Annotated in this window: 42 protein-coding genes and 1 pseudogene (2 of these 43 running past the window's edge); 15 read left to right on the top strand and 28 right to left on the bottom strand. The window is 47.0% G+C overall.

The genetic code is table 11. The annotated features are described in order from the left end of the window. A protein-coding gene (locus KDM90_RS16275; RefSeq protein ID WP_212676687.1) for a methyl-accepting chemotaxis protein crosses the window boundary here: on the bottom strand, window positions 1–667 show its 5' portion. 872 nt of this gene lie to the left of the window's left edge; only the first 667 of its 1,539 coding nucleotides appear in the window; the start codon lies at window positions 665–667; its stop codon lies off the left edge, out of view. A 338-nt stretch (window positions 668–1,005) separates the two neighbouring features. Between KDM90_RS16275 and KDM90_RS16270 the strand changes: the two genes are divergently transcribed. After that, window positions 1,006–5,082 carry a DEAD/DEAH box helicase gene (locus tag KDM90_RS16270; RefSeq protein ID WP_212676686.1) on the top strand — a complete coding sequence of 1,359 codons (4,077 nt, stop codon included), beginning with the start codon at window positions 1,006–1,008 and terminating at the stop codon, window positions 5,080–5,082. Window positions 5,083–5,268: 186 nt separating this feature from the next. Further along, on the top strand, window positions 5,269–7,329 hold the full coding sequence (locus KDM90_RS16265) for a tetratricopeptide repeat protein (RefSeq protein WP_212676685.1): 2,061 nt from the start codon (window positions 5,269–5,271) through the stop codon (window positions 7,327–7,329). A gap of 75 nt (window positions 7,330–7,404) precedes the next feature. Here KDM90_RS16265 and KDM90_RS16260 read toward each other — a convergent pair whose 3' ends face one another. Further along, on the bottom strand, window positions 7,405–8,292 hold the full coding sequence (locus KDM90_RS16260) for a LysR family transcriptional regulator (protein ID WP_329605337.1): 888 nt from the start codon (window positions 8,290–8,292) through the stop codon (window positions 7,405–7,407). A 99-nt stretch (window positions 8,293–8,391) separates the two neighbouring features. Between KDM90_RS16260 and KDM90_RS16255 the strand changes: the two genes are divergently transcribed. Beyond that, window positions 8,392–9,393, top strand: coding sequence for a sodium-dependent bicarbonate transport family permease (locus KDM90_RS16255; protein WP_212676684.1), 1,002 nt, complete (start codon window positions 8,392–8,394; stop codon window positions 9,391–9,393). A gap of 49 nt (window positions 9,394–9,442) precedes the next feature. Here the strand turns inward: KDM90_RS16255 and KDM90_RS16250 are convergent, their stop codons facing one another. From KDM90_RS16250 to KDM90_RS16240, 3 genes are all read right to left on the bottom strand, one after another. Continuing rightward, the gene (locus KDM90_RS16250; protein WP_212676683.1) at window positions 9,443–10,906 is read right to left on the bottom strand and encodes a M4 family metallopeptidase; all 1,464 of its coding nucleotides are present in this window, start codon (window positions 10,904–10,906) and stop codon (window positions 9,443–9,445) included. A 444-nt stretch (window positions 10,907–11,350) separates the two neighbouring features. Beyond that, the gene (locus tag KDM90_RS16245) at window positions 11,351–12,100 is read right to left on the bottom strand and encodes a LytR/AlgR family response regulator transcription factor (RefSeq protein ID WP_212676682.1); all 750 of its coding nucleotides are present in this window, start codon (window positions 12,098–12,100) and stop codon (window positions 11,351–11,353) included. Between the two features lie 59 nt (window positions 12,101–12,159). Beyond that, window positions 12,160–13,377 (bottom strand): sensor histidine kinase, encoded by a 1,218-nt coding sequence (locus KDM90_RS16240; protein WP_212676681.1) that lies wholly within the window; start codon window positions 13,375–13,377, stop codon window positions 12,160–12,162. Between the two features lie 342 nt (window positions 13,378–13,719). Between KDM90_RS16240 and KDM90_RS16235 the strand changes: the two genes are divergently transcribed. Beyond that, window positions 13,720–14,274 (top strand): cytochrome b, encoded by a 555-nt coding sequence (locus KDM90_RS16235; protein ID WP_212676680.1) that lies wholly within the window; start codon window positions 13,720–13,722, stop codon window positions 14,272–14,274. A gap of 171 nt (window positions 14,275–14,445) precedes the next feature. Here KDM90_RS16235 and KDM90_RS16230 read toward each other — a convergent pair whose 3' ends face one another. The 6 genes from KDM90_RS16230 to KDM90_RS16205 all read right to left on the bottom strand — a co-directional run bounded on the left by KDM90_RS16230 (window position 14,446) and on the right by KDM90_RS16205 (window position 22,842). Further along, window positions 14,446–15,459, bottom strand: a complete 1,014-nt coding sequence (locus KDM90_RS16230; protein WP_212676679.1) for an alpha/beta hydrolase — start codon at window positions 15,457–15,459, stop codon at window positions 14,446–14,448. 96 nt (window positions 15,460–15,555) lie between these two features. After that, window positions 15,556–16,182: a putative metalloprotease CJM1_0395 family protein gene (locus KDM90_RS16225; RefSeq protein ID WP_212676678.1), complete on the bottom strand. Its 627-nt coding sequence runs from the start codon at window positions 16,180–16,182 to the stop codon at window positions 15,556–15,558. Window positions 16,183–16,292: 110 nt separating this feature from the next. Beyond that, complete coding sequence (locus tag KDM90_RS16220) at window positions 16,293–16,979, bottom strand: methyltransferase domain-containing protein (RefSeq protein ID WP_212676677.1); 687 nt, start codon at window positions 16,977–16,979, stop codon at window positions 16,293–16,295. A gap of 45 nt (window positions 16,980–17,024) precedes the next feature. Beyond that, window positions 17,025–17,756 (bottom strand): sulfotransferase family 2 domain-containing protein, encoded by a 732-nt coding sequence (locus tag KDM90_RS16215; protein WP_212676676.1) that lies wholly within the window; start codon window positions 17,754–17,756, stop codon window positions 17,025–17,027. Between the two features lie 111 nt (window positions 17,757–17,867). Next, window positions 17,868–19,067 carry a pyridoxal phosphate-dependent aminotransferase gene (locus KDM90_RS16210; protein ID WP_212676675.1) on the bottom strand — a complete coding sequence of 400 codons (1,200 nt, stop codon included), beginning with the start codon at window positions 19,065–19,067 and terminating at the stop codon, window positions 17,868–17,870. Window positions 19,068–19,230: 163 nt separating this feature from the next. Continuing rightward, the gene (locus KDM90_RS16205) at window positions 19,231–22,842 is read right to left on the bottom strand and encodes a hybrid sensor histidine kinase/response regulator (protein WP_212676674.1); all 3,612 of its coding nucleotides are present in this window, start codon (window positions 22,840–22,842) and stop codon (window positions 19,231–19,233) included. Between the two features lie 320 nt (window positions 22,843–23,162). On the opposite strand from KDM90_RS16205, the gene corA reads away from it, so the two are divergent. Further along, window positions 23,163–24,128 carry a magnesium/cobalt transporter CorA gene (gene corA / locus KDM90_RS16200; protein ID WP_212676673.1) on the top strand — a complete coding sequence of 322 codons (966 nt, stop codon included), beginning with the start codon at window positions 23,163–23,165 and terminating at the stop codon, window positions 24,126–24,128. A gap of 118 nt (window positions 24,129–24,246) precedes the next feature. On the opposite strand, the pseudogene KDM90_RS16195 reads toward corA, so the two are convergent. From KDM90_RS16195 to KDM90_RS18185, 8 genes and pseudogenes are all read right to left on the bottom strand, one after another. Beyond that, window positions 24,247–24,993: pseudogene (locus tag KDM90_RS16195) on the bottom strand (TorF family putative porin). Window positions 24,994–25,313: 320 nt separating this feature from the next. Beyond that, on the bottom strand, window positions 25,314–26,045 hold the full coding sequence (gene kdpE / locus KDM90_RS16190; RefSeq protein ID WP_230409854.1) for a two-component system response regulator KdpE: 732 nt from the start codon (window positions 26,043–26,045) through the stop codon (window positions 25,314–25,316). Further along, entirely contained in the window at window positions 26,042–28,807 is a 2,766-nt protein-coding gene (kdpD, locus tag KDM90_RS16185; protein WP_212676738.1) for a two-component system sensor histidine kinase KdpD, read from the bottom strand. Before kdpD ends, kdpE begins: the two co-directional genes overlap by 4 nt. Window positions 28,808–28,959: 152 nt before the next feature. Then, complete coding sequence (kdpC, locus tag KDM90_RS16180; protein ID WP_212676737.1) at window positions 28,960–29,532, bottom strand: potassium-transporting ATPase subunit KdpC; 573 nt, start codon at window positions 29,530–29,532, stop codon at window positions 28,960–28,962. Window positions 29,533–29,565: 33 nt separating this feature from the next. After that, the gene (kdpB, locus tag KDM90_RS16175; protein WP_212676672.1) at window positions 29,566–31,746 is read right to left on the bottom strand and encodes a potassium-transporting ATPase subunit KdpB; all 2,181 of its coding nucleotides are present in this window, start codon (window positions 31,744–31,746) and stop codon (window positions 29,566–29,568) included. A 16-nt stretch (window positions 31,747–31,762) separates the two neighbouring features. After that, window positions 31,763–33,583 carry a potassium-transporting ATPase subunit KdpA gene (gene kdpA / locus KDM90_RS16170; protein WP_212676671.1) on the bottom strand — a complete coding sequence of 607 codons (1,821 nt, stop codon included), beginning with the start codon at window positions 33,581–33,583 and terminating at the stop codon, window positions 31,763–31,765. Then, window positions 33,583–33,672 (bottom strand): K(+)-transporting ATPase subunit F, encoded by a 90-nt coding sequence (gene kdpF / locus KDM90_RS16165; RefSeq protein WP_212676670.1) that lies wholly within the window; start codon window positions 33,670–33,672, stop codon window positions 33,583–33,585. Before kdpF ends, kdpA begins: the two co-directional genes overlap by 1 nt. Beyond that, window positions 33,672–33,797 (bottom strand): hypothetical protein, encoded by a 126-nt coding sequence (locus KDM90_RS18185; protein ID WP_268977755.1) that lies wholly within the window; start codon window positions 33,795–33,797, stop codon window positions 33,672–33,674. The genes kdpF and KDM90_RS18185 overlap by 1 nt, the downstream gene beginning before the upstream one ends. Before the next feature lie 209 nt (window positions 33,798–34,006). Between KDM90_RS18185 and KDM90_RS16160 the strand changes: the two genes are divergently transcribed. The 3 genes from KDM90_RS16160 to KDM90_RS16150 all read left to right on the top strand — a co-directional run bounded on the left by KDM90_RS16160 (window position 34,007) and on the right by KDM90_RS16150 (window position 38,155). After that, on the top strand, window positions 34,007–35,485 hold the full coding sequence (locus KDM90_RS16160; protein WP_230409853.1) for a DUF4118 domain-containing protein: 1,479 nt from the start codon (window positions 34,007–34,009) through the stop codon (window positions 35,483–35,485). Beyond that, a complete protein-coding gene (locus KDM90_RS16155; protein ID WP_212676669.1) occupies window positions 35,482–36,177 on the top strand; it encodes a response regulator in 696 nt (231 codons plus the stop codon). Before KDM90_RS16160 ends, KDM90_RS16155 begins: the two co-directional genes overlap by 4 nt. A gap of 85 nt (window positions 36,178–36,262) precedes the next feature. Then, on the top strand, window positions 36,263–38,155 hold the full coding sequence (locus KDM90_RS16150) for a potassium transporter Kup (RefSeq protein ID WP_212676668.1): 1,893 nt from the start codon (window positions 36,263–36,265) through the stop codon (window positions 38,153–38,155). A gap of 106 nt (window positions 38,156–38,261) precedes the next feature. Here KDM90_RS16150 and KDM90_RS16145 read toward each other — a convergent pair whose 3' ends face one another. Both KDM90_RS16145 and KDM90_RS16140 read right to left on the bottom strand, forming a co-directional pair. After that, the gene (locus KDM90_RS16145) at window positions 38,262–38,654 is read right to left on the bottom strand and encodes a DUF2845 domain-containing protein (RefSeq protein ID WP_212676667.1); all 393 of its coding nucleotides are present in this window, start codon (window positions 38,652–38,654) and stop codon (window positions 38,262–38,264) included. A gap of 199 nt (window positions 38,655–38,853) precedes the next feature. Continuing rightward, on the bottom strand, window positions 38,854–39,207 hold the full coding sequence (locus tag KDM90_RS16140; RefSeq protein ID WP_212676666.1) for a TM2 domain-containing protein: 354 nt from the start codon (window positions 39,205–39,207) through the stop codon (window positions 38,854–38,856). A gap of 411 nt (window positions 39,208–39,618) precedes the next feature. On the opposite strand from KDM90_RS16140, the gene KDM90_RS16135 reads away from it, so the two are divergent. From KDM90_RS16135 to KDM90_RS16120, 4 genes are all read left to right on the top strand, one after another. Further along, window positions 39,619–40,563, top strand: coding sequence for a type 2 periplasmic-binding domain-containing protein (locus tag KDM90_RS16135; protein ID WP_212676665.1), 945 nt, complete (start codon window positions 39,619–39,621; stop codon window positions 40,561–40,563). Between the two features lie 363 nt (window positions 40,564–40,926). Continuing rightward, complete coding sequence (locus tag KDM90_RS18375) at window positions 40,927–43,980, top strand: Calx-beta domain-containing protein (protein WP_212676664.1); 3,054 nt, start codon at window positions 40,927–40,929, stop codon at window positions 43,978–43,980. 217 nt (window positions 43,981–44,197) lie between these two features. Further along, window positions 44,198–47,110, top strand: a complete 2,913-nt coding sequence (locus KDM90_RS16125; RefSeq protein ID WP_212676663.1) for a tetratricopeptide repeat protein — start codon at window positions 44,198–44,200, stop codon at window positions 47,108–47,110. An 11-nt stretch (window positions 47,111–47,121) separates the two neighbouring features. Further along, window positions 47,122–47,538 (top strand): DUF6165 family protein, encoded by a 417-nt coding sequence (locus tag KDM90_RS16120; RefSeq protein ID WP_212676662.1) that lies wholly within the window; start codon window positions 47,122–47,124, stop codon window positions 47,536–47,538. Between the two features lie 156 nt (window positions 47,539–47,694). Here KDM90_RS16120 and KDM90_RS16115 read toward each other — a convergent pair whose 3' ends face one another. Further along, window positions 47,695–48,552 (bottom strand): alpha/beta hydrolase, encoded by an 858-nt coding sequence (locus KDM90_RS16115; RefSeq protein ID WP_212676661.1) that lies wholly within the window; start codon window positions 48,550–48,552, stop codon window positions 47,695–47,697. 373 nt (window positions 48,553–48,925) lie between these two features. Here KDM90_RS16115 and KDM90_RS16110 point away from each other — a divergent pair, with 373 nt between their 5' ends. Next, a complete protein-coding gene (locus KDM90_RS16110) occupies window positions 48,926–49,387 on the top strand; it encodes a MarR family winged helix-turn-helix transcriptional regulator (protein WP_212676660.1) in 462 nt (153 codons plus the stop codon). A gap of 350 nt (window positions 49,388–49,737) precedes the next feature. Further along, window positions 49,738–50,160: an organic hydroperoxide resistance protein gene (locus KDM90_RS16105; RefSeq protein ID WP_212676659.1), complete on the top strand. Its 423-nt coding sequence runs from the start codon at window positions 49,738–49,740 to the stop codon at window positions 50,158–50,160. A 79-nt stretch (window positions 50,161–50,239) separates the two neighbouring features. Here the strand turns inward: KDM90_RS16105 and KDM90_RS16100 are convergent, their stop codons facing one another. Continuing rightward, window positions 50,240–50,746: a nuclear transport factor 2 family protein gene (locus tag KDM90_RS16100; protein WP_212676658.1), complete on the bottom strand. Its 507-nt coding sequence runs from the start codon at window positions 50,744–50,746 to the stop codon at window positions 50,240–50,242. Window positions 50,747–51,040: 294 nt separating this feature from the next. Here KDM90_RS16100 and KDM90_RS16095 point away from each other — a divergent pair, with 294 nt between their 5' ends. Next, window positions 51,041–52,006 (top strand): alpha/beta fold hydrolase, encoded by a 966-nt coding sequence (locus KDM90_RS16095; RefSeq protein ID WP_212676657.1) that lies wholly within the window; start codon window positions 51,041–51,043, stop codon window positions 52,004–52,006. A gap of 145 nt (window positions 52,007–52,151) precedes the next feature. On the opposite strand, the gene KDM90_RS16090 is transcribed toward KDM90_RS16095, so the two are convergent. The 5 genes from KDM90_RS16090 to icmF all read right to left on the bottom strand — a co-directional run. Next, on the bottom strand, window positions 52,152–52,709 hold the full coding sequence (locus tag KDM90_RS16090; RefSeq protein WP_212676656.1) for a hypothetical protein: 558 nt from the start codon (window positions 52,707–52,709) through the stop codon (window positions 52,152–52,154). 237 nt (window positions 52,710–52,946) lie between these two features. Continuing rightward, a complete protein-coding gene (locus KDM90_RS16085) occupies window positions 52,947–53,369 on the bottom strand; it encodes a hypothetical protein (protein WP_212676655.1) in 423 nt (140 codons plus the stop codon). Between the two features lie 175 nt (window positions 53,370–53,544). Beyond that, window positions 53,545–54,507: a hypothetical protein gene (locus KDM90_RS16080; protein ID WP_212676654.1), complete on the bottom strand. Its 963-nt coding sequence runs from the start codon at window positions 54,505–54,507 to the stop codon at window positions 53,545–53,547. 292 nt (window positions 54,508–54,799) lie between these two features. After that, a complete protein-coding gene (locus tag KDM90_RS16075) occupies window positions 54,800–55,918 on the bottom strand; it encodes a S41 family peptidase (protein ID WP_212676653.1) in 1,119 nt (372 codons plus the stop codon). A 378-nt stretch (window positions 55,919–56,296) separates the two neighbouring features. Beyond that, a protein-coding gene (gene icmF / locus KDM90_RS16070) for a fused isobutyryl-CoA mutase/GTPase IcmF (protein WP_212676652.1) crosses the window boundary here: on the bottom strand, window positions 56,297–57,671 show its 3' portion. It continues 1,916 nt past the right edge of the window; 1,375 of the gene's 3,291 nt are visible here — the last part of the coding sequence; its start codon lies beyond the right edge, outside the window; the stop codon is at window positions 56,297–56,299.

The following is a 57,671-nucleotide window of genomic DNA, read 5'->3' as shown; positions in this document are numbered from 1 at the left end:
GCGCGGTGACGATGGCAGGTTCTGCGCCAAGGTCGCGCAGTAAAGAACGCGCACTCAACCAAAGTATGGCTGCGACACAGGCTGCAGCGGCAATACAAACGATCAATAGCCATCTGCCATTTTCCCAAAAGCGCTTGTCCGCTTCGGCGAAGCTGACGCCGTTCCCGACTATCCAATGCCAACGCGGAGTTTCGACTGCGACAGATAAGATTTCCACCGTCACATCGCCACGTGTCGATTTCCACCAGTAATCTGTTAATTGACCATTCGATTTTTTCAGAGCAGCTTTCGCAAGCTTACCGACGCTTTCACCTGCCGAATCTTTGAATTCGTTAAAACTGGTGCCATGCAGTTGTGGATCAAGTGGAGCGGCGACAAAATTCAACGCATCATCCACAACAAAACAGTACTCTGATTCATGGTATTTGTTTTCGCGTGTGATCCGTGTCGCGATCTCTTTCGCCTGAATCTCACTGAGCTTGCCCTCTGCCGCGAGATTTTCCAGTTGCACGATGGACAAATATGTACTACGCATAATTTGCTCGATACGTGCACGATTGTCTTTATTTGCTGCATTTTTTGCGGTCGTCAAACCGACCACCATGACGATCAATAAAAATATCAAGACGATGCTGGCGATAATCAATGCCTTAGTATGGAGCTTCATGAACGATCCTTTTCTCACTGCTAGACAAGCGCGACGTGTGAGAAAATGATGAACTGAAGTCGATACTGGGTCAATATAGCGAGACCGATATATTGCTCAACAGCATCAAAAAAGAGACAAGTCAGAAGCGGTCTACTCCAGCGGTCACTTCGTGCGCGTTCTGCCGAATTAAAATACGTGTTTGCGAAAAATTTAACATTTTGCACAAACCATGTGGACAAAGCACCCGCCCAGCAAACATCGAAGCGGTGTCCTGACAGAGCCTTCGTTACCTGCATGAATCAGGTAAAATTTGCCTTTTTACGCCAACCCTGTTTTGTTTCGTTCACCCTAAGCACATGTCGCGATTTGATCACTTAGAAGCGCAAGAATTCCCCTTTCTGTATGCACTCGCATTATTCGACGCCCCCTTAAGTCAAAATGTGATGTTAGAACTTCTGCTACAGCGACGAGAATCCTTCAGCAAAGGCGGCGAAGTTCCTGGCGTCATCGCAGTGCGTGATCAGCTCACTGTGCTGTGCGAAAAACAATTGGTGATTGCAATCAGCGGGAAAGGCTATGCACTGACAAGCGGCCTGCGCGAGCCTTTAATTGTACATTTGCTTTCCCATAGCGACGTGCGAAATTGGGTGGAAAGTATTCGAGTCATCCTTGGAAAACGTGAGGAATACAAACATTGGAAAACGCACAACGCTGCATTTTGTCGTCGCGAATTATTTTTCTCATGTTTAATCAACGACGTTGAAGGTATTGCATACTGGCGAAACCATTTCTTTGAAGCGCGCACTGGTGAAAAGAAGACCCTCACTGAAAGTCTGTTTGAAAATCCAGATGGGCAAAGTATCTTCCAACAGTTTTCTGGGCTAACTCGTGGCGTTCTTCTGTCTGATTTGTTTTACCAAGCAAATTGGCATGCAAGCGATTGCCAGTTGGCGTACAACTACACGCTACAAGATCTTACTGGCCTAGGTGAAGGCATTCACTATGTCGTGGAACATCTCATCTGGCAAACGTTTTTACGAGGAGATTTTACATCGCTCCAGACTCTCCAACCACACTGTGGCGAGGCGCATTTACCTGTATTCCATTTTGTACAAGCGATCATCGCGATGGACTATGCGACAGCACTTTCCCATACCGACGATATCGCCAAATCAATCAAAAAACTGACAGGCAAACGCAAGATTCATTTATCGGATTTAACCGGCCTACTGTATAGCGTTTGCCTGCTCGCCATCGACACTGATGAAAATCGCAAGAAACTGAAAGAGCACGTTGATGAAGGGATCAAGCAAAATGATGCCTTTACCTATTATTTACTAGAAGCCTTAAGCAATCATTTGGCAAAAGGCGTGCCACTGGTTTCAAAACGTTTTGTTTTACAACGCGAACTCGGAAGCGAAACTGTGTTCGAAGGTCTCGCCCTTTTTTGGGAAAGTGAACCAAATCGCGACGATGCGCTATCGCGACTCAAGGCCGCACTGCAGCTTTACACCCAACATGGCTATACCTGGCTAGCTGCAGAAACTGACGCCTTGCTCGTGAAACAATACGGCGAACCAGCGCAGCTCCCAAATTGGCACACCCAACATCGAATGCGGCCTCTGTATTTGGCATTGCAACGTGAAGAGTCTTGGCAGCGTGCGTTGACCGCATTAAGTCAACTAAGCCAACAACAGCAACAGAAAGACAGTACCGACCAACGCCTCATATGGCTACTTACCCTACACAAGGATGACATTGCACTCGAACCTCGCGAACAGAAACGCAGTGCGAAAGCCGTGTGGAGTAAGGGGCGCCCTATCGCACTTAGACGCCTCGTCCAAGAACAAGAAAAACTCGGCTTTTTGAGTCTGCAAGATAAACAAATCCTCGGATGTCTACAAAAAAGTAGCGACCACTACTATGGACAAGCGGAATACCAGCTTGACACCGACCGCGCCTTACCGTTGTTAGTCAATCATCCTCAAGTTTATTGGAGTGACGCTCCCGATGTCAGGATCGATATCGTCAGTGCTGATCTCGCCTTGATTTTAAAAGAAAGAGATCAGCACATCAGTCTCCAATTGGAGCCGCCTATCCATACGCAGCAAGCCTATGTGATCCGAAAAGAAACGCCAACACGGCTCGCAATTTATACATCCAATTCGGAGATTAAGCAGATTGCAGGCATACTGGGAACCGGACTGACCGTACCAATTGCCGCGAAAGGCCAATTGGTAGATGTGATTGCTGCGATCGCCCCCCACCTGACAATTCATTCCGATCTACCTGAACTCGCACAACAATTTCAATCCATTGATGCTGACACTACGATCTACGCCCATCTCCTTCCCTTGAAGGAGGGACTACGTCTACAGCTCTTAGTGCGACCGCTGACAGAAGGTGCCTGGTTTGCACCGGGCAAGGGAGCCGCAAATTTATTTGGTGAAGTGGAAGGAGGAACGGTACAAGCGCGCCGTGACTTGGTAGAAGAGAAAAAACGCATGCAGGCAATCATCGCTGCTTGCCCTACTTTTCAAGAAGCGATAGAAGACTATCACGAATGGCAATGGCAAGACCCGCAGCAGTGTCTAGAACTACTCAGTGAACTTAAGTCACTCCCTGATACTGAAATACAATTGGTATGGCCTGAAGGGGAACGTTTCCGTCTGCAAGGACAACGTTCCTTAGGTCAGCTGCGCCTCAGTATAAAGAAGCAAGGCGAATGGTTCGTCGCCGGCGGTGAGGTGAGTCTGGACGATGGTCGAGTACTGGCTTTACGCGACTTGCTACAAATGGCAGAAAGCAGCAAAGGCCGTTTCTTGAAATTAGGAGACAATGATTTTCTCGCATTAACAGAGACATTTCGAAAACGTTTAGATGAGCTGCGACGTTTTGGCGAGGCCCAGGGTAAAGAGGGTATTCGGATCCATTCACTCGCAGCGGGTGTACTGACGGAACTCGCAAACGAAGTAGGTGAACTCAAAACTGATCAAGCGTGGCGCGATCAAATCAGCAGAATCGAATCCATCGCAGAATTCATGCCACAAGTTCCATCGACTTTACAAGCGCAATTACGAGACTATCAGCTAGACGGTTTTCGATGGCTGGCGAGACTGGCGCATTGGGGTGTGGGTGCTTGTCTAGCAGACGATATGGGTCTAGGAAAAACCGTGCAAACTCTCGCGCTGCTAGTATCGCGAGCACCAGAGGGACCTGCCTTGGTGATCGCGCCGATTTCCGTTGCGATGAATTGGCAAAGTGAAGTCGCGCGCTTTGCACCAACCTTGCGTATTCGTGCCTATCAGCGCAATCGCACACTCGATCATCTTGGCCCATTCGATATCGTGATTGCAAGCTATGGCATGCTACAACAAGATGCGGAAGCGTTCGCAGCACAGCATTGGCATAGTATCGTCTTAGATGAAGCCCAAGTCATCAAGAATGCAGCGACCAAACGCAGTCAAGCAGCGATGGCATTGCAAGCCAATTTCAAAATGATTGCAAGTGGTACGCCGGTTGAAAATCACTTGGGTGAGTTGTGGAATCTTTTCCGTTTCATTAATCCGGGTCTACTTGGATCGCGAGAACACTTCACCGAAAAGTTTAGCCAACCGATAGAGAAAGGTGACAAAGAGGCACGGATTCACCTCAAAAAACTCATCCAAGCGTTTATTCTACGACGCACCAAAACACAAGTACTGAGTGAGCTGCCGCCTCGAACTGAAATTCAATTACAGGTGGCCTTAAGCGATGAAGAACGTCATTTATATGAGGCCCTCAGGCAGGAAGCAGTCGATAAAATTGCACAACTCGAGCCCAATTCAGGCCAATCGATGCAGGTCTTGGCCGAGATTACGAAACTTAGAAGGTTTTGCTGTCACCCTAGACTCGTACTAAAAAACGCGCAGATGACGGGTAGCAAGCTCACGGTCTTGCAACACACAATTCAAGAACTTCTGGAGAATCGGCACAAGGCCTTAGTGTTTAGTCAATTTGTCGACCATCTTGCTATCGTCCGCGCGTGGTTAGACGAGGCAGGAATCGATTATCAATACCTTGATGGCGGAACCACCGCAATCGAGAGAAAGAAACGGGTCGATGCATTTCAGGCGGGCTCGGGCGATATTTTCCTGATTAGCTTGAAAGCGGGTGGTACTGGACTCAATTTGACGGCAGCAGACTATGTGATCCACCTTGATCCTTGGTGGAATCCAGCAGTTGAAGATCAAGCATCAGATCGTGCGCACCGCATGGGACAACAACGCCCGGTCACCGTTTATCGACTGGTGACCCAAGATACCATCGAGGAGCGCATTATTGCTTTGCATGCGGAAAAACGTGATCTTGCGGATAGTTTATTAGAAGGCGGTGATACAAGTGGGCGTCTCGATACCGATGCTTTATTACAGTTGCTCAAAGAAAGTGCTTAGATTGCATCGACCCGACATCCAATTCGTCGTGCAAAGCAAACTCAAAGAACAAAAATCAACTACAGCAATGCATTTCAATGATATGGTTGAGCTTACACACTCGCACTTCGCGACCTTCATGCGCTTGCAACCCCAGTCCCCAACCCAGTCTTATAAAGTGAGATTGTATTTTTCATACGAGTTACCATGCCAAGTGAAGTCTACGATCTCAACGACAATACCATGATGCGTGACCTGCCGCTCAGCTTGCAACACTATGAGTTGCGTTTCCGCATGGTGACCGATCATCCTCATTGGATTAGTTACGGCGCTTGGGACAAACATCTACATCGCTTAGTTGTGATTACCGAGATCCGCTTAAACAATGAAGAGACGGCGGTGTTTCTGCAGCGTGCGCGCATCGCAGCCTCACTTAGTCATCGTGCTTTCGCAAAAATTCACGCTTTAGAAGCCAGCGACACTTCTACCTTCATCGTTACTGAGTATGTGCAGGGATCCGATCTCAACACATGGATTGCACAGCGGCATAACAAACTCTTAGCCGCGCTAATGCACATCCGACAACTTGCAGCGGCATTACTGGAAGCACAGGCCGCGGGATTAGTGGATATTGCACTCCAAGCTAACCATCTTCTGATTGACCAAAATCAGCACATCAGAATTCTCAATTTGCTATCAAGCTTCACTTCGAAATTGCCTTCCGATCGGCCTAACAATCTCCGGGCGCTGGCGGTGATTTTCTATCGTATGTTGACCGGGATTATTCCTGACGACGAACAACATTCCGAGCATTGGAGCTGGCCAACAGCCGTCACGCCAGCAATCCGAGAACTGATTCTATCCATGCTAAGCGAAGAGGAAATCAATCGAATCAGCTATCAAGACCTAATTGAGGCGTGCAATCAGCAAATCGATGCCGAAGGTGGTTCCGGCAGTTTGTCTGGGAGCGAACTGCAGCAATTGTCGCAACAACTTCAAGCGGCACGGTATAAAAGGCGACGTTTGCAAGTCGGTTTCACACTTTGCGGTGCATTATTGGTGGGTGGTGTTATTCTTAATGCACCAGATGATTGGAAATGGAAACTCCAAGCATTCATCCCTTTTTCCGCAAGTCGTGAATTTAAATTGGGCATGCGAGCACTAGCACGATACGACCTTCCGCCCATGCTAGACGCGGCGACCCAACATTTCAATCGTATTTTAGAACGTGATCCTAACAATGCTGCTGCAATCGCTGGACTTTCCATCGTATATAGCTACCGCTACCGTAGCAACAATCCAGATGAATTCTGGTTAGGCAAAGCAAAGGCCAGCTCGCAACTTGCGCAAAGTCTTAACCCGAATCTCGCGGTCAGTCAGATCGCCCTCGCTTTGGTGCTCGATCCAAGGCAAGATTTCGAATTGGCGATCAAAGCTGCGCGTAAAGCAAAAGAACTGCAACCCGACAATTTGCTCGCGTGGCAAACGGAAGTTCGGGTCTTGTTATTATCGCGCCAATTCGAAAAAACAATTCAAGCCAGTGATTTAGCGTTAAAAAAATTTCCGTTCGACTGGCTATTGCTTAATCTTAAGGGCGTCGCGCTATTAAATCAGGTCAAACACGCAGAAGCTGAACAACAGTTTCGACTGAGTATTCAACATCACCCTGATGTCACACTCTCGTATGGTTTCTTGGCAACCACGCTTGATGGCCTAAACCGTAAAGAAGAAGCCTTACAAGTACTTCAACAGGGCTTACAAGTACGTCCAGATGCGGTGTTGTATCTACGCTTAGGGCAAACTCAGTTCGCACGTGGCGAACTGGCGATTGCCTTATCTGCATTCGAAAAATCCATACAACAGAATCCACAGAGCTACGAAGTTTGGAACTCCTTCGCTGAGGCGCTTATTCTTGACCCAACTCGCACGCAAGAAGCGCATGCTGCTTTTCAGAGATCACTCGAACTGTTGTCCGTGCGTTTAGCACGTAGTCCAAATGATAGTTGGTTGGTGATTCAAGCAGCTTGCATCGAAGCAACGCTCGGACATAGCGCTCGCGCACGGTCCTCCATCGACCATGCGCTCAGAACGAAACAAACCAACCCTCAAATTTACTTGCTTGCTGCGCGCGCCTATGCCGAACTGAATGAACCGACTTTGGCTATGGAAAATTTAGCCATCGCACGCTCGCTAGGAACGACCGAAGCGCAGATAATGGAGATACGGCAATTAAAACATTTATCGCTCGCATCGAATGCAAACAAATAAAACGGCAATAGCGCGCGCCACACAATAGTATGGTGTAGCAAGAAAATTTTTCATCAGATCCGCTCTATTCCATCCCTAAGCCCAGTCTTGCAGATGTTCAAAAAAAACTGATGCGATAGGCGACAACCGCTTACCCTGCGGGTAGATAATCCACCAATTCGAATGAATAGGAAATTCCGCAACAGGCAACACCACCAATCCTTCCGATGCAGGTTGATGATTTAAAGCATGACGTGAAATCACCGCGATGCCAAGGCCCCCAGCGACAGCTTGCTTAATCGCCTCATTGCTGCCCAGCTCAAGACGAATCTTGGGCTTGAGTTGATGGGCTTCAAAAAAACGATTGCATGCCATACGTGTGCCTGAGCCAGCCTCACGTAGCACAAATTGTTCGTTTTCGATTTGGTCAAGTTTGATGCGTTTTCGGCTCGCAAAACGATGGTCTAGCGGTGCAATCAAAACAAGTGGGTTTTCCATAAATTGATGACGCTCAAGATCCATATCACTTGGCGGCATCGACATAATATATAAGTCATCCGCATTCGCCTTGAGTCGATTCACAACCCCGTCTCGATTCAAGACTTCAAAGGCAATATCGATCTCTGGATATTGCTTGCAGAAATTCCCCAACATTCGTGGCACGAAATATTTTGCCGTGCTGACCACCGCGACACGTAATTGCCCCTTCGTGTGACCCTTTAGGGCGTTCAGTGTTTGCTCGAGATAATTCATTTCCTTTTCCAACAATAACGCAGACTGAACTACGGCCTCGCCTGCGGATGTGAGATAAACCTGTTTCCCGACCACTTCGTGCAAAGGTAAACCAAACTCTTCAGCCAAGGCCTTTAACTGCATCGAGACGGTAGGCTGGGTAATGTGGCACGCATGCGCTGCAGCAGTGATATTTCGACATTCGGCCACAGCGAGTAACACTCTGAGCTGTCGAAAAGTGATATTCATCATATTTAGTCTATGGTAACAATCATTATTATTGATTTTACTCTATACAACGATCACTCTACAATCGCGCCCACTCACAACACGCTAGAAGGAATTACTTAGATGCCGAGCTTTACCGATCCTGTCATATTATTTTTTCTTTTTGGACTTTTCGCTGGTGCTTGTCGATCAAATTTAGAGATTCCGCCTGCCATATCACGCTTTTTGTCTCTGTATTTGCTGATGGCGCTGGGACTAAAGGGAGGATTTGCGATTGCAAAAACGGGAATGACGAATCAAGTTATCCTCTCACTTGCATGCGCAATTGGATTGGCCATTATTATTCCTTTACTCGCTTACCAAGTTTTGCGTCTGTTTATTTCAAGTTTCGACGCCGCAGCGGTTGCAGCAACATATGGTTCAGTCAGTGCGGTCACTTTTATTACAGCGACACAGGTACTCGAACAAAGACATATCGACTTTGGCGGCTATATGGCGGCAGCAATGGCATTAATGGAATCACCCGCGATGATCATTGCGATCTTTTTCGCGAACCGCCAACGACAAAAACTGACTGCCAATCGAAATCTAAGCGCAACATCGAGTCACACGGATTCACCGCACTCGATCAGTAAGCTACTCCATGAATCACTGACGGATGGCGCGCAATTGCTGCTAATTGGTTCCTTACTAATCGGGATCATCAGCGGTGCGACCGGAGAGGCAATCATGCGACCATTCTCAGTTGATCTATTCAAAGGACTATTAGCCTTCTTCTTACTCGACATGGGATTATTGGCAGCCCGGAACTTAAGTGGGCTACGCCAGCAGTCACCATGGATACTGGTATTTGCCGTCGTCGCGCCACTATGCCATGCGGCGATCGCTCTATCGCTAGCATGGGTCTGCCAAGTTTCACTCGGTGATGCCATCCTCTTAATGGTCCTAGCATCGAGCGCGTCCTATATTGCGGTGCCTGCCGTCATTCGATACGCCATACCGGAAGCGAATCCTAGTCTCTATATAGGCATGTCTCTAGGTTTAACCTTTCCGCTGAATTTGCTATGTGGTATTCCTCTTTACATCTCTATCGCAAGTCAATTGTATGGATTCGCCGCACCATAAAAAAAAGCCTGGTGAAGCACCAGGCTTTTTTTACACATAGCGATTCACATTACGGTGTGCAAGTAACGCCGACTGCTGAAAATGCTGCCGTCACATCCGCTTTAACATAGCCACGATTTACCGCAGCTTTTTCAACGCCACAAGCGCCTTGGTTAAACGTGCTGTTTGCGGTCCAATACAAACGATTTGCATCTGCCATCACTTGGAAAGCTTTTTGTACATTCCATCCTGTTTTTGTAGCCAACAAGTAGAATGCCTTGTTGTACACACCGCTAGAGTAATGCACATCTAAGGAGCTCGTGTATTTCGACGCATTGTCAATCGATGCGCCATCCAATGGTGGATTATTCATGTAACGCAACGCACCTGATCCTTTGAAAATTTCTTTACCGACTAAGAAGTCGTTCGAGCCTTTCATGTAGAACTCGGCAGCCTCGCCCGCCATGTCGGAAAACGCTTCATTCATACCACCCGACATACCGGAATACACCAAACCAGAATTTTGTTCGGTAAAGCCATGGCTCACTTCGTGTGATGTCACGTCCAGAGAAACCAAAGGATAGAACGTGGTCGCACCATCACCGAAATACATCGCTGTACCATCCCAGAATGCATTTTCGTAAGCACGTTTGTAATGCACACGCATTAACAATTTTTGGCTAATTGGGCGGACACCCACCCAAGCTTGGTACATGTTGAAGACCACACCGCCGAAGTAGTGCGCATCATTCATTGGCGCGTAGCCGCCATTAATCGTTTTGACGGTGTTACGTGGGCAAGTAAAGCTATGTGGCGCAGAAGGAACCTTCGTCAAAGAATTCATGTTGTAGGTCGCAACATTCGTATTATTCAATGAACAGGTCGAGCCGCTTTGTGTCACATTCAGATAGCCATACTTCGTACCAAACTCGTACTGACCCGTTTTCGTATTGCCGCCAGGACCCGTGCCGTTTGCATGGTTAATACCTTCCCATTGGCTCAATACTTGACCAGTGTTCGCATCCAACATCGTAAATGGACGGCGTGGCTCATCTGTGTTGGTCGCGTTAAATGAAACAACATAGACCAAGTGTGCAACACCGTTATCACCGCGTTTCACATACATTTTAACTTGATCATTTTCTGTCTCGAAAATTTGTGCTTTTGTTTTCGCTTGAATCAGCGCATCTGCTTTGGAGAAAATCGGGCGGATAGTAGGCAGATCGCGATCGATATTGCGCAGGAGAGCGCCAGTTAAATGCGAACGACCATTTTTTTCGACGTGCTCGACCACGGCTTCATTCCATACTGGGACACCTTGGAAGAGTTGTTGATGGCGAGTGACTTTCAGACCGTTAGCGTAAGTCGTGCTCCGTTCTGCTTTCAAATCGCCTGCTTTGATACCCATGCCGGCGATGCTTGCATTGCCAAAGCCAGTGAAGACTTCGCGATCTGCTGCCTGAGCACTGAAGGCGCTGGCAACTAAGATTGCGATTAAAGCTGGACGTACTACGTTATTTTGCTGCTTTACCATAATTAATTTTCCCCAAATATTTTTAAATAATTATGAACAGACTGAATTATCGAAAACGGCCAGACTAGCTGGCCCCTTTCACATTGACTTCAACAACCCATTTTGAAATCAATGCTTGCCGCTTTTGACGACAAGATCTCCCCGAACGTTCGACCTGACCCAATTCATCGCAAATCTTCTTGGGTTCTGAATTTGTATGAAAAGTGTAGCGATTCGTATCAATTTGTACGAGACAAAATTTTTGGGTAGAGGATTCTAATTTTTGTCAAAATAGGCTGGTTTACATAGACGAAAACTAAATTAAATGTGGTCTGAAAAATATTTTTTGGAGTTGTAAAAAACAAACGGAGATGTTTTTAATGCTATTTATTAATATAAATAATTATGTCGATTTGCAACTTTTTTCAACAAAATCATTTCCATTGAGAAACAATACCACTTATTCTAGTCTCGAAAGAGATGCGTAAAGTTTCTACTAACCAGTAACTTCTCGGCATGTCCTTTGATTAATAGCTGCATGCGTTCCGCATCCAGCCGTTCTGCGGCAGCGATTGCTTTCACATTCACGACTGTGGAACGATGCACTTGCCAGTATCGTTCGGTGTCCAAACCCTCCAATAAGTCCTTCAAAGGGGTTCGCACCAAGGCTTCAAACTCGGCCAATACTACGCGCGTGTATTTCGTGTCTGATTGAAAAAATAAGATGTCGTCGACATCAATCAATCGAATTTGCTTACCAACACTGGCTTTAATCCACTTGATTCTTTCATGCTTTTGACTCGGCATTAACGCCTGCAAATTTTTCAACACTGCGCTGATATCTGCTGGGTTAGACCGCAATTTCATTTCAACTCTTTGCAAGGACTTTTCCAGACGTTCCTCTTGTACGGGTTTAAGCAGGTAATCTATCGCACCTGCCTCGAATGCCTCAATCGCGTATTGGTCGTAGGCGGTAATGAAAACAATATGCGCAGCATGACCAATTTTTTGCGCAACCTGTAAACCAGACAAGCCAGGCATACGAATATCAAGAAAAACTAATTCTGGTTGGTGCTCTAAAAAACCATCCCAAGCATCGTTCCCATTTTCAGCAATCATGACGATATTCGCTTCTGGCCACAGTTTTTCCAAGAGAGTTCGGAGCCGCGTTTGCATTAAGGGTTCGTCTTCTGCAATTAAGATTTTGATGTTCATGAATTTTCCTGTGGTTAACTGAGCGTTTGCATTCATCAATTCGATCTTCAAACTCTGATTTAAACACCTTGTGGAATAATTGGCATGCGCAATTCCGCCAATACGCCACCCGTCTCAACTTCGCTGATAGCAAGCTCGGCTCGCGCACCGTACAACAAGCGCAAGCGATCTCGTACATTTTGGAGACCGATTCCAGTACTCGGCTTATCACTCAAACCTATGCCACTATCTTGCACCAATACCACCACGGTGTCTTCGATTTTGCTTGCTGAAATCTGAATGGATCCACCACGCAGCGATGGTTCAATACCATGCTTGATCGCATTCTCAGCGAGCGTCAACAAGACCATACTTGGAAGCTTTATGTCGCCCAAATCGCGTGGTAAGTCCAAATGGAATTCCAGACGCGACCCCATTCTTACTTGCATGACCTCAAGATACGCACGCACTAATTGAAATTCTTCCGCAAGACTAATTTGATCTGAACGCATCTCACTCATACTTGCCCGCAAAAATACAATCAAGTTCGCTGTCAGTTGCGCGGCTTGCGGTGCTCCTTGTTCTGCCAACTGTTGCACCGCGCCCAAGGTATTAAAAAGGAAATGGGGTTCAATCTGTGCCCGTAATAGGCGCAGTTGGGATTCACTGGCTTGTCGTGCATTCTTCTCACGCTCGGCTTCTAATTCCAACTGAGCATTAATCGTTTCATAGTTCTTGTTCCGCCAACCTGCCACCATACCAATGAGTAGTGCATAAATCACCCCAAGGATCAGGGCGACTTTGATGACATTCGGCGCATCTTGCTCAATGCTCTGCACGATATTTTTTCCCTTAATCAAGGCACCGACCATCGCCCCACCTAAGAGTCCCACACAGACGCCCAGCGCGCCACTCAATAAAACACGAAGCCGATGTTTGGCAATTTGTCGATAATTGAACCAAATACCAATCAAAGAAAAGCTTAAAGCCCAACCGATGAGATTCGCGACTAGAACCAACACCCACCAGTCTAACTTTGGGCGAAACAACTGCAAGAACAATCCGAACATGCTAAACAACAAGCAGAGCTTCGCGATAGCCCACCACAGCTTGGCACCACGGAATGACACAGAGAACTCACGAAGTTGCGCGCGCTCAATTGGACTAAGCGAGCCTAGACGCCGTGCAAGACAGCGGCGCCATGGACTATCAATCTGTTCGATTGCTTTTGGGTTCGCGAGAACGCCTAATAATTCCTCATCCCAATGGGCATACCAAGATGTCATTTTTTTCCACATTTTTCTCACCTTTCTTGTTGGTTAGAGCAAGTTCCGATGCGGCAATATAAAACAGCCTAAGCATTTCCTTGTAACGGATTGAGATCGACGACGATTTCTTTGGTCTGAAACACGAAAAGTTCAAAACACCTATCCGTTTCAGCAGCGACTTCCACTTGCATAAGGATGCGATCGTATGAACTTGTCTCTATCTGTGATCACCTTAATTTGCGTCAAAGCAAAATACCTCAACTTTCTTCACCCAAACAGACCTAATCGCCTTTTCACGATTCCCAATAGGTTGAACATGCCCTATGATAGAAAATATGCCGCGCCCATTTTTCATTTCCTAGGATGTCTACTATGTCTGAATCGAATTCACTCAACACCGCAAGGACCGCGCGTTATCATCAACTTAGCATTCGCTTACACTGGCTGATGCTGATTTTATTGATTGCCGTGTACGCGACAATTGAGCTACGCGAATTTTTCCCTAAAGGTAGCGACCCGCGCAAAGCCATGAAGATGTGGCATTTTATGCTCGGCCTCTCAGTCCTAGGCTTTGTATTTGTCCGCATTCTCGCTAGAATCCGCAGCACAACACCAGCCATCGTGCCCACTCCACCTGCATGGCAAGAAAAACTCGCCAAACTCATGCATTTCGCATTGTACGCACTGATGATAGGCATGCCATTGGCGGGTTGGATGATTCTCAGTGCAGAAGGCCAGAGCATCCCATTTTTCGGTTTGGAACTCCCCGCACTAATTGGCACAGACAAAGCGCTCGCGGAGCAAATCGAAGAGATTCATGTCACGATAGGAAAATGCGGCTATTTTCTTATTGGCTTCCATGCACTTGCTGGGCTTTATCATCACTACATCGTGAAGGACAACACGCTCAAACGCATGCTACCTTAGGGCGAGCGTGACTGCTTTATTCTCTACATCATCGACCAAATAGATGTCCCAAATTCGATTGCGATACGTAGTACGCAATCCATCACATGGCTACATATCCACCCCATTGCATTCAGAATTGCCGATTGAAATCGGCAATTTTTTTTGGAAATAAAAATTGAGGATAGTGATCTATTTATCCATAGAGACGGACTTCAAAAACTGAATCAGTTTCTTTAAAAAGATGGCATCCAATACCATGTTGGGATCACTATAAGACGCCACTTGAAGTGTAGTATCAGCTGGCACGGTCTTCATAATATGATTCATTCCCTTGATAATATGCAGTTCGGCTTTTGGCTGTGCTTGGGCTAGCTGAATAGCCTGTGCAACGCCAACTTGGATATCCGTATCACCTTGAAATACCGCCGTCGGAATCGTCAACTTTTTGATGATATCAGTGGGTACAATGGGGAACCAAGAGATCAAATAATTTTGTACACTAGGACGATAGAGTGCCAGAAGCGGAGCGGGAATGTCGGCAACAGTTTCTGATTTTTCTAGGCGGCTTAAAATCGTTTCATTGATCTTTGCAAGATCAGGTGGCAATTTATCCGCAAGCTGCATACGTAAAATTTTTGCAGCAGATTGCGCCGGACCTGCTATCGATACATAGGACTTGACTGCATTGCTGCCTTCTTGTTCACTCTGTTTTTCTTGCATCAACTGCTGCACGGCGAGCAAACCCAAGGTCGCGCCTTCACTGTGACCAAAAACGATCACACCACTAAACCGCGCATCTCGATTTAGAGTTTGTATCCATTTCTTGACATCATTCACGTAGGTCTGAAAGCGCAAGTCTTCCTCGCGCATTCCAGCGGCGAAACTTTCGCCTATGCCGCGCTTATCAAACCGAACCGAAGCGAAACCGGCAATCACGAGTTCTTCCGCGAGCATCTTTAAGCCATTATTTTTTCCTGGCAATGCTGGACTATTTCCATCGCGATCAGTTGGTCCAGATCCAGAGAGAATCAAGACGACCGCTGGTTTTGTTTTATGCGCAGGGATGAGCAGACTTCCATATAAAGTATTGGCTCCTTCGCCAATAACAATGCTACTTTGAATAAACTCAGCACGCGCTGAAATGACGCTAAATAGCAAACCTAGGAACAAGCTACATTTCACAAAACGAATCCACTGCATCATGCATTCCTCCATTTTCAAAGGCCAGACGAGGCCATTCGGCACCCAACTATCAGCGCGATTGTAGAGGATTATCAAATAGATTTACTAGAAAATTAATCAAACGTAGAGACTTATGCCGACGCTGGTGATGGTGCTCGGCATATACGCTTCCCGCACCGCATTGGTCTGCTGATTACGTGACGAATCTGGCTGCCCCAGCATCGATGACTGACTCGAAAAAGGCACGGAAGCCAACACAGCCATTGCTTGAATTTCCATCTGTTGTGCGCTGGCCGCAACAGCGCGATCCTGCGCGGAAGGATCGGCTGGCGCAAGTGCTGCAGCTTGAATTTGACGTGCTTTCTGTATCGTTTCAGCGGGCGTTTGACCCGGTGATGTGTCAATGCTGACTTCACCAGCAACCGCATAATTCACACCGTCAGGACCTTTTTCATAGGTGAAACTCGCTGCCGAGGTCGCCAATCCCCCGCTTACTGCCAAATGCGCTAATTCGTGTTGCCGCACAGCCAAGTCGCGTGCTTGTAATTTAGCCAGTTGTGTCAACTCAACATCACTGAGTCCAGACGATGTCGACGACGAAATGGATAAACTAAGCTGTGACGAAGTGACACTGGTATCTTGCGCTGTCGTATTGCTGCCCACGGACTTATTCTCAGATCCACGACGACCAACATAAAGTCCTGTCGCATAGTTTGTTGCAGATTCGATTGCGCCGACTGCCATACCGAACTCCATCTGATCCTGACTAGAACTTCATGATAGTTCGCAAGAATCAAAAAGACAATCTCAACAGAATGCGAATATGATCGATTTAAGACGACAAGAAGAGGAGCTCATTTTAGCGCGACCTTGCCGGCAATGACTTTATGAATCAACACAAGCTTGCGCATATCTTCTGGCAATACGGCAAGCTTTTGAATTTCATTGGATTCAAATCGATACGCATTCCGATAAGTTTCTACATGCTGCGTAATCCGCGAAGGGTAACGTGTGACATGTGCCTCGTCTTTCAGAAATACCGCAACAAAATCGTTCCATTGCCCTGTCCCTTGCTCGCTGACATAGGATTCGAGCAATGCTGCTGGTATTCCATTCCGTTTTGCCCATGTAACCAGCGCCTTTCCGCTATCGGGATAAAAACGCCAACAGTCCACCGGATATTGATGAAAAGCGCCATTCGATGGCACATTCAAATAAAACAAGCCATGAGGCTTGAGAACCCTCATCACCTCTAAGAATACCAACCAAAACATTTCTGAATGTTCAAAACAGGAGCTCGAAACAATCACATCCATGGACGCATCGGCAAACGGCAATTGGTAGGGATCATCTAAGACGACGTCAACACCCTTCGCGGCAACAAAATCCACCCCTGTATAAGAGAAAGTTGGAGAAAAAATAGGCCGTAGACTGCCGTTCACATCTTGTGAACCAATTTCCATGACTTGTGCGTCGGGCGAAAAACCGGAATGATAATGATCGAAGAAAAGTTGACAATTCTGCAGTGCACTTGGATGCATGAAGTTCTCTTTAAAATTTGCGTTTCGCTGATAAATCAACAGAAATCAAGGGGTTAAAATTGGGTAGTTAAAATGCACAAAGTCCGATTTGAATACGGCATTAATCTTCTCGATGTTTTGCGGCTCAAATAATTTCGCGTAGCGAAACCCATGAATTGCTTGCACTTTCGGGAGTTCACTCGCCGGAGTCTGGTTCACTGACACAGTGGATGCAGGCTCCAAGCCATACAGTTCACAGAGTCGAGCAAAATCCTCTTCAAAGCTCTCTACCTTGCCAACAAAATCTACCACCAACTGATCTACACGATGTGTCCAATAGGAGCAAGGATGGAGATATAAACTACTGTTACGACCAAGTTCTAAGATCTTATGTAGCGGCAACTGCGCAAACCATCGATTGATGTCAAAGCTCGATCGACAAATTTCTTCAAAATTATCTGCCAATTGTTGTGTTACCAATTGGTGTATCCAGCTTGCGGGCAGTTGCCATTTGGGTTGCGACAAGGCATCGCGCAAAATTTGTTGGAATCCTGAATACACTCGATCATATGGGTTGCGCACAAATACCGCGAGCCGATAGCCTAGTTGCGCTTCGGGTAACAAAGAAAAATCAGCCAAGGTAATATGTTGATGCACAACTCGCTGCAAATAAGGATTGAAATGATAGCTCTTCGGATAGGGAGACTGATCAAGATGCTTCAAACGGAAACGAATTGTCTGACTCGCCGTTTTCCACGGGAATAGAATCACGAGACGATGCTGATGACTAATGATCATCGACACACCCTCCCGAATCGACTTGTACCAATTCGCGATACCAACGCAGTAGCCAGATTGCCCACGCCCCGTACGTCGTCTCTCGAGTTTCGCAAAGTGACTATCATCAGATTATCCTTGCCAATGTCTTAGACCATGGGCGATTCGGTCAACCGCAACTTGCAAACGCGATAAATCCTGAGTATAGGCGAATCGTACATGTTGCTGTGCGCGATGTTGACCAAAATCCAAGCCCGGCGTAAATGCGAGGTGTTCCGTCTCTAAAAAATGCTGACAGAAGCGATACGCATCCCCACCAAACGCACTCATATCGGCATAAAGATAAAACGCGCCTTGCGGCTCCACTTCAATTTTAAATCCGAGTTCACGCAATGCTGGCAAAAGAAAATCTCGACGTTGCGCGAATGCTTGACGTCGTTCCTCGAAAATCGCAATGCTCTCAGGCTCAAAACAAGCCAATGCCGCATATTGCGCCACACTTGATGCGCTGATATATAGGTTCTGCGCCAGTTTTTCCAACTCGGGCACCGCGGCGTCAGGTGCGACCAACCAACCAAGTCGCCATCCAGTCATACCAAAATATTTTGAAAAACTATTCAACACAAAAGCATGATCATCGACCTCAAGCACACTACACGCATCCGTTCCATAAGTCAGTCCATGATAGATTTCGTCGACCACCAAATGTTGCCCTTGTGCGCTTAACACGTCAGAAATCGACCGCAATTGATCGCGATCAAGTATTGTTCCCGTAGGATTGGCCGGTGAAGCAACTAAAGATCCAACTGTATTTTCGTCCGAAAAATGACGAATTAAATCGGCGGTCAATTGGTAGTTTGATTCGGCACCAACTGGCACCAATTTAGCGGAAGCTTCAACAAGGCGTAAAAAGTGACGGTTGCACGGATAACCAGGGTCTGCCATTAGCCAGTGCTTACCAGGATTGACTAATAAACTCGTAGCCAACAACAACGCGCCAGAACCGCCTGGTGTGATCAAGATACGATGTGGTGCAATCTGAAGTCCATAACGTATTTGATAAAACTGACTAATGGCTTCACGTAAAGCTGGCAATCCGCGTGCCGCGGTATAGCGTGTATGGCCTGCGGCCAATGCAGCTTGCCCTGCTCGAATAATCGGTGCCGCTGTGACAAAATCTGGCTCACCGATTTCAAGATGTATGACGTCATGTCCAGCAGCTTGCAATTCATTTGCGCGAGCCAGCAACGCCATGACGTGAAATGGTTCTATTGCTTGGCTGCGCTGACTGTAAGATCGCGCTATTGTCGCACTGGCTTTTCTACTTTCCATAACTTCCTTAAAGGGCACTAAGTCGATATCGACAGTGTAACGTTAAGCCGCATTGATAGAAATGTCATTGAAGCAAATCAGAGAAGACGCAGAGCTAACCATGGGTGATAGCTGTTGATTCATCCGTTTTTTCGTCATGCGCTGTGTCGATTCCGCTGCGATATTAATTTGGACCGCCAGCAAGGAGATGGGCCAGTGCTTCTTCGTAAGCATAGTCCGCGATGAATTGGGCAATTTCGTTCACACGTTCAGTCTCCATAAACTGCGCGAAGATATGCCGATGCTGATCAAAAAATTGAGGGCAGTCGCCACTGTCGCTGCGCAATAATTCGATGAGTTGTTGTGAACTTGATTGCCATTGTTCGGGGCTCACCACGAGCTTATCCTGATCGACTGAGGAGGCGGGGATCGGAACGACTGGCAAATGACGTAAATCGCTCAACACATTTTGTAGGGAGATCGCCAATTTTTCGGCCAAATTGAGACAATGCTCTGGCAAGCCATCCGATTGAATTGCTGTTTCTAATTGACTCGCGTCTAGCTGCAATTGTGTCGCGCCAATACTGCCGGCCAAACCTTTTAGTGTATGAACGCAAAGTAAGGCCCGTTCAAACTGTTGCTGCATAATGGATTCATAAATTTGGGCGGAAGTCTGCGTTTGGCCCTCACGAAAACGATGCAGCACCTGTACGTACAGACTCGCTTTCCCCATCATTAAACTCAAACCGCGCTGTGCATCGATATGTCTAAAATGAGAAAAATCGTCGGCGTCGATCGTCGCCATCGTTTCACCTGTCACCTGATAGTCCGCTTGCTCTTGCTGAATAGCCAAACTCGATGCGGTCGTGACTTTGTGTTTCAACCAACGTGCCAAGGTTGAAAACAAGGCAGTCGGTTGTACTGGTTTCGAAAGAAAATCCTGCATTCCTTCTTCCAAACAACGCTGACGAACATCCGCCATCGCATGTGCCGTCATCGCAATAATCGGAATTGCATAGTAAATAGCTTGCTGACGTATCGCGATGGTGGCCTGATGTCCGTCCATGCCAGGCATCTCAAGATCCATCAAAATTAAATCGAATGTTGCAACTGCGTGTTGTTCCAAAATAGTCAAAGCTTGCTGCCCACCATCGGCAACCGTTACATGGATGCCTACCGTCGCAAGCAATTCGACCGCGATTTGTTGATTGATCTGATTATCTTCGACCAACAAAATCCGTGTGTCGTGATAAGTTTGGTGCGTATTTGACAGGGTCGTTCCCATCTGTTGCAGCGTCAACTCACTACACAGATCAAATGGCAAACTAAATTCAAAACATGAACCTAGGCCAATTTCACTGGTAGCGTGAATGTGGCCACCGAGCAAGTCGACCAGCTGGTGTGAGATCGACAAGCCTAGACCCGTTCCGCCAAACTTACGACTAGTAGAGCTATCTGCCTGGGTGAATGCAGAAAATAATCTCGAAAGTTGATCATTCGTCATACCAATACCCGTGTCTCGCACTGAGAAATGGAGATTTAGACTCTTTGCTGGATGTTGACTATGGCTCCCATTGAGTTCCACTGTGAGTGACACCTCACCCTGTTCGGTAAACTTGATCGCATTATTGACTAAATTAACAAGAATTTGTCCTAGCCGTAGTGCGTCGCCGACGAGATAACGTGGGATATGCGGCGGGACATCAATACTCAATCGCAAGCCTTTTTCAAAGGCCCGCTGCGCCGTCACTGTGTTCACATGCGTCATCACATCATCGAGAGAAAAAGGACTGAAATCGACTTCCATTTTTCCCGCTTCGATCTTAGAAAAATCCAGAATACTATTAATAATTCCCAACAATGTATTGCCAGCCTCGTGGATCTTATTCAAATAATCCCGTTGTCGTGGGCTCATTTCAGTGCGTAAAGAAAGATAGGCCAAACCAATGATTGCATTCATCGGCGTGCGAATTTCGTGACTCATGGTCGCAAGGAATGCGCTTTTTGCTAGGTTCGCCGACTCTGCTGCTTCACGCGCTTGCAATTCTGCAGCGATTTTGTCCGCTAACATTTGTTGGTGCGAGCGTTGCGCCTCGGCCTGCAAATCTTGATCCAGCAGTGCAGCCGTTTGCACTAAAGTTCGGATTTCATCGGGGCGATATTGATTGAAGTCAGGTCGACCACCAATTAATAACATTCCAGTCAAATTACCGCGATGGGTGAAAGGAATCACCAAGGCATTTTCACCAGCAACATCGCTCAAGGAGAGTGGCACACGAGCGCGCAAAATTCGCGCTAAGTCGCCCCCCCAAGTTTCAATTTCTTTAGGCGCTAGGACAAAATCGCCCGCGATTTTGCGACATTGGCCATCGTGGTAGAGATAAATCGCACTCAGCGCCCCGCCCGTGTAGGAATGAAAACTATGAATATAGTGCTCCAGCAGCGCTTCTCTGCCCTGAATATCAGCGGCGTTCGCTACGGCAATTTGCAGCGCCTCCTCCTGTACCCGCCATTTCGGATACAACCAAGTTCGAACCAAACGCTCCGAGATTTCTCGCCACGGTCTATATGCAAGGATGAAAATAAGCCCACAAACGAAGTCGAACATCAAGGTCTTCCATCGGGCATCCAAATTCAAATAACGCGTAGCGAATAACTGCATCAAAATCAAACAAGTAATTAGGCCAAGCGCGAGCAAAACATAGACGCTAAATCGATTCAATGCAAAACTAAAATCGAATAAACGATTTCGAAGTAAGGCATAACCTAGACCGCCATAAGCGAGAAAAATAATCAGATTAATGCACAACTCAAAATAGGCGAGCGAAATTTCCTCGTCCATGATGCGGAATAAGTTATAGAACAGATAGATCGCATAGATATGGCTCATACAAAAACCAATCCAAGCCAAACGTTGGCGTGTAATGCCACTGCTCGCACGCCAGGAAATCGCTAAAGCACCTAAAGAAAATATCACGGATGTGATTGCCATCGCGCGGCGCCACAAACGTAAATTCAAAAATTCACGCAGTTCCCAGGGTAACAATTCCAAATTTTGTGCGATGTAACAGCATGTATAGCTCGCAAAGAAAAGCGCATAAATATAGAAAACAATCCTGACCCAACGCAAACGCCAATGAGGTCGACTCTCTGGAAAGATCAGACAGAAATACGTAAAAAAAACATAGCCGACAAATAACTCAATCGGAAACAAGTAGGCGGTCAACCAATTTTGTAATGCACCTCCCGGTAAATACGTAATGAAGGTGTCTGGAATAATCGCCATCATTGCCATCGCCAATGCACGCATCGGTGTACTATTCGCATGCCGCCGTACCAACATCAGAATAATAAACATCGCGATAAATGTCGTGGCAAACTGCAGCAAAGTGACAGATAGCCAAATTTCTGCATGGCGCAAATTTTTAGGATGTGGACTGAGTACCAATAATTTGCCAACTGGTGTCGTTTCACCGGATGGGAACCACCAAAGCCGCACCTGCTCATCCAAGCTCAACAAACGACTTTGATCACCCAATTGCTCGAAAACGACACGATCGCCGACTTTGGCGCCGGCCTTCAGTAAAGGGGAACCTGGCTCCAGTTTTTCTATCGGTAGTCGGTAGTGACGATCTGGAACACCAAAGATCGCGCCAATTTCACCTGCCACAAGCGGGGCAGCTTTGCGCTGCCATTGACTGCTAGCCCAAATATCCAAAATGCCGAGCACGACCACGAGCGTCAGCATCACTATTTTGTAGTGCCAATCAGAAAATGAGGCTTTATTTTTCAACATGCGGCAATCTAATGAATCCGATTATGGGAATCTGGGTAAGCTGAGATTCTAAAGGTGAAGTACAGCTTTCTAGCCATTTTTATAAAAAAATTGCCCAAAATCAGCGTTTTCTGTTGCGCAACTGGTCTTCTAGATTCATCGGAACTCGATCCCCGCGGGCGTGTCGATAGGATTCACTTTCCTACATAGAGACGAATCGATCAACCCATCTCGGACTCAGCAAAGCATGATTGATCTCAAGTTTCGCGATATGATGCCAAGCTTCCCCCTCCTGAACGGACGGATGCGAATGCAGAACAAGGATTTGGAGCGTACAAAGCATGTTAATTAATTGTGTGGCCTACCAAGAAGGAAAGAAACTCGCCGATATTTCGGTGGAAGACATTAGTGAATATGTCAAGAGAAGCGATTGCTTTGTATGGGTTGCGTTAAAAGATGCAGAAGCCGATGAACTGACGCAGATGCAGGGGGAATTTGGCCTACATGAGTTAGCCGTAGAAGATTCGATGAAGGGACATCAACGTCCAAAAATCGAAGAATATGGCGATTCTCTCTTCGCTGTCATGCAAACTGTAGAAATCATCGATGGGGAATTATCTGTCGGCGAAGTCGATGTCTTTGTCGGTGAAAACTACGTTTTATCAACGCGCAATCGCTGCCAACAAGGTTTTCTTGGGGTCAGGTCTCGCTGCGAGCGTGAACCGCATCATCTCATGAAGGGTTCTGCCTTTGTTTTGTACGCCTTGATGGATGCGGTGGTCGATCGTTATTTCCCAGTGGTGGATGCTTTGGAGTCAGAACTAGAAGCAATAGAAGACCACATTTTTACCCAAGGCTCACAACGTTTAAATATTGAACAACTGTACCAACTTAAACGTAAAGTGATGATTTTAAAACATGCCGTTGCACCTTTACTCGAAGCAGTTAGCAAGCTTGATGGTGGACGCGTTCCACCGATCTGTGTCGGCACGCAAGAATATTTCCGCGATGTGCACGATCATCTCTACCGCATCAATACATCAATTGAATCGATCCGGGACACGATCAGCACGGCGATACAAGTTAGTTTATCGCTGGTCAACATTGACGAAAGCGAAGTTAACAAACGACTCGCTGCTTGGGCTGCGATCTTTGCGGTAGCAACCGCCTTCGCTGGGATCTGGGGTATGAATTTTGAACATATGCCAGAACTCAAATGGGAATATGGTTATCCCGCTGCACTTGGATTGATGGTAAGTGTCTGCGCTTACCTATATTATCGCTTCAAAAAATCTGGTTGGTTGTGAGGACTATGGAATTTGGGTGAACGATTCACCAAAAAGAAGTCCGTCGAGAGACATCGATTTGGCGAAATTTGGCGAATCGTGTCGCCCATTAGATAGTGCGATCGTTCCCTATCCAATCTTAGAAAGTTTTGCCCACCATAGCCACAACAGAAGTTCTACCAAGGAATTTTCCATTCGCGGGTGAGGCATAAGCAACTTCACCAGCATTCGTACCAATGACAGCTAAAGACGCACTGAGGACGCCGAAATCTTTCGTAACGCCGATTTTCCAATCGGTATAGGTGTAGGTATTATTGTTTTTCACTTGTTGATGCCCCGCATGTAAATTCAAGACCAAGCCACTGTCTATTTCCACGTTCGCACCGATGTCTAGGTAGCCACTGTTTTTACTGCTTGCAAAGCCAAACAAATTCGTCGTGGAGTTCGAATATTTCGCATACACTGAACCGTAATTGAGCTGACCATAAATCTCTGTCGTATTCGCGCTCACGGCCAATCCATTGGATGGATACACGTAAGTCAAAACACCGACGTCATAACTGATGTCACTAGTCAATGCACCGCGCTTACCTGCATACAAATCGACTTCAACACTACCTCCACCGCCTGCGTCTTTGGTCCATTTGATGGTGGATGCCCACACACCTGCATACAAGCCAGATGGATTATTCACATAATCTGCACCGCCTTGCAAAGCGGGTTGTAAACGGGTTTGAGAGATGCCGCGATAACGATAGTCGGTGGCTAAGGCTGCATTGAAGCTGACTTAATGTTCAGGCTTCACAGTTGGTGCTGCATCTTGTGCTTGCGCTGCTTGGTTGCTAAACAAAGTCGCGATAGCTGCAACTACGAATACGTTTTTCATTTTACTTCCTTTCAAATTAACGACGGTGTCGTTCTGGTGAATGTTCTTGTTGAATCAGTCTTCAGCAAGGACACAAATACTTTTTACTGCGTCAGCCCTGCGCAGGCAGGAGTCCAGTGTCTTCGGTTGATCAAACAACGCCGCTAGGTTCCCGCAGACAGCACGTGGGAATGACAAGATTTGCGGTACATTCCCTGTTGTACTTCAATCACTTCGACCTATCTGATAATCGACGCTACAAAAATTAGGCGTACAGAGACCCTATCGACGAATCAATTGATCGTCGATTGCTACTCATCAAGGGGTTAATTTACAGCGAGCTAGTGTGGAAGCATCAGGCGATATCCAACCGCTGTTTCAGTTAATAAATACTTGGGCTGGGTGGGATCATCTTCCAGTTTTTGCCTTAGGTAACGCATGTAAATCCTTAAGTAGTGACCACTCTCGCCATGCGATGGTCCCCAAACCTCTTTGAGCAATTGTGGATTGGTTACCACTTTGCCAGCACTATTGACCAAGACATTGAGCAATCTGAATTCCGTTGGTGTCAGATGCACGACTGCATCCGCTTTAGTCACCAATCTCGCTTTCATATCGATCTTTACATCGCCAAATTGCACGATGCCACTCAAATCAACACCTGGTTGACGCTGCCGTCTCAAGGTCGCGCGCACACGAGCTTGCAACTCGCCTATTCCAAACGGTTTGGTTAAATAGTCGTCGGCACCAGCATCGAGTGCGCGGATTTTTTCAACTTCACTGACGCGTGCGGATAAGACGATAATCGGTACACTAGACCAGCGTCGTACATCTTTAATAAAATCAATACCATCACCATCGGGCAAACCTAAGTCCAGTATCACTAAATCGGGCTGCCTAGTGCCTGCATCAATCAAGCCACGCTGCAAGCTACTCGATTCGTTGACCTGCCAGCCTTCTTCCTCCAATGCAGAACGTACAAAACGACGGATCTGCGGCTCATCCTCGACTAAGAGTGCACTAGGCGTATTAACGTTAGGGTCCTTCATTGCTTGATTCATTGCTTGGTTCATTGTTGTTCCCGTTCCTCAACGACGAGGGCAAGTGGCGGCTCGGTATGCAAGGCATTCATTGATTCAAAATCGGGCATCTGCGGCGGCACGCCTAATGGCAGCGTGAACAAAATACAAGCGCCACCATCTGGTGATTTCGCTGCCCGTATATGACCGTGATGCGCTTCCACAATTGCGCGACAAATCGCCAAACCTAATCCTACACCTGGCTTGGAGGATTCACGCTCGCCACGCGTGAATTTCTCAAATATCGCTTCCTCCTTACCCACTGGCAGACCTGGCCCATTATCATAAACCATCACTTGCAAATCACTTTCTAAGAGATTGACGCTCAGTGTGATACGTGATCCCTCTGGTGTATATTTCGTTGCATTTTCTAACAAATTACAGAGAACACGTTCTATCAAAACGGCGTCAAAATTCACGAGTGGTAAATCGTTCGCTAACGAAGTTTGCACTTGATGGGCTTTCAACTGCGGTGCGCTGATGCGTATCGCACTGCCCACGACTTCTTCAAACGGTTGCCACTGCAAATCTAATTTCACTTCGCCACTCTGTATGCGTGCCATATCCAGCAAATTCGCTACCAATGCATTCATGCGCAGCGCTTCTGCATACAATGCTTGTGTCATATCCTGTTGCTTATGACTAAGTTCAGGTTTAGATGTGCTCAGCGCTTCCGAGATACCGACTATCGATGTGAGGGGCGTACGCAAATCATGCGACAAAGCAGCTAATAAAGAATTGCGCAGCCGTTCTGACTCCATATGCAACAAAGCACCTTGTGCGATCTCGATGTAATGCACACGCTCTAAGGCAATTGCGGCCAATGCTGCGAACGTATCCAATTGTTGACGCTGTTCGGGTATCAAAATCCAAGTACGGTTTTCCGGTGCAATCGCTAACAAGCCACGGGTACGCATCGGCGCGACGAGGGGCAAATAGAAATAGGGGCTAGATGGCAGAGTATCCGTGCCTATCCCAGCGGCTTCCACTTTATCAAAAGCCCACTGCGCGATGCCCATGTCCAAACCACTCGCCATAGATTCTGGCAACTGCAATCTCCCTTCGTCATCGGGTAACAACAAGATGGCTTTGGCACGGAATGCACTTTGTATCACCGCCTGTGTCGCTTCAGTAATTTGTTCAGTCTGCAAGAAACCAGATAAATCGCGTGCAAATTCATAGAGAGCGAGCGAACGTGCTTCGCGATGTGACGCTACTTTGGCTTGATATCGGAGGCCAGCGGTCAGATGTCCCGTAATCAAACCAACTGCCAACATGACTGCAAAGGTCATCACATATTGCAGATCACTAACAGCAAAAGTGAAGCGAGGCGGCACAAAGAAAAAATCAAACGCCATAACACCCAAAACGGTCGCCAACACGGAGGGGCCGCGTCCAAAACGCACCGCTACCAATACCACCGTCAATAGAAATAACATTGCGATATTGACGAGATTAAATACCGCGAGTAAAGGAGTCGCTATTAGGGCGGTTACAACACTGGAGAGTGCTGCGTAAACATAGCGCAATGCGCGTCTCTTATCTGAATTAACGCCCTCGACCACTACGGATTTCAAATCAGAAGAGCGGGCATCTGGATTGACCTCGAGCTGATTCGATTCACCACCTATCTCAATCAAATCTAAATTGTGCGCGTGTGCCGCTAACTGTTGCGCCAGAGTGGTACGCCAGTTGAAAACCGCTTTACGACGACCAATTACGATGCGCGAAAAATTATACTGGTTAGCATAATCGACGATGGTTTGCGCAATATCATTGCCCGTCAACACTGCCGTCTTAGCGCCCAAATCTTGCGCTAGTTTTAAATTCTTTAAAATGCGTTCGCGCGCTGGCGCTGGTAATTTCTGCAGAGCCGGTGTCTCAACATAAATGGCCTGCCATTCCGCGTTCATTTGTTTCGCTAAACGCGCTGCGCTGCGGACGACGTGATCGGCGTTCATTTGCGAACCGACACAAACTAACAGGGCAGCGTCAGTTTTCCATACCGCATTAATTGATTTTTCTATGCGGTAGGCCTGCACATCATCTTCCACTCTATCCGCGGTGCGGCGCAAGGCCAGTTCGCGCAAGGCGATCAAATTTCCTTTTCGGAAAAAATTTTTCGCTGCCCGCTCAGCTTGCTGCACTTTGTACACCCGACCTGATTTTAAGCGTGCAAGCAATTCGTCTGCCGGGATGTCAACCAATACGACTTCATCAGCTTCGTCAAAAATCGTATCTGGCAAGGTCTCAGCAACGCGAATGCCCGTAATACCACCCACAACATCGTTGAGACTTTCTAAGTGCTGAACGTTCACTGTTGTGAACACATCAATGCCAGCATCTAGCAACTCCTGAACGTCTTGCCAGCGTTTGGGATGCCGCGATCCAGGCGCATTCGAGTGCGCGAGTTCATCGATCAAAATCAATGCCGGCTGACGCGCCAAGGCCGCATCGATATCAAATTCTTGCAAAGTCTTGTCGCGATAACTGATTGCTTTCAAGGGCAAGACTTCTAAGCCATCCAATAGTGCGGCTGTCTCATCACGCCCATGCGTTTCAATCACCCCTACTAAGACGTGTTCGCCACTCTTTAATAACTTATGCGCAGCAGACAACATTGCATAAGTTTTACCGACCCCTGCGGAGGCACCAAAATAAATGCGTAATTTGCCGCGCATTGCACGCCGCTCCTGCGCCTGCACTTGCGCAAGCAGGACATCTGGATTGGGGCGTTGGTCGGTGTTGATTGCCATAACGATGTAGGTGTTGTCGACTAAACTCAATTAATTACATATAAGACTTACGCAAAACAGACGCTAGCGTCGTTGTTGCCGCCTCGCCGTATAAATGTACTGTCTTCGGCGACACGTCTAGCTAGCGCAATTTTGCATAAGTTCTAACATAATTACTTAGCTTGCGGGAGTACCAAATTCAATTGCAAGACATTCACGCGCGGTTCGCCGAACAAACCCATCACTGGCTTCTGAGCGAATTGATCGACTAGTGCGCGTACCTGCGCTTCTGTCATTTTACGCTCACGCGCAATTCTAGGGACTTGATAATACGCAGCTGCCAAGCTGATTTCTGGATCTAAACCACTGGCTGAAGCTGTCACTAAGTCAACTGGAATTGCCGCTGTGTTGCTTGGATCAGCGGCTTTCAATTCATCGACCCGCGCTTTCACATTAGCTAACTGTGCTGCGTTAGTAGGGCCTAAATTTGAACCACTCGAATTGACCGCATTATTCCCCATCGGTCCAGTCGCGGATGGGCGTCCCCAAAAGAACTGCGGAGAACTAAAGGACTGACCGATCAAACTAGAGCCGACCACTTTGCCATCTTTGATAATCAAACTACCTTCTGCCTGATCATTAAAGGCGAGCGTCGCGATGCCTGTCATGGCTAAGGGATAAGCAATTCCTACTACGACCGTCAGCCCGAGAAACAGCATCACGGCAGGACGTAAGCTGGACAACATAGAACTATTTGTACTCATGATATTTCCTAACTCTCAAGCGAGGTTTAAAAGCGTCAAAACCATATCTATCAGTTTAATCCCGACAAAGGGCAGGATGATTCCGCCTAAGCCATAGATCAAGAGATTGCGACGCAATAACAAAGACGCACCGACCGCACGATATTTCACACCCTTTAATGCCAAGGGAATCAGAAATACAATAATCAAAGCATTAAAGATCACCGCAGACATAATGGCTGAATTCGGACTGGTCAATTGCATGATGTCGAGTGCCTTCAGTTGCGGATAAGTGGCAACAAAAGCCGCTGGGATAATCGCAAAATATTTAGCAATATCATTCGCAATTGAGAAGGTCGTCAAAGAACCACGTGTCATCAGCATTTGCTTACCAATTTCAACGATCTCCAACAACTTGGTTGGATTGGAATCGAGATCCACCATGTTTCCGGCTTCTTTCGCCGCTTGCGTACCCGAATTCATCGCTACTGCGACATCGGCCTGTGCCAAGGCAGGTGCATCGTTGGTGCCGTCACCCGTCATCGCCACTAAACGGCCTTCGGCTTGATAGCTGCGTATCAGTTTCAATTTGTCTTCAGGTGTGGCTTCTGCCAGAAAATCATCGACACCCGCTTCGGCAGCAATGGCCGCCGCCGTCAATTTATTGTCACCGGTGATCATCACGGTTTTAATTCCCATGCGACGCAATTCGGCAAAACGTTCTTTGATGCCGCCTTTGACGATATCTTTCAGTTCTATCGTGCCCATGACTTTGCCGTCATCGACCACCACCAGAGGTGTACTTCCGCGACGAGAGATGTCATCAACGGTCTTAGTCACTTCAGCCGGAAAAGCACGTCCTGCGGCTTCTTGAAATTTGCGTACTGCGTCCGCCGCGCCTTTGCGTATCACCCTTAACGCCTGCACCGCACCATCACCGATATCGACACCGCTCATGCGCGTCTGTGCTGTGAATTGCACGAAATGTGCTTGCAAGCTTGCCATTTCGCGCTCACGTAAATTAAAGCGCTGCTTAGCCAATACAACGATACTGCGACCTTCTGGCGTTTCATCGGCAAGCGAGGCGAGTTGCGCCACGTCCGCCATTTGCACGGCCGTAACACCTGGCGCTGGAAAAAATTCTGAAGCTTGGCGATTACCCAAAGTAATCGTGCCGGTTTTATCGAGTAGCAAAACATCGACGTCACCTGCTGCTTCGACTGCACGACCAGATGTTGCAATGACATTCGCTTGCATCATACGACTCATTCCTGCGACACCAATCGAAGACAACAAGCCACCGATCGTGGTCGGAATCAAGCAGACTAACAAGGCGATCAAGACTGTTATCGACACAGGAGAAGAACTCAGGCCTAAGGCTGTCGCCGCATTGACACTAAATAAGGAGAACGGCAATAAGGTCACAGTGACGACTAAAAAGATGATCGTCAAAGCAATCAACAAAATAGTCAGCGCAATTTCATTCGGTGTTTTTTGGCGTTTTGCGCCCTCGACCATGGCGATCATGCGATCGATAAAAGCTTCACCGGGATTAGAAGTCACACGCACGACTAACCAATCAGACAGCACACGAGTTCCGCCGGTGACCGATGAAAAATCCCCCCCCGACTCACGAATTACAGGCGCGGATTCTCCGGTAATCGCACTTTCATCCACGGTTGCCACGCCTTCTATCACTTCACCGTCAATCGCGATCACATCATTCGCTTCGACTAGAAACACATCGCCCTTACGCAAGTCTTGCACATTTGCCGGCAGCCAAGTCGTGCCGTGTTTGGGTGTCGCCAATTTTTTAGCGATGGTCCTTTGTTTTAGGCCTTTCAATGAGGCTGCTTGTGCCTTACTACGACCTTCAGCCAATGCTTCGGCAAAGTTCGCAAATAGCACCGTGAACCACAACCAGATAGAGATCGCCAAAATAAATCCGGCATCGGCTTCCCCTTTTCCCAGCATGGCTTGCACATACAGCATACCCGTGATGATACTGCCAACATAGACCACAAACATGACAGGGCTACGCAATTGCGTACGCGGCGTCAATTTTCGGAAAGCGTCGATGATGGCGGGTTGAATCAACTTCGTATCAAATAGCGCTAGCCGATTTTTCGTATTGGCAGTATCCACATTAGCGACTTGTTCGGTTTTCGCTGCTGCATTTTCTGCAACAAGATTTTTTTGTGCATTCGTATTAGACATCAGATTCTCCTAGGGCCTAGCGTGGACTTACTGCGCTAAACATTTGCAAATGTTCGACCACAGGTCCCAAAGCCAAAGCGGGTACATAGTTCAACACACTGATTAACACTACCGTGCCTGCTAACAAAGCGATAAACATCGGGCCATGCGTAGGCATCGTTCCAGTGTTCACTTCCAGGCGCTTTTTCGCCGCTAAAGAACCTGCAATGGCGAGCACCGGAACGATCACCGCAAATCGCCCAAACCACATCGCTATCGCCAGCATGATGTTGTAGAAAGGTGTATTTGAAGTCAGACCAGCAAAGGCACTACCATTGTTATTGGCCGCTGAAGTAAAGGCGTACAGGACTTCAGAAAAACCATGCGCACCGGGATTCAAGATACCCGCACGTCCAGCATCACTCATCACCGCAATCGCGGTACCTGCCAACACCAAAATTGGCGTGACTAAGATCGCGATGGAAGTCATTTTCATTTCGTAGGCTTGAATTTTTTTACCCAAATATTCTGGCGTACGACCTATCATCAAACCTGCGATAAATACGGCGAGTATCGCGAAGATCAACATGCCATATAGACCTGAGCCAACACCACCAAACACCACTTCACCAAATTGCATGAACGCCAGTGGCACCAAGCCACCGAGCGGCATCAAGGAGTCATGCATAGAGTTCACTGCACCACACGATGCCGCTGTCGTCACCGCAGCAAACAAGGCGGAGGCGCTGATACCAAAACGACTTTCTTTACCCTCCATATTGCCACCGGCTTGCAAAGCACTCTGCGCCTGATCAATATTCAAAGCGGCATAGGCAGGATGGGCTTGCTGTTCAGCCGCCATCACACCGAGAGTCATGACCACAAATAGAATACTCATAGTGGCAAGCACCGCGAATCCTTGACGTCGATCACCGACCATACGACCAAACGCAAAACACAGGCCGGCAGGAATAATGAAAATCGCGATCATCTGGAAGAAGTTAGACAAAGCCGTTGGGTTTTCAAATGGATGCGCAGAATTCATATTGAAGAAACCGCCACCATTGGTGCCCAACATTTTGATCGCTTCTTGTGAAGCAACCGGCCCCATGGCCAAAGTTTGCGTCTTGGTTGTTAAGGTTTCCATCACAGGCGCGCCCTTGTCGTCCTTTAATGCTTGTCCATCAGGACCATTAATAGGCTGGCTGTAAGTCACAGGCTGAATCAATTGCACTTCTTTATATGGCGAGAAATTTTGAATCACGCCCTGACTGATCAAAAAGGTCGCGAAAATCACCGACAATGGCAACAGTAAATACACCGTTGAGCGCGTCATATCGACCCAGAAGTTACCGATGGATTTGGATGAATGACGTGAGAAGCCACGAATCAAAGCAAACACCACCGCAATCCCGGTCGCTGCGGAAAAGAAATTCTGTCCGGCGAGCACCAACATCTGAGTTAAATAACTCATCGTCGCTTCGCCGACGTAGCCTTGCCAGTTGGTGTTGCTAACAAAACTCACAGCAGTATTAAAAGAAGAATCTGCACTGACATTCGCCATACCCTGCGGATTGAAGGGCAACCAAAATTGCATACGCTGCACCAAATAGACCATCAAGGTACCGAAAGCATTAAATACCAGTAAGGCAATGGCATAAGCCTTCCAGCCCATTTCTTGGTCGCTCTGAATGCCGGCCAATTTGTAAAGGCCGCGCTCCAAGAAACCCAAGTAATTCAAACCAGGAACCTTGGCTTTCTCGTCGGCTATTCGACTGATAAGCTTGCCCAGCGGATAAGCCAAAGCCAGCAAAACCACAAAAAAGACCAGCATTAAGAGTAAAGATTGCGTCGTCATCACAGCTCCTCTGCATTCAATAATGCAAACACCAAATACACCAACAAGGCTGAAGCAACCACAGCACCAATAACATAAAAACTATTCATTATTTACTCCCCGCGTTGCTATCCAGTTTGTGACACATCGCTGCTAAGGCCAGCACCAATAGAAAGAATCCTGCGATTCCTCCTATAAAGAAAATATCGATCAAGTTTTCGACCAAATTAGACATCCCATCCTCCATAAGCATTTTCTGCAGATAGAAGCATAGTAAAAACCGTGTAAGAATCTTGTTAAAAGGTAAGCGTCAGGTGTAAACAAGGCGTAAAAATTGCGTGTCGAACTAATACATTTCTCAAATCCAATATGCTAGTCTCTCGTATGACTTTGAATTTCAATACACAATCAACACTGATATCAAAACTACGACCTTGGCTTATTTTGAGCACACTACTCATACTAGCCACATTGGTCTCGTTCGCACTCGGCACTTACATTAGCTTTACTAGCCAAGCAATGCTATTTGTGTTGATCGTGGCGATCGCTGCCTATTTGCTCGACCGCTGGCAATCAGTTACTGGTGCGGTCTTTTCCGTATTGCTTCTGAATTTTTTCTTCGTGCCTCCGACCTGGACCTTCCATATTGAGCATCCTGAACATCTGATTGCACTTGGCACCATGTTAATCGTTGCATTGACGATCAATCAGTTGACCGCCAACCTGAAGCAAAAGACCGTGCAGGCTCTTCAGAATGAACAGCGGGCACGGCAGTTGCAAGAGCTTGCAATTGGACTCGCACTATCCGAAACGGTTGGCGGAATTCAAGAATTAGGCAAGCGAGCTTTTGAACAAGCTTTTCAGGCTAAATGTTATTTGGTTTTATCCAACCTAGCCCCGACTGCTCAGCAATTGGAGTCACTCAGTCAGCAACAAATCGATGGGCTACACCACTGTATGAAGGAAATGCAGGTGCTCGGTGCTGGTAGTCTTCGCTGGGGAGAGTTGAATGATTGGTATATTCCAATAGGCAACAAAAAGGTCGGCATTGGCGCAGCATTGATTCAAGCAAAGGCAAGTGACGACCATGACAATCAAGCCCACGCCCAAGCCATTTGCTCCTTACTAACCCAAGCCTTTGAACGACTACGATTCAATCTGCAAATGCAATCAGCGCAAAACGAAGCACAGAAACAACAATTGCAAAGCACATTTTTAGCGGCCATTTCTCACGACTTACGCACACCACTGGCGGTCATGGTCGGCGCTGCGAGTGCACTGCGTAGCCAAGGCGACAACTTTAGCCAAGCACAGCAAGCGCATATGTTGCAAAGTATCGTGGACGAAGCCAACTACCTCACCAGTGTCACTGAGAACACCTTGCAGCTAGTTCGTCTATCCGAGACCGGAAGTCAATTGCATCGGGATTGGGAATCAATCGAAGAAATTGTTGGAGCGGTGCTCGCTCGCATTAAACAAGGAAGAATAGAAACGCGTCTACAAGCAAACATTGAAAACGACCTTCCTTTGTTACGACTTGACCCCGTCTTGATCGCACAACTACTTAGCAATCTGATCGATAACGCGCTGAAATACAGTGAAGGCATCGTAGAGCTAGAAGTCAAGGTTGACCAACACCTCGTGCCGCCAACGCTTCATATTGCGGTGATGGATCATGGACCTGGCATTCCGACTGCAGAACACAATAGCATTTTTGAAGCCTATTCGCGACTAGCTAAGCACGATCAAGCCAATCAACGTAGTGCGGGTCTGGGCTTAGCGGTTTGCCGTGCGATTGCAATCGCCCATGAGGGGCAACTGATTGTCAATGATCGCGAGGGAGGTGGGAGTTGTTTTGTGCTCAGCCTCCCAATTCCCCAATCACCCTTCATACATCCAGAAAACGGTGGGGCACTTCCATGACGATACGTGTATTGATAGTCGAAGACGATAAGGAGATCCGCTCCCTGATCCGTGCCAGTTTGACGGTCGAAGGCTTTGTAGTGCAGACCGCAGCATCGGTAAGCGAAGCAGCAGCGATGCTACACCACGCTTTGCCTGATGTATTGTTGTTGGACCTTGGCTTACCAGACGGAGATGGTGAGCAGTTGGTGAAGCTGGTTCGCACCCAACACAATTTACCGATATTGATTATTTCCGCGCGTCATCAAGAGAAGCAAAAAATTCGATTACTTGATACCGGTGCAGATGATTTCTTGACAAAGCCATTTAGTATCCCAGAATTGCTTGCACGCATACGAGTCGCCTTGCGCCATCGAGGAACTCGCTTGATGGCAGCAACCACGACGTTTTCTCAGCGCGAATTACATGTCGATCTCGCCAAGCGATTGGTAAGCTTGCGCGGTCAGGTATTACACTTAACACCAACTGAATTCAATCTATTGGCGCGCTTAGTTCGCAGTGCTGGCTATCTCGTCACTCACAGGCAGTTACTAAGCGATGTGTGGGGACCTGACTATGTCGAACATACCCATTATCTCCGTCTCTACATGGCACAGTTACGCGCAAAAATAGAGGACAACCCAGCGGAACCTCGTTATCTGTTGACTGAAACGGGCGTTGGATATCGATTGGCGATGGAAGAAGATGCCTAGTTTTTGCAGCAGATCATTGTCCTTATGTCTTCCTAACACCTGAACCGAGACAATTTCAACCTGTTCATTCTTTTGTCAGGTTTTTATGCGCTCCTTTTCGAATTCATCACAGACCCAACGTGAAAGCATCGCTGCGCTTACGCTCGGTGCACTTGGCGTGGTCTATGGCGACATTGGTACAAGTCCACTCTACACTATGAAAGAGATATTCAGCCCACACACTGGCGTACCTCTCGATGTCGAGCATATTATTGGTGTGGTTTCCGTCATATTTTGGGGCTTAATGACCGTAGTCACTCTCAAGTATGTCACGCTGATTTTGCGTGCTGACAATCGCGGTGAAGGTGGCATCATGGCACTCACCGCCTTGGCGAGCAAAGCCGCGGGTTCGACCTACTTGCGCCGCATGAGTTTACTGCTGATTGGCGTATTGGGCGCGGCTCTTTTTTATGGTGACAGCGTGATTACTCCTGCCATCTCTGTTTTGAGTGCTGTTGAAGGCTTAGAAGTCGTCTCACCCCATTTCAAACCCTACGTGCTACCTATTTCAATTGGTATCTTGATTGCACTATTTGCGATGCAACGATACGGCACCTCGGTTGTGGGTAAGCTATTTGGCCCTATCATCGTGCTTTGGTTTAGCAGTTTAGCGATTTTCGGTATCTTGCAGATTCAGCAGCAACCCGCCATTCTGGCTGCCTTAAATCCGATTCGGGCAGTGCAATTCTTATGGCAACAAGGAGCCCACCTCTTCATCGTCATGGGTGCGGTGGTGCTCGCATTCACAGGAGCCGAAGCCTTATATGCCGACATGGGACATTTTGGAAAAAGGCCTATCCGTCTAGCTTGGACAGGACTTGTACTGCCGGCCTTAGCGCTCAATTATATGGGGCAAGGTGCACTGCTGATGCGCGATGCGAATGCGATTGCCAATCCATTTTTCCAGCTATTTCCAGATCTACTACTGCTTCCGGCTGTCATCCTCGCGACTATCGCGACTGTCATCGCTTCCCAAGCTGTCATTTCTGGGGCCTACTCAATGACCAAACAGGCGATCCAACTCGGCCTGCTACCACGTATGCTTGTGCATTTTACGTCGGCAAAAGAGATCGGGCAGATTTACATTCCCACTGTCAATTGGATCCTCCTAATCGGTGTGTTGCTAACGGTTATTGGATTTGGTAGCTCATCCGCCATGGCGGGTGCTTATGGTATCGCAGTCACCGTGACCATGTTCATCACGACCTTGCTGACCTTTTTTGTCGTCCGCCATGGATGGAATTATCCCTTGACTGTAGCACTGGGGGCGACTGGACTCTTTATGACCTTGGACACTTTATTGGTCATCTCATGCTCTTTCAAGATTATCGAAGGCGGTTGGTTTCCCTTGGTTCTAGGCGCATTGATTTTCACGATCATGGCAACCTGGCGACGTGGGCGCGAATTGTTGATTCAGCATATTCAGCAAGATGATCCAGAATTGCTGCCATTCATCACAGCGCTATCGGAAGATAACATGCACCGCGCTGCACGTACGGCCATCTATGCGGTCGCCAATCCAGCTACGGTTCCACAAGCATTAATGCACAACCTCAAGCACAATCAAGTGCTACATGAGCGCAATTTGATATTGACTGTGGTCTTTCATGATGTGCCATGGATCGCTGAAAATGAACGGATACAAGTTGAACCACTAGTGCCTTGCTTCTGGAAAGTCAAAGTCAATTACGGCTTTAAGGATGAGCCCAATTTGCCAAGAGCATTAGAACAATGCGAGCAACACGGCCTGCAAATCAATTTATTTGAAACCTCGTATTTTTTGAGTCGGGAGATTGTGGTTCCGACGAAAGGCACGGGAATGGCGCATTGGCGCGAACTCTTGTTCGCTTTGATGTCCCGCAATTCACGCAGTGTTGCTGACTTCTTTCACTTACCAAACAATTCGGTGATTGAACTTGGGACGCGCGTTCAAATTTAGAACGCTTGTCAACCGACTTGTTCGCCCTCATAGGGTGGACAAGTCTCGCGGGAAGCTTGCATTCCCGTACTAGGCCAAAAACCGGGGATTTGTACAAGACTTAGGCTTATTGCCCGTAGCTCAATTCTTGAATTTTTTTCAAACGACCGTCTTCAAAAGTCAATAACTGCATGAAGCGTTGCGGGCCAAAATTGTATACCCATTCTTCCAATTGAATGTCGATTTCCCGCTCAAATTCGAGACCAGTTCGTGTATCACCGGAATACTGATTGACGGAGTAAGGAAGCGTAGGACTAGCCTGACGTAGCCCTATTCGACGGCGTTCTGTGCGCTGTTCTCGTGCGGCAGGCACACCACACTTTTGCATCACCTCGACCTTGTGCATCCCAACATCAACGACATAGTTATTACAGCGAAAGGCCAATGCATATGAGTCTGTCGCGTATGCCATCATCACCGAGAAAAAGCCACAACCAATTAATAACAATCTCGCTCTCATCGCCTCTCTCCTCTCATCCCTATTCCATGCTCTTATGCGGCCATGCTCGATCCGACACGTCGTGCAAATGCATAGAACGCGGGGGCGCCGTGGTTGGTTGACCTCTCAACATATCCGCGTCGATTCATGCCATTATCCCAAAAACAAAAAAACGGCTCGATGTAGCGAGCCGTTTTTTCAAGGTGAATTTCCTCCGCTATCACTGCCCATACTTTCGATTAAATTCCTCATCTTGCATTACCAAAAACAGGATGGCTTCGATAAACCCGACAATCGCTGGAATACCTGTCCAGAAAAACAATAAATAGAGTATTCCTAAACCAATTTGACCTAAATAAAATTTATGCCCACCCAGCCAGCCCAAAAAGAAAGCAAACAAAGCCGCCGCAATTTTGCTCTTGCCATTCGGGGCTAATGTTCCAAGATTAATTGAATTAGGGACAGGCAATTGACGAACGCCACATTTAGGACAAATTTCCGCTTTGACCTTAATAACCGATCCGCATTCACTACAAAATTTTTCATCGATACCCTTTGTCATCACTTCATCCATTCTCGTTTCCTCTCTGTATTAAATTGTCCGCGCTGACTTCAGCATCGCCACAAATCGGAATTGATAGTAACGAGCCTATATCGCTAAGACAATCGATTTGTTGTTTATCAACGCGGTGTTCGAACTCGCACATTACCGAAAAATCGGACAATAGCGATCAGCGTTGCAAAGCTCGGCGAGCGACAATGTCTATACGTCATTTGATCTTTCGCAACACAAGCCGGGCTCAACCAACTCAACCTCTCTAGAAAAGAAAATGCGCGCTCTTATTGCTGATTTCGTCCAATTCAATTAAATGTCGATTGCCAGCAGACACCTATTACGTTTAATCTAGTGTCGATAGGTAGAATTAAAATAAGATCAGACAAACCGAGCAGCACCGCTTTTACTCTTTAGGCGAAAAAGACCTTTATGCAGAATTTTGACGATCTCTGCCCTACAAGCAAATCACTGACTTGCAATCGCAGCAAGCAATTTGCACACGGCATGTCGGCCCTGTTTTGTTTGCTCGGTATCGTGATGGTGATCCTTAGTTCAAGCATTCATGCACAGAATGGCCCTTCGCCTATTCCCCTACGCATCCAAGATTTGGAAAAAACAAACGATCCTATTGCCAGTTATATTGTTGAGATCTTAAACCTCGCGATCAAGAAAAGCGGACGACCTTACCTTGTTGTGAAATCCAAGGAATCGCCGATCCCTCAGGCCCGTCAAATTTACGAAATGTCCCTCAATCAAGGTAAGCTAGATGTTATCTGGACCATGACCAGTGACGAGAGGGAGCAACAAATACGCGCTATTAAAGTCCCGATCGACAAAGGTTTTTTTGGTTGGCGCATACCTTTTGTCCATCAAGACAATCCCAACCTCCTTGAGAAAGTTCGAACAAAAGAAGACTTAGCCAAATTTCGCGCGGGTCAAGGCAATCTATGGCCGGATACCGATATTCTCCGAAGCAATGGATTGCCTGTCATTACCGGTTCCGACGAGTCTCTAGGCAATATGTTACGGGCAAAGCGTTTTGATTATTTCCCTAGACCTGTCATTGCGATCTGGAATGAAAAAAAGAACGCTGACTATCGCCAACTCGCCATCGATACGAATGTGATTCTTCACTATCCGACCGCCTTCTATTTTTTCGTCGCGCCTGAGAAAACCCAACTGGCTGAGGATCTGACTCGCGGATTAAAGCGTGCCGTCGACGATGGTAGCTTTGAAAAAGTATTTAACCGCTATTTTGCGCAATTTATTCGAGACGCAAATATTAAGAATCGCATCATCTTTGAACTCAAAAATCCACTCATAAAAGAAGGCTCACTACCACTTCAGCAAAGTCAGTATTGGTTTAAACCTTAATTCACCAAGTTCATCGTACATTTGACCACGACACACTGCTTTATTGCAGGCTTGCGCGCGCTTTCGATACGACTTCTCACCATTTCTTAGGCGAATGGCAAGCTACGTTTTATTGCGACAATCTGGCGCCAAGAGATACCACTTTTGCTAGAGTCAAGCTGGCTGCTTCCACTATCCAATTCTCTAAGCGGACGACATTTGAAGCCGCTCCGTTCAAATCGCTATCATTCAGAATAAGCATTTCAGTTTGTTATTGCTTTTGTCATTCTGATCATTGATAATCCAGCAAATTTTTTTTATTTTAACAAGTTTTTCTTGCTACACATTTCCTCTAACGCTTCCAGCAATCACACCGCTCATCCTATGCCTAGACTTTCCATTACAGCCGATTACGATTTCAAAAATGAAGGCAATACCGCCACCACACCTTACACGTTCACCGTCAAACGGACTGGCGATTTAAGTGCTACCTCTTCGGCTAAATGGACGGTCGTCGGTTCCGGTGCCAATCCCGCTAACATTGGAACAGATATTTACAATGTATCGAATGCGGCAACGGGTATCGTGAACTTCGCAACAGGCGAATCAAGTAAAACGATTACCGTTTACATGATGGGAGATACTGTATTTGAAGCCGATGAACAATTTAGTGTGATTTTATCGGAACCCGTTGGAACACTAATTGATCGATCAACCGCAATTGGGGTCATCAAAAACGATGAGCCAGCGCCCGTCCCAACCAGTCTGTCCATTGCGCCTTTAAGTGCCAACAAAGCCGAGGGAAATGGTGGCATGAGCGCACCGACTTCCTTCACCTTTGAGATTACACGTGAAGGTCCGACGGATGGCGTCTCGTCGGTTTTTTGGAGTGTGCCGAATCAAATCGATCTGCCAGACACACCAGTGGAAGCTGGTAAAGCCAGCGAGATGGATTTCTACACTAACGCACAATCTGGCACTGTCACATTTGCAGCGGGAGAGACCAAAAAAACCATTACGGTCAAAGTATTTGGTGATGGGGTTAGCGAAGACGATGAACAGTTCACAGTGCATCTTGCGAATGCAATAGGTGCAACGATCAAAACTGCCGATGCCATCGGTGTGATTCGAAATGACGATTACGGTTACGACATTAGCACAGAAACCGTTTCGATCGACGAGGGGAATTCTGGCAGCCGCTTCTACGAATTCACGATCAAACGGGATTCTGCTTTATCCAGCAAAGCATCCTCAGTCATGTGGACGGTTAAGGGATCGGGCGCATTTCCAGCCAACCTCGGAACCGATATTCCAGAAAGCAATGCATTTGGCACGGTCTCATTTGCGATTGGCGAACTCAGCAAAACCATCAAGATCCAAATCAATGGTGATACCGCCTCCGAGTTTGATGAACAATTCAGCGTTGAACTTTCCAATCCAACTTCGGGCGTGATTCGAAATGGGGTTGCCTACGGAATCATTCACAATGACGACAAAGAACGCGACCTGCCTGTAGTATCGATTTCCAATACCAATGACTCGGTCTACGAGGGCGATAATGGCACGACTCCCGTCACTTTTGAACTAACACGCAGCGGTGATATCAGCGAGACAGCGACGGTGGTTTGGGGCGTGACAACCAGTTTTGATCTTGATTCCAGCATCATCAATACCTCCGACTTAACACTCTTTACCAGCGGAACAACAGGCAGCGTCACTTTTGTACCTGGTCAAACAAAAGCTATCGTCTCAGTTGGGGTTGCTGGCGATACGGGCATTGAAAAAAATGAAGCTCTAAAGATCACGCTAACGAATGCTTTCGGAACAACGATAGGCACTGCTAGCGCCACCACAACGATCATGGATGACGATGCTTTCGCGAATGTCTCGATCTCACCGATCACACTATCGCAAAAAGAAGGCAACGATGGCTACACGGTTTTTGAATATACCGTCACTCGCACTGGCGATCTAAAAAAAATCGCGTCTGTACACTGGGAAGTGAGTGGAAAAGGTGATTCCGCCGCGTCACTAAGCACAGACCTGTTGAATGCCTTGGAAAATACGCAAGGCGACATCAATTTTGCTTCAGGCGAGGCAAGTAAGAAGATTGAGATCAAGGTATTGGGTGACACCGTATTCGAAGCAGATGAAGAATTCTCCGTCAAATTGTCTGGCGCAGTCGGCATCAAACTGGCACAAAGTACGGCAGTCGGCATTATTTTAAACGATGATCCTGAACCGCCGAAAAACAGCAGCCCGACAGGCACATTAACGATTCAAGGCGAAGTACTTTTAAACAATACAATCGAAGTCAACAATAAATTGGCGGACATCGACGGTATGGGTAAAGTCAGCTACCAATGGAATGCTGATGGCACGGCAATCAATGGCGCGACCGATGCGAAACTCATCATCACGGACAGTATGGTCGGCAAGACATTGAGTGTCACAGCAAGCTATCTCGATGGCCTAGGTAAAGCCGAAAAAGTGACCAGTGCTTCAACGGTGGTCGTCAAAGGTGTATATAACGGCACTGCAGGCAATGACCGCTATGTTGGCTCTTTCCTCGACGATGTTATGTCCGGTTTAGACGGGAATGACAGTCTAACTGGCAACGCGGGTGCGGACGTCTTATCAGGTGGTCTCGGCAACGATATCCTCAATGGCGGTGTCGGCAACGATATTTTGAATGGTGGCGACGGGATTGATACCGCGATTTTCAGTGGCAAATTAGCAGACTATTTATTCAATTTCAGCGCGGGAACAATCAGTGATAAACGCACGACTGATGGCAACGACAACTTCCTTGGTGTTGAGAAATTTGAATTCAGTGATTTAACAGTGAACACGCAATTACGTGCACAATTTGCCTCGATTCCGGAAGAGAAAGCAAAGTCAATCATTGAACTGTATATTGCTTTCTTCCAACGTATTCCCGACGCAGACGGTTTAGCCTATTGGTTAAGCGAAGTCAAAAACGGCAAGACATTGGAACAAGTCGGAAATGCATTCTACGAGGCTGGGGTGAATTATTCTGCCCTAACTGGCTATTCCGCGAGCATGAGTAATACCGATTTCATCAATACGATCTATCGCAATGTACTGGGACGTAAAGATGGCGCGGATTCGGAAGGCTTAAGTTATTGGAACAACGAATTACAAACCGGACACAACACACGGGGTGGGCTTGCTTTATCCATTCTCAACTCAGCGCACACATTTAAAGGCAACGCACAATACGGCGCGGTTGCCGATCTACTAGATAACCGCTATGCCGTTGCGAAGGTGTTGGCGGTTGATATGGGGATAGGTTATTTATCCTCAGAATTAGGGATTAAAAAGACCATGGATGCACTGGCCTTAATCACGAATACCGACACGCACTCCGCTGTCAGTTTGATTGGCATTCCCGATACCGGCTTTAACTATCTCTAAGGATTTTGAGGTATCGGTAACTCTCAGTGAAACAGGCGCATTCGAGGCATTTTTTCTAGCCCAGAATGCCAAAAAAAAAAGAAGCGGCTGAATCGGTGTATTCAGCCGTTTTTGTATTTTCATCGCATTCAAACGAAATCTGACCAGCAGTCCTGTATGATCATGACCGCATACGTTGGCACCCTCTCCATTTCGTCTGCGTATCGAAAGTCTAGGTATGAATCCAAACACAAGTATGCCTTCTTCTATTTTAATTCTGGGTGAAAGTAACTCTGTCTATCACGACGGCTGGGTGGCGGGTCTCTTGGCTCAGAGTGGAGAGAAGACGACAATCGATAACCGTAGTATAGGTTCAAGTGGCATCTTCAACGTGATTGCGCAGCTGGTTCAGCTAGACGATCAATTCACACCTTTTCAGCACGTTCTGATTGATTCATGCATCCAAGACGCGAGTTTTTTTCAAACTCGTTTGAATGACTATCTTTCCCTGCTAAGCACATTGCTCGACTATCTTGCATCTCACGCGATGCCAGTCAGTTTCGTGCAGTTTCAAGCTCTCGATGCGAATCAAACTGAACAACATTTTTACGCGAGCTACCGCGATTTCTTAAGAAAGCGCGGCTATGAGGTGTATGTCGCACAAGAATTTTTGGCAAATTCTGAAGGTACAAATGCTTTGCGGCAGAACGCTTATGCTGACACGCATCATTTACATCGTCCAATAGCTTTTCAATTTGGCGAAGCGATCGCGAACAATCTGCGGAGCCAGATATCTGCTTCGTCCAAGCCACCACTCAAACAAGAAACAGCACGTCAAATACGCGACGTCTTCCACATTCTCGATGCCGATTATTTCCTACAACAGAGCAATCGGACTCAAGGCCATATTCAAACTGGTCTGGTGGATACACCGACGATTAATTTGACGGAAAACGTCATGCACCTTGACGTCGATCCTTCCTTACATGGAGGTCAAATCATCGGCTTGCAATTTAATGCCTCCAATTGCAATGGGGTTCTTCAGATAGCCTCTGCCAATCAAGTCAGTAAGAATTTATCCAACAGCGCAGGTCGACTATGGGGCAAGCCTCTGCAATGGGCGCGGGTGTTGCACACACCTGTGATTTTAGGAAGAGAACTACGACTCTCTGTCCACGCTTCCCCAAACCATCCCACGCAGATCGAAGCAACGGAATATTGTCAGCTCTCACAATTTAACCCGCAACTATTGGCATCGGTCGAATTGATCAGTTTGATCATTTGGCGCAAACCGGATTATTTGGAGTCGGATCTCTCAGCATGGATCGATGCCAACCGAACTTCGCTCTCGATGGAGGGGCGTCGCGATATCGCGCGCCTTTTTGGAGAATCAAAATACATTGATCTCGTCGATCTGACTGAGCAACTTTTACATAGATTGCCGCTGGAGGCTTTTGTTTGGAAAGTGCGTGGCGCCGCATTATTGGAACTCGGACTACGCGATCAAGCCATAGCGGCTATGCAATCCGCACAGCAACTCAGTCCAAAAGATCCTGAGATCTATAATAATCTTGGGGCTGCAATGCAATTACAGCAAAGACTTGCCGAAGCGGAGTCACATTTTCAAACAGCACTCAAGTTACGCCCAGATTATCCAGACGCGATTGCCAATTTGGCCGACCTCTACTTATCTCATCAGCACTTTGCCCAAGCCCATAAGTATCTGAACATGTTGACTGCGACACCGCAGAATCGTTTTGAATTACAAAACAATACTGCAATTTGTTTGTATCACTTAGGTCAATTTCAAGCCGCACAAAATACGATCCTCGATCTGCTACCAGATTTTCCTGATTCAGCACAACTTTGGACCAACTCGGGGAATGCCCTCGCAGCACTCAAACAAACCGCAGCAGCAGAGACAGCCTATCAAACAGCGTTGAGGTTCATGCCTGATTCGGTTGATGCAATGAGTAATTTAAGCTTGCTATATACAGGAATTGGGCGTTACGAAGAGGCCGAACAGCTTTGTTTGCGCGCGCTACAATTGCAACCCGATCACCACGGTACGCTCAACAATTATTCACTTAGTCTACGTGGGCAAAATCGCTTAATTGAAGCGATTCGCTGTTTGCGAAAATTGCTCGACTTTGCGCCGAATAGGGAAGATGCCAAGACAAATCTGGCTTACTTATTGTTGGCGACAGGCCAATATGAAGAGGGTTGGGCTTTGCATGAGTCGCGTTACCACGAACGCAATCCGCAGCGGGTCAATACAGCCAAACTAACGACACCACCTTGGCGCGGCGAAGACCTACAAAATAAGCACTTGGTCATCGTGCCCGAGCAAGGCATAGGAGATCAAATTCAATTTGTACGTTACTTACACGCATTATGCGATCAAGGTGTACAGCAGATCACGGTCTACGATTTTTCTCAAACCAGCGCACTTTTTGCCAGTCTGGCTAGTCGGCAGGTTCAATTTCTAGCACGCTCGGAAGCCATCCCACAGCACGACTACTGGACGCGGATGATGAGTTTGCCCTATCTATGTAACACGACATTGACAAGTATTCCTGCGAGAGCATCCTACCTTGCAGCGGACACTCATCTCAGTGAACAAATCAAAACGCGATTATCCGCACTCCCAGGCATCAAAATAGGGCTATGCTGGTCGGGTTCTCCCGCCTACCGGCATGACAATGAGCGTAGCATTGGTATTGCTGCGTTCCGGCGTTTGCTGGAGGCAGTCAATTTGCCGAGACCGGTTCACCTGTTCAGTTTGCAACGTGGTGAACGCGAACAATTTTTAGAAGAATTTGCGCCTCTCGCGGTCGATCTTGGGCATGAGATCGATCAAAGCACCCCACCCTTTATGGAAACTGCGGCTCTGCTGACACAGCTCGATCTAGTGATCTGTTGTGACACCTCGGTTGGGCATTTAGCCGGTGCGCTTGGTTGCCCTGTCTGGTTACTACTTCCTTTTGTCGCGGATTGGCGTTGGATGACGATGCGAGATGATACCCCATGGTATCCCAACACGCGCTTGTTCCGACAAAATGAAACAACTGATTGGCATAGCGTATTTGATCGCGTGCTCGTCGCTTTGCATCAACATGTCGCTCGAATGACGAGCCCCCAACCAATTTGACGAGCGATTCTATGCCAACGATCCACACGACTTTACCAGCGCAACTGAAGGTGCCGGTTTCTATGGGCGAATTTTATGACAAGCTGAGTATTCTGCAGCTAAAACAGCGCATGATTCACGAAGCGGATAAACGTCAGCAAGTCGAATTGGAACTCAATTCTCTGCTTGCCATCATGCCTAATTTTCCAAACATTCAAGTCAGCCTGCAAGAGCTGCTTGACCAGCTCGACAAGGTCAATGAAGCAATCTGGTTGGTGGAAGATGCGATCCGCGTATGTGAACGCCAGCAAGAATTTGACGCACATTTTATTGCACTAGCTCGCGCGGTCTACACCAACAACGACCAGCGCGCTCGAATCAAAAATCATATCAATCAGCTGACGGGATCGACTTTCACGGAAGTCAAATCGCATCAAGAAGCGACCTAAGGTTTTACTTGAACCCTCTGGGGAAATGATCAACTAGCATTGGCCAGTGACAGTGGATATGACACAAAATTTGGTGTCAGATCAAGACGAAATCGAAAAGATCGGACGAGATTTTCATAGCAATCGCGTCCGATGTTTACTCCATACGATGACTTTTTAGTTTAGCCGATTGAGTAAGGCGCAATACTCGCTCTTTACTTTTGCATCGTTGGTTAAATTGCTATGCGATCCATTTTCCACAAATACGTAGGATTTTTCTTGGCTACGCAAATTTTCGTACAATTTTTTGCCAAGGTGCGCGGGCATCGTGGTGTCTTTTCCGCCCGTAATGACCAAGACCTTTCCCGGATAATCACGGGTGGCAGAAAGATTATCAATTGTCTTCAGATTCTCCGAAATGGTGACGTCGACAAAAGGTTTAAAATACCAAGGAATTTGCGCATCGACCACGTCAGCTGGGGTCGTTCCACTCCCCTCCAAAACCAAACCATCAATTGGGCGATTCGCTGCTATATGCCCCGCCATAAACCCACCTAAAGAATATCCATACACCAGTAATTTGCCTGGAGTTTGCGCGCGGACGTAATCATAGACACGCAATGCATCGGCTTTGAGGAGGAGCGCATCCGGTTGACCATTTGTGCGGCCATACCCACGATAGTCAAAAGTCGCAAAATGTGCCGGGCATGTCCCAGCTAATTTCGCCAGCAAAGGTGCATTTTCATCGACATGTGTGAGATTACCGCCGAAGTAGAGTACAGTCGTTTTACCCTCAGGTACCGTGACGCGAACGCCTCTTATCGTGACCGTATCGCTACCATCTTGCACCACCCCTATTTGCTCTTCTTTGAGCTGTGCTTTGGGCACAATGGTTTGCAATTTTTCCTGATCAAATACGGCTTTTGTTTTGTATCCGGTCAGATTATCAGGACGAATCAAATCAAGATCTTTTACAACAAAGGATTGGCAAGCACTTAAGCTGCACATTGCCAACATCATCATTAACAAACGCATGCATACCTCATTTCTTAATAGGGTCAAAACAGTTTGGGTCAACATCTTGCCGATTATTAAAAATCGTCGGCGAGATTATTTCAACATTTAGCTTTTTTAACAATATGCTTTGTAAAAATAGGCAAACTTCTTGTACGGATCAGACAGTTTCTTAGGCGGGCATCCGTTATATAAGGAGTTTAATGACAGGGACTTCGCAAATTGTGAAATGTCACAAGCCTGCATCGAAGGTTTTCACGCTAACTCCAAACGAACCTCGAAACGATAGCAAGCCGTTGGCTTTGCGCCCCCCTCGAAATAGGTGCCTTGTTTACGAGATTGATTAAGTGACGGCAAATGACCATAATGTGGCTATCAACAAGCCGATTCGATCATGAAAACACTACCTGCTTCTCAACAAGATTACTTAGCACTTGATAATCAATTCTGTTTCGCTTTGTATTCGGCGTCATTGGCGATGACCAAGACCTATAAACCCCTATTAGATGAATTAGGTTTGACTTATCCACAGTATCTGGTGATGTTGGTACTTTGGAAGCAGGATGATATTTTGGTGAAAGAGATCGGCGAGGCGCTTTATTTAGATTCTGGAACCTTAACTCCGCTCCTAAAACGCTTAGAAGCGGTCGAAATCATTTCGCGACAACGCGATGCCAGTGATGAACGTCAAGTACGGATTCGGCTTACGGAAACAGGACGTAGATTAAGGCGGCTGGCTGCGAAAATTCCGCTCGAAATTCTTTGTGCGAGTGGTCAGGATGCAAGCCAGTTAGCCAAGCTTCGTACGCAATTACAGCAGCTCCGTTCGGCATTGCAGGATGCGCAAGCAGATTAATGCCGCGCCAGAGTGGTAGTCGTGGACGAAATAGACGCAAGCAAGTGAATCACTAGCGACTACTTCCCTCACTAGTCTCTTATCTCGATTTGTCTACCAAAAATTGCGCTTTACGCATCTGCTCGACATGAAACGTGGGCTCATGTCGCACTTTTCCAGCACGTGGTTCAATAAAAAATCGCTATCGATTCAATAGAAAAATTTATCGCTACTTCATCACAATTAAATTGCGCACAATTTAATTGTGCACTATTATGATGTTCAAGCCTGCACTGCTGCATCAATCCCTGACAGTAAAAGGCTCAACAAGACAAACCTGATCTGAATAATTAGCCATTAAGGAGTTCACCATGCAAGTACTTTACACAGCCCACGCCACCGCAACTGGCGGTCGCGATGGACGCGCGCACAGCGATGACCAAAAATTAAATGTCAGTCTAAGCACACCAAAAGAACTCGGAGGCGCTGGAGGCGAAGGCACCAATCCTGAGCAACTGTTTGCAGCAGGCTATTCTGCTTGCTTTATCGGTGCAATGAAATTTGTCGCTGGCGCAGCGAAACAAGCTCTACCTTCCGAGACTTCCGTGACAGGAGAAGTGGGCATAGGCCCAAATGGGAACGGTGGTTTTGGTTTGAAAGTGCATTTAACTATTGCATTACCAGGCCTAGAGCGCACTATCGCAGAAGGCATCATCGCGAAAGCCCACGAAGTTTGCCCCTACTCTAACGCGACGCGCGGAAACATCGAAGTACAACTGACGCTGGCGGCGTAATACAAACAAGGCACGATAGCTTGTATCGTCACATCGTGCCTTGCATTTTCTAGACTAGATGCATTCGCAATCCGCTTGATCACTTCCTAGTGCGTTGACGGGCGCGCTGCTCTACTTTTTTTACGACCGCTACCACTGTATCTGTCGCATCATTGGGAACGGCAATCGACAATTGATAATGCACAATTTCAAAGCCTGTTTCAGTTTTTCGCACCACCCCTGATGCTTGGCAAATCCCCATTTGCGTATTCAACTGCTCATCAAACCAAATAATAGATTGATCAGGGGTCATTGCAATATGCCGATTAAAGGCAGTGAAAGCCCAGGCAACTGGGCGTTTAAAATAGGGCTGCGCCCATACTTTAAAATCATCGCGCACCCACCGCTCGGTTTTATCAGTACCGATATACACACCATCTGGCGCGATCTTGTCAAAATAAGCCAAACGCGAATGAGCAGCATCATCGTGCCACTCGTCTAAAAACTTAGCCAATTTAGTCTTGGTTAGCTCAGGGCTATCAGCGGCAAATGCTTGTCCCCAAAAAAGCAAAGAGAAGAAGCCAAAGACGATCAACAATTTTCTCATTATTTTATCCTTTCCATTTCATCAAAATAAAGCAAAGTAAGCCGAGCATGTTAAAGCAACTCATATGATCTACACAAATAAAAAACGCAAGCGCCTTAATGTACCGATACCCCATTCGACAACACCTAACCGGCGCACTGTATTCGATAAGGTATTGTAGAGTCACTTCACTCCCTAAATTTTGGCAAGACTCATCCAGCGATTGGAAGCAGTCGACGCATTGCCAAACGAAACGAACTACGAAATAATTCCGCAAGAGAGGGGATATCTCGACTAAACAAGGAACAGAATTCAATGCCTCGTTACACCATCGTTCGCAACTACTTTCTTTTTCTTTCTCTATTATTGGCATCCAGCTTGACTGCCACATGTCTTGCACAAGAAAGTGTACAAAGCACAGACGACACCAAGTCAACTCAACGCATCTCCTTGCAGACACAACTGACTCAAATAGAGACTACGGTGTTGGAATTCGCTGAGGAGCGTGTTACCAATCCACGCGCAACGATCATTTTCGAAAACGGTTTATTGTTAGACCTGACGACATGGAAAGCAGTCGCGGCTGGCCTCAAGCAATGCTGCAATCTCTTTTTCTACAACCGCCCTGGTGTGGGACGCAGCACTGCCGGTAGCTCAGACATCACCCCCGAGTCGGAAAGTCAACGATTACAGCGCCTACTAGCACAACGAGAATTGCCGGGACCGTACATCTTGGTGGGACATTCACTTGGCGGGCAGTACGCACAGGCCTATGCCCTACGCTATCCCGAACAAGTCAACAGTGTCGTGCTAGTCGACGCCTTACCGCTTGGCATAGCCAAGGCTTACCCAGATTTTCCTTGGTACACACAATTGGGCCTATGGGTGTTCGCCGCCAAAACAGCAAGACAAGAAATTGCCAACATAGAACCGATGGGCAAGTATGTAATGGAACGAGCTAAGGCCTACAACAAACCGATGATCCGCCTCGTCGCGCAATCTTCACCGCAACAACACAAACCTCGAGGCCTCGTCAAAGATTTGCTGCGCGGCGTAATCTACGCCGAGGATTTCGGTGTGTGGGCAGTCGATCCTGAAATCGCCGAAGAAAGAATGACAAGCTACTACCCGAATGCGGAGGTGCGATCATTTCCTGCAAACCACCGTATACAGGAGCAGTATCCGGACGTGGTGATTGAAGCGATATTAAGCGTGATCGAAAAAAGTAAAGTCACACCGACCAACTCGAATAATGAGCCAATTCCAACGCGAGATAAATGAGTTGCACTCGTCTAGTCGTAGAGCGTGTGTAGCCAGAGCCAGCACTATTTTCTAAATTCCGAGAATGAGAGTGGGAAAAAAGAACCGTCAGCACAATACATTGTTAAGACTGATTAACTGCAAGGGTTACACCCGTCCGACATGACTACATATAGTCAACGCCCTTGCAACCCGCTCTAAGTTCGACATTTAAGTCTTGAGTGATATTAACTTCAGTGGGCGGCTTTTCTGCTACAAATAACATCGACACTCGCTTCCACTGACTGCCTTTCAAGACCAGGACCTTACCGCCTTCTCGACATGTTGCCTTTAATCCCATAGGCCCTTCAACTACGATATCGTAATCACCCACACGCTGAGATTGCTCATACTTCACAGTAGTTACACTATCCTGCAGTGCGCAAAATTTCGCACTATCTTCAGAAAATGGCATCTCAAAACAGAAATAAGTATGGCCAAGTTTAGTCCGCTTTTTCTCTATTTTTGATATTTCTATGTACTCCGCCATCGGAGCGCTACATGCGCCAGAGAAAATGGCACCGCCAATGGCTCGCTTCACCTCTTCATCGGTCTTGGCATCCGCAATCGCGACAATATCTTTCTGATTCGCAACGGGACAAAACATTTGATTAGGCTTTAACAAATCGCTTGCAAGAGCATTGAAAGAAAGGAGAATACTTGAGAGAGTCAATAAAAACTTCATACAGATTTCTTTGCGAAACTAGATAGGCGTGAACGGAATTAGTATCTTACCACTCCAAGATCACAAAATTAGGCGCTGATAGCTCTCACCTCAATCATTTACTCGCCCCCCAAGAAATTGCGACGAGAACTTTCAAATTGCAGCAAAGGGATTTTGACGTCTGAGAATATATTTGAATGATGTGACATTGATGTGTTTTACAGCGCGGGTTCTGCCCGAAACTGAGAACTATATAGTCTACTTCGAGTCAATTATTTTTCTAAGACCGGAATACCTCAAGTACTTCATCGCATCTTTGTCATTATCATCAACTAAGTAAGTTTGATCTTCATTCCGTACTATCTGCATCGACCGAAAACGGCTTGCCATCATGCCTGTTTCGATTCTTGGATTAAAATGAATATGATCAAGAATTTTTACGTAATCGCCTTGTGCCCTACCATATTCGCCCAAACACCCACGCCAAATTGCAAGATATTTCGAACCAAAAAATTCTATTCTTAGGTTAAAACCCTCACCATCCCCGCCCTCCCACACTTCTGTAATGTTCTCCTGCGGTAGCAAGGAACTGTCAACAATAACAATCGAAACGAGTAGTGCACATGAAAGTGAAATGGCGATAGCCAAAGAAATTACAAAAATGACGATACGTTTTTCCATAATTTACAAACCTTGAACAAATTATTGAAAAGCATGACAGGAGATACCCGCAAACATTGATATGCCAAGAAATTCAATCCGCAGGATACATCGAAGATTAGTATTGAATACCCATCATCGTAGTCAAGCAAGTTGCTGGAATTTGATCGACTTACGCTACATACACCCTAGAGATCTAAAACTGCGGCTTATTAGCACGTGCTTTCTCTTCTGCCTCGGCCTTTTTCTTGAGATACTCAGCTTGTGCTGCATTCATGCTGTTCACGTCACGAATCAATGCTGGCGAGTACATCACCATATCGTAACTCTGAATCAAATCAGTATTGGACTTCATCGAAGCATTCGTCGTCAGCGCTATTGCACAGGTATTACGGAAGCTATTTTGAATTTGAACAAAATCGGTGATTGGTACAATCATGGAGTACTGTTGTGCAGCGCAAGGCCCCGATTTTGAATCCAAGTGATGTGATGCAGTTTGCTGTCCATCGACACCATAGGCCCACGCAAAATATCCAAAGTTCGGGCGATTGCGCTCAGCAACAATCACATTTGGCGCATCATATTTTTCAAACAGTGCTTTCTTGTAAGTATCTAATAAGAGCGGTTGATCTTTTGGCAGTTCGATATGGCGGCCAATCAACCAGATATTCCCAGCCTCATTAAAATATACAGTGAACTGATCAGTAGGCATCGCATTCGCTGAACCTGCTTTCGCGGCGATGCCACGATAGTTATTCACCATAATATTTAGCTTATCGATCTTGTAATTTGGGTTGAGCTTTTTGATGATAGGCAGGGCATCATTCACGTTCATCCCCAAACTGATACCACCGATTTCTGGCTTATGAATTGATGCTAAAAATTTCGGAAAAGAATTCGAATCAAGCAGCAAGCCTGGTGAACCTGGGCGTGGCAAACCATCCAACTGCACAACGCCTTCTTTGGCAGGAACCGACCCGATACCGCCAGACGAAGTTGGTACAGGGGCGACACCTGGCGTTTGTTCTGGCTTCGATGCACTTTGTTGCCCTTCTTTGACACTTTCCTTGATGATTTTCTTGAGATTAAATGTTTGCGCATTAACCTGCGTAGATGACAAAGCAAAGCCGGCCAAGATCAGTGAAGCAATTTTTTTCATGAGTAGATTCAATCCAAATTAGTAAGGTGGCAGAGCAAACGCCATGCTTGCACCACGCCCAACGCAAACATACGATGCGCATCGCATATCCACTTCGCTGCAGCTCGTTGTTCTAAGTGCGTGGGGGCATTGTATGAGAATTTATCTAAACTACCAATTATTTTTGATATGCGTGTTAACTGATAGATCGAATAAAATCCAACTGAGAAATTAATTCAGGCAATGAATATGCATTCATTTTTTGAGGTTCAAATGGGATTTATGCAACTCGGAATATTCTAGCTATTACACCTTACAAAATGCCGGCCTTTAATTTATCGATCTTCGTCTGCAATTCTTCTTTACGTACCAGATCCTTGGTTTGCTTCGCTACGCTTTCTAGGGCCAAGAGCCTCGCTGCCTTTAACGCTCCCTCTTCCGTCGTTACCACGTCAGGTTTCACACCATTCCCTTCCCAATTTGTCTTGGTAATCGGATTGATGGCCCTTGCAATGGGAATGTAAATGGAGAGCTGGTTCGAGAGTTCAAACGGGTTGACCATATGTGCGCCACCACGCGTCGCTTCGCCAACCACAGTTGCACGCTTTAGGCTCTGCAAATCATAAGTAATTTCTTCTGCGGCAGAAAAAGTAAGAGCACTTGTCAGAATATAGATTGGCTTATTCAGATCGAAGCGAGGACCCGGCACTGCTGGGTCCGTCCAATACTCTTGCGTCAAATTAATGCGGCGAAAATAGAGATCATTAAGATGCACTTTGTGATCACCTAAGAGATAGCTGGTGATCCATTCAATCATATGCGGATCGCCACCACGACTCTTTCTAAGGTCAATGATCAGCGCATCCGCATTCGCCGCTAAACTCATCACCGCTGTGATCGCGTTCTCGCCAAATTCGCGATAGGTGATCTCATTGAACTCCAACAAGCCAATATTCCCTTCTAACACTTCATATTTCTGAATACCAAAATTACCCAGCCTTGACCTTTCAAGTGCCTTTGCGCGCCGTTGTTCGCGTGTCTCAACAGTACTGTCTTTAGGAAAGACGGATTCAGTCAAGAAAACTTCAATATGCTGATCGTGGCTCACTTCACGCAAGTCTTTGGTCAACCGAATCGCAAAGTCCTGGGCTTGATCGAGCTTGTCATACTCTCCTCGCAGCAAACGTGCTTTCAAATCATCACCTATTTTTTTGGCGACGTCCTCAAATACGTAATTACCAAACATCGCGTTCGCAATCTCATCGATGATTTCTTTGCGGGCTTGTTCGTTGAGTGTGTTGGGCTTCTCGATGCTGAGAGTATCAGTACCTATGACTGTGTATTTCAACTCAAATGCAACAACAGACGCTGACAGAAAACCAGATAAACATATCAGTGCTTTGGCGATACTTTTTTTGAGGGTCTGATTCATTTGCACAACCACGACGATCCAATAAGATTCTTTATTATAAAGAAAAATTAGAACCACTGGAGCGCGATTGCACAAATAAGGAAAGGCTAAATCGTAGCGCGGGAGCAACCCGCACCGCCGAAACTTTCAAAATGCGTGAGGTAAATTTGATGTTGAAGAAGTATTTGAACGATGAATCGTCAAGGCTAATCGAAGAACGCTATAAGTCTCGTATGACCGAGCAAATCATCGATGTTGTGAGTGTCCACTAGCGCAATAACACGCTGGAAATTAGATTAGCGGGATACAGAGCTAGGCGCTTCCCGCAGCAATACTTGAGTATTGCGTGGAAAAGCAACGACGCTATGTGCCCGCCAATTGGATTTAACAGCTTGTTATTTACATGTTGCGACGATACTGCCCACCCACTTCAAACAACGCAGTCGTAATCTGGCCCAAAGAACAAACCCGTGCTGCATCCATCAATTTCGCGAACACGTTTTCATTATTGATCGCTGCTTGTTGAAGAGCAGTTAGCGCTACCTGTGCGACGTCGGCGTGGCGTTGGTGGAAGTCTGCCAAGCGTGTAAGTTGCGATTGTTTTTCTTCCTCGGTTGAACGTGCCAATTCGATCTTCTGTACGGTTTCGCCACCTTTTGGATTGCGGAAGGTGTTGACGCCGATGATAGGCAAGGTGCCGTCGTGCTTGAGGTGTTCGTAGTGCATGGATTCTTCTTGAATCTTGCCGCGTTGGTAGCCGGTTTCCATCGCGCCTAAAACGCCGCCACGTTCAGCAATGCGTTCGAATTCTTGCAGGACTGCTTCTTCGACGAGGTCGGTCAATTCTTCGATGATGAAACTACCTTGAATTGGGTTTTCGTTTTTCGCGAGACCCCATTCGCGGTTGATGATCAATTGAATTGCCAAGGCGCGACGGACTGATTCGTCGGTCGGTGTCGTGATCGCTTCATCGTAAGCATTGGTGTGCAAGCTATTGCAGTTGTCGTAAATCGCGATCAAAGCTTGCAGCGTGGTGCGGATATCGTTGAAGTCGATCTCTTGTGCGTGCAAGCTGCGGCCTGAAGTTTGGATATGGTATTTCAACTTCTGACTACGATCATTCGCGCCGTATTTATCGCGCATCGCCACCGCCCAGATACGACGAGCAACGCGACCCAGGACGGTGTATTCTGGGTCCATACCGTTACTGAAGAAGAAGGACAAGTTGGCCGCGAAATCATCGATGTGCATGCCGCGTGCCAAATAGGCTTCAACGAAAGTGAAACCGTTCGACAAAGTGAAGGCCAATTGCGAAATCGGATTCGCACCGGCTTCGGCAATGTGGTAACCCGAGATCGACACGGAGTAGAAATTACGTACTTGATGATGCACGAAATACTCTTGAATATCGCCCATCACTTTGAGCGAGAACTCAGTCGAGAAGATGCAAGTATTTTGACCTTGGTCTTCTTTCAAAATATCAGCTTGCACCGTACCACGGACATTCATCAAGACCCATGCGCGGATTTTTGCAGCTTCATCAGCGGTCGGCTCGCGCTTGTTATCGGCACGGAATTTATCCATTTGCTGATCAATCGCTGTGTTCATGAAGAAGGCCAAGATCGTTGGTGCCGGGCCGTTAATCGTCATCGACACTGAAGTCGCAGGATCGCACAGATCAAAACCGTCGTAGAGGACTTTCATGTCTTCCAACGTGGCGACAGAGACACCGGAGTTACCGATCTTGCCGTAGATGTCGGGACGAATCGCTGGG

Source organism: Affinundibacterium fentianense (assembly GCF_018139545.1).
Taxonomy (GTDB): Bacteria; Pseudomonadota; Gammaproteobacteria; order Burkholderiales; family Burkholderiaceae_D; genus Undibacterium; species Undibacterium fentianense.
The sequence above is the reverse complement of the archived record's forward strand: the minus strand, read 5'-3'. Positions and strand labels throughout refer to the sequence as shown.

What these genes read in the sequence shown, in the direction of transcription:
- KDM90_RS16270 (WP_212676686.1), top strand. Translation starts at nt 1,006, where the DNA reads ATGTCGCGATTTGATCACTTAGAAGCGCAAGAATTCCCCTTTCTGTAT.
- KDM90_RS16265 (WP_212676685.1), top strand. Translation starts at nt 5,269, where the DNA reads ATGCCAAGTGAAGTCTACGATCTCAACGACAATACCATGATGCGTGAC.
- KDM90_RS16260 (WP_329605337.1), bottom strand. Translation starts at nt 8,292, where the DNA reads ATGATGAATATCACTTTTCGACAGCTCAGAGTGTTACTCGCTGTGGCC.
- KDM90_RS16255 (WP_212676684.1), top strand. Translation starts at nt 8,392, where the DNA reads ATGCCGAGCTTTACCGATCCTGTCATATTATTTTTTCTTTTTGGACTT.
- KDM90_RS16250 (WP_212676683.1), bottom strand. Translation starts at nt 10,906, where the DNA reads ATGGTAAAGCAGCAAAATAACGTAGTACGTCCAGCTTTAATCGCAATC.
- KDM90_RS16245 (WP_212676682.1), bottom strand. Translation starts at nt 12,100, where the DNA reads ATGAACATCAAAATCTTAATTGCAGAAGACGAACCCTTAATGCAAACG.
- KDM90_RS16240 (WP_212676681.1), bottom strand. Translation starts at nt 13,377, where the DNA reads ATGTGGAAAAAAATGACATCTTGGTATGCCCATTGGGATGAGGAATTA.
- KDM90_RS16235 (WP_212676680.1), top strand. Translation starts at nt 13,720, where the DNA reads ATGTCTGAATCGAATTCACTCAACACCGCAAGGACCGCGCGTTATCAT.
- KDM90_RS16230 (WP_212676679.1), bottom strand. Translation starts at nt 15,459, where the DNA reads ATGATGCAGTGGATTCGTTTTGTGAAATGTAGCTTGTTCCTAGGTTTG.
- KDM90_RS16225 (WP_212676678.1), bottom strand. Translation starts at nt 16,182, where the DNA reads ATGGCAGTCGGCGCAATCGAATCTGCAACAAACTATGCGACAGGACTT.
- KDM90_RS16220 (WP_212676677.1), bottom strand. Translation starts at nt 16,979, where the DNA reads ATGCATCCAAGTGCACTGCAGAATTGTCAACTTTTCTTCGATCATTAT.
- KDM90_RS16215 (WP_212676676.1), bottom strand. Translation starts at nt 17,756, where the DNA reads ATGATCATTAGTCATCAGCATCGTCTCGTGATTCTATTCCCGTGGAAA.
- KDM90_RS16210 (WP_212676675.1), bottom strand. Translation starts at nt 19,067, where the DNA reads ATGGAAAGTAGAAAAGCCAGTGCGACAATAGCGCGATCTTACAGTCAG.
- KDM90_RS16205 (WP_212676674.1), bottom strand. Translation starts at nt 22,842, where the DNA reads ATGTTGAAAAATAAAGCCTCATTTTCTGATTGGCACTACAAAATAGTG.
- corA (WP_212676673.1), top strand. Translation starts at nt 23,163, where the DNA reads ATGTTAATTAATTGTGTGGCCTACCAAGAAGGAAAGAAACTCGCCGAT.
- kdpE (WP_230409854.1), bottom strand. Translation starts at nt 26,045, where the DNA reads ATGAACCAAGCAATGAATCAAGCAATGAAGGACCCTAACGTTAATACG.
- kdpD (WP_212676738.1), bottom strand. Translation starts at nt 28,807, where the DNA reads ATGGCAATCAACACCGACCAACGCCCCAATCCAGATGTCCTGCTTGCG.
- kdpC (WP_212676737.1), bottom strand. Translation starts at nt 29,532, where the DNA reads ATGTTGTCCAGCTTACGTCCTGCCGTGATGCTGTTTCTCGGGCTGACG.
- kdpB (WP_212676672.1), bottom strand. Translation starts at nt 31,746, where the DNA reads ATGTCTAATACGAATGCACAAAAAAATCTTGTTGCAGAAAATGCAGCA.
- kdpA (WP_212676671.1), bottom strand. Translation starts at nt 33,583, where the DNA reads ATGACGACGCAATCTTTACTCTTAATGCTGGTCTTTTTTGTGGTTTTG.
- kdpF (WP_212676670.1), bottom strand. Translation starts at nt 33,672, where the DNA reads ATGAATAGTTTTTATGTTATTGGTGCTGTGGTTGCTTCAGCCTTGTTG.
- KDM90_RS18185 (WP_268977755.1), bottom strand. Translation starts at nt 33,797, where the DNA reads ATGTCTAATTTGGTCGAAAACTTGATCGATATTTTCTTTATAGGAGGA.
- KDM90_RS16155 (WP_212676669.1), top strand. Translation starts at nt 35,482, where the DNA reads ATGACGATACGTGTATTGATAGTCGAAGACGATAAGGAGATCCGCTCC.
- KDM90_RS16150 (WP_212676668.1), top strand. Translation starts at nt 36,263, where the DNA reads ATGCGCTCCTTTTCGAATTCATCACAGACCCAACGTGAAAGCATCGCT.
- KDM90_RS16145 (WP_212676667.1), bottom strand. Translation starts at nt 38,654, where the DNA reads ATGAGAGCGAGATTGTTATTAATTGGTTGTGGCTTTTTCTCGGTGATG.
- KDM90_RS16140 (WP_212676666.1), bottom strand. Translation starts at nt 39,207, where the DNA reads ATGGATGAAGTGATGACAAAGGGTATCGATGAAAAATTTTGTAGTGAA.
- KDM90_RS16135 (WP_212676665.1), top strand. Translation starts at nt 39,619, where the DNA reads ATGCAGAATTTTGACGATCTCTGCCCTACAAGCAAATCACTGACTTGC.
- KDM90_RS18375 (WP_212676664.1), top strand. Translation starts at nt 40,927, where the DNA reads ATGCCTAGACTTTCCATTACAGCCGATTACGATTTCAAAAATGAAGGC.
- KDM90_RS16125 (WP_212676663.1), top strand. Translation starts at nt 44,198, where the DNA reads ATGAATCCAAACACAAGTATGCCTTCTTCTATTTTAATTCTGGGTGAA.
- KDM90_RS16120 (WP_212676662.1), top strand. Translation starts at nt 47,122, where the DNA reads ATGCCAACGATCCACACGACTTTACCAGCGCAACTGAAGGTGCCGGTT.
- KDM90_RS16115 (WP_212676661.1), bottom strand. Translation starts at nt 48,552, where the DNA reads ATGCGTTTGTTAATGATGATGTTGGCAATGTGCAGCTTAAGTGCTTGC.
- KDM90_RS16110 (WP_212676660.1), top strand. Translation starts at nt 48,926, where the DNA reads ATGAAAACACTACCTGCTTCTCAACAAGATTACTTAGCACTTGATAAT.
- KDM90_RS16105 (WP_212676659.1), top strand. Translation starts at nt 49,738, where the DNA reads ATGCAAGTACTTTACACAGCCCACGCCACCGCAACTGGCGGTCGCGAT.
- KDM90_RS16100 (WP_212676658.1), bottom strand. Translation starts at nt 50,746, where the DNA reads ATGAGAAAATTGTTGATCGTCTTTGGCTTCTTCTCTTTGCTTTTTTGG.
- KDM90_RS16095 (WP_212676657.1), top strand. Translation starts at nt 51,041, where the DNA reads ATGCCTCGTTACACCATCGTTCGCAACTACTTTCTTTTTCTTTCTCTA.
- KDM90_RS16090 (WP_212676656.1), bottom strand. Translation starts at nt 52,709, where the DNA reads ATGAAGTTTTTATTGACTCTCTCAAGTATTCTCCTTTCTTTCAATGCT.
- KDM90_RS16085 (WP_212676655.1), bottom strand. Translation starts at nt 53,369, where the DNA reads ATGGAAAAACGTATCGTCATTTTTGTAATTTCTTTGGCTATCGCCATT.
- KDM90_RS16080 (WP_212676654.1), bottom strand. Translation starts at nt 54,507, where the DNA reads ATGAAAAAAATTGCTTCACTGATCTTGGCCGGCTTTGCTTTGTCATCT.
- KDM90_RS16075 (WP_212676653.1), bottom strand. Translation starts at nt 55,918, where the DNA reads ATGAATCAGACCCTCAAAAAAAGTATCGCCAAAGCACTGATATGTTTA.